The organism is Bifidobacterium sp. B4079, assembly GCF_026537385.1.
GTDB lineage: Bacteria > Actinomycetota > Actinomycetes > Actinomycetales > Bifidobacteriaceae > Bombiscardovia > Bombiscardovia asteroides_I.
This window is the reverse complement of the sequence record NZ_JAFNMH010000001.1, coordinates 1-57,671: the sequence shown is the minus strand read 5'-3', so window position 1 is coordinate 57,671 and position 57,671 is coordinate 1. Positions and strand designations below refer to the sequence as shown.

Annotated in this window: 47 protein-coding genes, 4 tRNA genes and 1 pseudogene (1 of these 52 running past the window's edge); 17 read left to right on the top strand and 35 right to left on the bottom strand. The window is 60.1% G+C overall.

Features of this window, described 5'->3' with window-relative positions; translation table 11 throughout:
- The 5 genes and pseudogenes from J3T95_RS00260 to J3T95_RS00240 form a co-directional block, all read right to left on the bottom strand.
- Positions 1-1,336 carry the 5' portion of a CHAP domain-containing protein gene (locus J3T95_RS00260; protein WP_220236161.1) on the bottom strand. Its footprint begins 89 nt before the window's first position, so only the first 1,336 of its 1,425 coding nucleotides appear in the window; it begins with the start codon at positions 1,334-1,336; the stop codon falls past the left edge of the window.
- Positions 1,337-1,421: 85 nt separating this feature from the next.
- Positions 1,422-2,345 (bottom strand): permease-like cell division protein FtsX, encoded by a 924-nt coding sequence (gene ftsX, locus J3T95_RS00255; protein WP_220236162.1) that lies wholly within the window; start codon positions 2,343-2,345, stop codon positions 1,422-1,424.
- A 794-nt stretch (positions 2,346-3,139) separates the two neighbouring features.
- Positions 3,140-4,171: pseudogene (gene ftsE / locus J3T95_RS00250) on the bottom strand (cell division ATP-binding protein FtsE); the annotation flags it as partial.
- A gap of 97 nt (positions 4,172-4,268) precedes the next feature.
- A complete protein-coding gene (gene prfB / locus J3T95_RS00245) occupies positions 4,269-5,402 on the bottom strand; it encodes a peptide chain release factor 2 (protein ID WP_220236163.1) in 1,134 nt (377 codons plus the stop codon).
- Between the two features lie 107 nt (positions 5,403-5,509).
- Complete coding sequence (locus J3T95_RS00240) at positions 5,510-5,641, bottom strand: hypothetical protein (protein ID WP_255297770.1); 132 nt, start codon at positions 5,639-5,641, stop codon at positions 5,510-5,512.
- A 147-nt stretch (positions 5,642-5,788) separates the two neighbouring features.
- Between J3T95_RS00240 and dapD the strand changes: the two genes are divergently transcribed.
- Entirely contained in the window at positions 5,789-6,748 is a 960-nt protein-coding gene (dapD, locus tag J3T95_RS00235) for a 2,3,4,5-tetrahydropyridine-2,6-dicarboxylate N-succinyltransferase (RefSeq protein ID WP_267449996.1), read from the top strand.
- Positions 6,749-6,767: 19 nt separating this feature from the next.
- On the opposite strand, the gene J3T95_RS00230 is transcribed toward dapD, so the two are convergent.
- The 3 genes from J3T95_RS00230 to J3T95_RS00220 form a co-directional block, all read right to left on the bottom strand.
- Complete coding sequence (locus tag J3T95_RS00230) at positions 6,768-8,057, bottom strand: citrate synthase (RefSeq protein ID WP_267449995.1); 1,290 nt, start codon at positions 8,055-8,057, stop codon at positions 6,768-6,770.
- Positions 8,058-8,413: 356 nt separating this feature from the next.
- The gene (map, locus tag J3T95_RS00225) at positions 8,414-9,190 is read right to left on the bottom strand and encodes a type I methionyl aminopeptidase (protein ID WP_267449994.1); all 777 of its coding nucleotides are present in this window, start codon (positions 9,188-9,190) and stop codon (positions 8,414-8,416) included.
- Positions 9,191-9,293: 103 nt separating this feature from the next.
- Entirely contained in the window at positions 9,294-9,992 is a 699-nt protein-coding gene (locus tag J3T95_RS00220; protein ID WP_267449993.1) for an HdeD family acid-resistance protein, read from the bottom strand.
- A gap of 174 nt (positions 9,993-10,166) precedes the next feature.
- On the opposite strand from J3T95_RS00220, the gene J3T95_RS00215 reads away from it, so the two are divergent.
- Positions 10,167-12,260 (top strand): M13 family metallopeptidase, encoded by a 2,094-nt coding sequence (locus tag J3T95_RS00215; protein WP_267449992.1) that lies wholly within the window; start codon positions 10,167-10,169, stop codon positions 12,258-12,260.
- Between the two features lie 118 nt (positions 12,261-12,378).
- On the opposite strand, the gene J3T95_RS00210 is transcribed toward J3T95_RS00215, so the two are convergent.
- The gene (locus J3T95_RS00210; protein WP_267449991.1) at positions 12,379-12,891 is read right to left on the bottom strand and encodes a single-stranded DNA-binding protein; all 513 of its coding nucleotides are present in this window, start codon (positions 12,889-12,891) and stop codon (positions 12,379-12,381) included.
- 1,122 nt (positions 12,892-14,013) lie between these two features.
- On the opposite strand from J3T95_RS00210, the gene J3T95_RS00205 reads away from it, so the two are divergent.
- The gene (locus J3T95_RS00205) at positions 14,014-14,868 is read left to right on the top strand and encodes an exodeoxyribonuclease III (protein WP_267399552.1); all 855 of its coding nucleotides are present in this window, start codon (positions 14,014-14,016) and stop codon (positions 14,866-14,868) included.
- A gap of 115 nt (positions 14,869-14,983) precedes the next feature.
- Here the strand turns inward: J3T95_RS00205 and J3T95_RS00200 are convergent, their stop codons facing one another.
- Complete coding sequence (locus J3T95_RS00200; RefSeq protein WP_267449990.1) at positions 14,984-16,798, bottom strand: proline--tRNA ligase; 1,815 nt, start codon at positions 16,796-16,798, stop codon at positions 14,984-14,986.
- Between the two features lie 448 nt (positions 16,799-17,246).
- Here J3T95_RS00200 and J3T95_RS00195 point away from each other — a divergent pair, with 448 nt between their 5' ends.
- The 5 genes from J3T95_RS00195 (at position 17,247) to J3T95_RS00175 (ending at position 21,467) form a co-directional block, all read left to right on the top strand.
- Positions 17,247-17,582: a hypothetical protein gene (locus J3T95_RS00195; RefSeq protein WP_267449989.1), complete on the top strand. Its 336-nt coding sequence runs from the start codon at positions 17,247-17,249 to the stop codon at positions 17,580-17,582.
- Between the two features lie 68 nt (positions 17,583-17,650).
- Entirely contained in the window at positions 17,651-18,436 is a 786-nt protein-coding gene (locus J3T95_RS00190; protein WP_267450547.1) for an ABC transporter ATP-binding protein, read from the top strand.
- A gap of 239 nt (positions 18,437-18,675) precedes the next feature.
- Positions 18,676-19,935: a hypothetical protein gene (locus J3T95_RS00185; RefSeq protein WP_220236172.1), complete on the top strand. Its 1,260-nt coding sequence runs from the start codon at positions 18,676-18,678 to the stop codon at positions 19,933-19,935.
- Positions 19,936-19,961: 26 nt separating this feature from the next.
- Entirely contained in the window at positions 19,962-20,714 is a 753-nt protein-coding gene (locus J3T95_RS00180; RefSeq protein WP_267449988.1) for a hypothetical protein, read from the top strand.
- A gap of 270 nt (positions 20,715-20,984) precedes the next feature.
- The gene (locus J3T95_RS00175) at positions 20,985-21,467 is read left to right on the top strand and encodes a GNAT family N-acetyltransferase (protein WP_267449987.1); all 483 of its coding nucleotides are present in this window, start codon (positions 20,985-20,987) and stop codon (positions 21,465-21,467) included.
- 33 nt (positions 21,468-21,500) lie between these two features.
- Here J3T95_RS00175 and J3T95_RS00170 read toward each other — a convergent pair whose 3' ends face one another.
- From J3T95_RS00170 to rpmE, 8 genes are all read right to left on the bottom strand, one after another.
- Positions 21,501-22,907 (bottom strand): PIF1 family DEAD/DEAH box helicase, encoded by a 1,407-nt coding sequence (locus J3T95_RS00170; protein WP_267449986.1) that lies wholly within the window; start codon positions 22,905-22,907, stop codon positions 21,501-21,503.
- 40 nt (positions 22,908-22,947) lie between these two features.
- Positions 22,948-23,649 carry an oligoribonuclease gene (gene orn, locus J3T95_RS00165; RefSeq protein WP_220236176.1) on the bottom strand — a complete coding sequence of 234 codons (702 nt, stop codon included), beginning with the start codon at positions 23,647-23,649 and terminating at the stop codon, positions 22,948-22,950.
- 194 nt (positions 23,650-23,843) lie between these two features.
- Positions 23,844-25,391, bottom strand: coding sequence for an IMP dehydrogenase (gene guaB, locus J3T95_RS00160; RefSeq protein ID WP_220236177.1), 1,548 nt, complete (start codon positions 25,389-25,391; stop codon positions 23,844-23,846).
- Positions 25,392-25,457: 66 nt separating this feature from the next.
- Positions 25,458-26,648, bottom strand: coding sequence for an MraY family glycosyltransferase (locus tag J3T95_RS00155; RefSeq protein WP_267449985.1), 1,191 nt, complete (start codon positions 26,646-26,648; stop codon positions 25,458-25,460).
- Positions 26,645-27,292: an L-threonylcarbamoyladenylate synthase gene (locus J3T95_RS00150; protein WP_267449984.1), complete on the bottom strand. Its 648-nt coding sequence runs from the start codon at positions 27,290-27,292 to the stop codon at positions 26,645-26,647. The genes J3T95_RS00155 and J3T95_RS00150 overlap by 4 nt, the downstream gene beginning before the upstream one ends.
- Positions 27,293-27,356: 64 nt before the next feature.
- Positions 27,357-28,340, bottom strand: a complete 984-nt coding sequence (gene prmC / locus J3T95_RS00145; protein WP_220236179.1) for a peptide chain release factor N(5)-glutamine methyltransferase — start codon at positions 28,338-28,340, stop codon at positions 27,357-27,359.
- Positions 28,337-29,425: a peptide chain release factor 1 gene (gene prfA, locus J3T95_RS00140; RefSeq protein ID WP_267399543.1), complete on the bottom strand. Its 1,089-nt coding sequence runs from the start codon at positions 29,423-29,425 to the stop codon at positions 28,337-28,339. Before prfA ends, prmC begins: the two co-directional genes overlap by 4 nt.
- 103 nt (positions 29,426-29,528) lie before the next feature.
- Positions 29,529-29,741, bottom strand: coding sequence for a 50S ribosomal protein L31 (rpmE, locus tag J3T95_RS00135; RefSeq protein WP_015022244.1), 213 nt, complete (start codon positions 29,739-29,741; stop codon positions 29,529-29,531).
- A 207-nt stretch (positions 29,742-29,948) separates the two neighbouring features.
- Here rpmE and J3T95_RS00130 point away from each other — a divergent pair, with 207 nt between their 5' ends.
- Complete coding sequence (locus tag J3T95_RS00130) at positions 29,949-30,722, top strand: (S)-acetoin forming diacetyl reductase (protein ID WP_267449983.1); 774 nt, start codon at positions 29,949-29,951, stop codon at positions 30,720-30,722.
- 77 nt (positions 30,723-30,799) lie between these two features.
- On the opposite strand, the gene J3T95_RS00125 is transcribed toward J3T95_RS00130, so the two are convergent.
- Positions 30,800-32,011, bottom strand: a complete 1,212-nt coding sequence (locus J3T95_RS00125) for a MalY/PatB family protein (protein ID WP_220236182.1) — start codon at positions 32,009-32,011, stop codon at positions 30,800-30,802.
- Positions 32,012-32,154: 143 nt separating this feature from the next.
- Between J3T95_RS00125 and J3T95_RS00120 the strand changes: the two genes are divergently transcribed.
- Entirely contained in the window at positions 32,155-32,979 is an 825-nt protein-coding gene (locus tag J3T95_RS00120; RefSeq protein WP_220236183.1) for a helix-turn-helix transcriptional regulator, read from the top strand.
- Positions 32,980-33,570: 591 nt separating this feature from the next.
- Here the strand turns inward: J3T95_RS00120 and J3T95_RS00115 are convergent.
- Positions 33,571-33,647, bottom strand: a tRNA-Ile gene (locus J3T95_RS00115).
- Between the two features lie 85 nt (positions 33,648-33,732).
- On the bottom strand, positions 33,733-34,380 hold the full coding sequence (locus J3T95_RS00110) for an ECF transporter S component (protein WP_267430209.1): 648 nt from the start codon (positions 34,378-34,380) through the stop codon (positions 33,733-33,735).
- A 301-nt stretch (positions 34,381-34,681) separates the two neighbouring features.
- Here J3T95_RS00110 and ettA point away from each other — a divergent pair, with 301 nt between their 5' ends.
- Positions 34,682-36,358 carry an energy-dependent translational throttle protein EttA gene (gene ettA / locus J3T95_RS00105; protein WP_220236185.1) on the top strand — a complete coding sequence of 559 codons (1,677 nt, stop codon included), beginning with the start codon at positions 34,682-34,684 and terminating at the stop codon, positions 36,356-36,358.
- 39 nt (positions 36,359-36,397) lie between these two features.
- On the top strand, positions 36,398-37,312 hold the full coding sequence (locus J3T95_RS00100; protein ID WP_267449982.1) for an acyl-CoA thioesterase: 915 nt from the start codon (positions 36,398-36,400) through the stop codon (positions 37,310-37,312).
- Positions 37,313-37,385: 73 nt separating this feature from the next.
- Here J3T95_RS00100 and J3T95_RS00095 read toward each other — a convergent pair whose 3' ends face one another.
- The 10 genes from J3T95_RS00095 to J3T95_RS00050 all read right to left on the bottom strand — a co-directional run bounded on the left by J3T95_RS00095 (position 37,386) and on the right by J3T95_RS00050 (position 49,692).
- A complete protein-coding gene (locus J3T95_RS00095; protein WP_267449981.1) occupies positions 37,386-37,973 on the bottom strand; it encodes a DUF3180 domain-containing protein in 588 nt (195 codons plus the stop codon).
- Entirely contained in the window at positions 37,970-39,052 is a 1,083-nt protein-coding gene (locus J3T95_RS00090) for a dihydroneopterin aldolase (protein WP_267399532.1), read from the bottom strand. Before J3T95_RS00090 ends, J3T95_RS00095 begins: the two co-directional genes overlap by 4 nt.
- An 83-nt stretch (positions 39,053-39,135) precedes the next feature.
- Complete coding sequence (ftsH, locus tag J3T95_RS00085; RefSeq protein ID WP_267430205.1) at positions 39,136-41,250, bottom strand: ATP-dependent zinc metalloprotease FtsH; 2,115 nt, start codon at positions 41,248-41,250, stop codon at positions 39,136-39,138.
- Entirely contained in the window at positions 41,247-41,849 is a 603-nt protein-coding gene (hpt, locus tag J3T95_RS00080; protein WP_110425672.1) for a hypoxanthine phosphoribosyltransferase, read from the bottom strand. The genes ftsH and hpt overlap by 4 nt, the downstream gene beginning before the upstream one ends.
- Positions 41,836-42,945 carry a tRNA lysidine(34) synthetase TilS gene (gene tilS, locus J3T95_RS00075; protein WP_220236190.1) on the bottom strand — a complete coding sequence of 370 codons (1,110 nt, stop codon included), beginning with the start codon at positions 42,943-42,945 and terminating at the stop codon, positions 41,836-41,838. Before tilS ends, hpt begins: the two co-directional genes overlap by 14 nt.
- 19 nt (positions 42,946-42,964) lie before the next feature.
- Positions 42,965-44,413: a D-alanyl-D-alanine carboxypeptidase/D-alanyl-D-alanine endopeptidase gene (gene dacB, locus J3T95_RS00070; protein ID WP_267449980.1), complete on the bottom strand. Its 1,449-nt coding sequence runs from the start codon at positions 44,411-44,413 to the stop codon at positions 42,965-42,967.
- Between the two features lie 86 nt (positions 44,414-44,499).
- On the bottom strand, positions 44,500-46,131 hold the full coding sequence (locus J3T95_RS00065) for a hypothetical protein (protein WP_267449979.1): 1,632 nt from the start codon (positions 46,129-46,131) through the stop codon (positions 44,500-44,502).
- Positions 46,128-46,973 (bottom strand): ABC transporter ATP-binding protein, encoded by an 846-nt coding sequence (locus tag J3T95_RS00060; protein ID WP_267449978.1) that lies wholly within the window; start codon positions 46,971-46,973, stop codon positions 46,128-46,130. The genes J3T95_RS00065 and J3T95_RS00060 overlap by 4 nt, the downstream gene beginning before the upstream one ends.
- A gap of 53 nt (positions 46,974-47,026) precedes the next feature.
- Positions 47,027-48,253: a glycosyltransferase family 2 protein gene (locus J3T95_RS00055; RefSeq protein WP_267449977.1), complete on the bottom strand. Its 1,227-nt coding sequence runs from the start codon at positions 48,251-48,253 to the stop codon at positions 47,027-47,029.
- Positions 48,253-49,692 carry an AI-2E family transporter gene (locus tag J3T95_RS00050; protein ID WP_267444135.1) on the bottom strand — a complete coding sequence of 480 codons (1,440 nt, stop codon included), beginning with the start codon at positions 49,690-49,692 and terminating at the stop codon, positions 48,253-48,255. The genes J3T95_RS00055 and J3T95_RS00050 overlap by 1 nt, the downstream gene beginning before the upstream one ends.
- Before the next feature lie 90 nt (positions 49,693-49,782).
- On the opposite strand from J3T95_RS00050, the gene J3T95_RS00045 reads away from it, so the two are divergent.
- Complete coding sequence (locus J3T95_RS00045; RefSeq protein WP_220236196.1) at positions 49,783-50,676, top strand: glycosyltransferase; 894 nt, start codon at positions 49,783-49,785, stop codon at positions 50,674-50,676.
- Positions 50,677-50,736: 60 nt separating this feature from the next.
- Positions 50,737-50,808 (top strand) — tRNA-Glu (locus J3T95_RS00040).
- Between the two features lie 307 nt (positions 50,809-51,115).
- On the opposite strand, the gene J3T95_RS00035 is transcribed toward J3T95_RS00040, so the two are convergent.
- The 4 genes from J3T95_RS00035 to trmB form a co-directional block, all read right to left on the bottom strand.
- Complete coding sequence (locus tag J3T95_RS00035) at positions 51,116-52,639, bottom strand: xylulokinase (RefSeq protein WP_442863935.1); 1,524 nt, start codon at positions 52,637-52,639, stop codon at positions 51,116-51,118.
- Positions 52,640-52,705: 66 nt separating this feature from the next.
- Positions 52,706-53,092, bottom strand: coding sequence for a VOC family protein (locus tag J3T95_RS00030; protein ID WP_267449975.1), 387 nt, complete (start codon positions 53,090-53,092; stop codon positions 52,706-52,708).
- A gap of 110 nt (positions 53,093-53,202) precedes the next feature.
- Complete coding sequence (locus J3T95_RS00025) at positions 53,203-55,224, bottom strand: elongation factor G (protein ID WP_267449974.1); 2,022 nt, start codon at positions 55,222-55,224, stop codon at positions 53,203-53,205.
- A 66-nt stretch (positions 55,225-55,290) separates the two neighbouring features.
- Complete coding sequence (gene trmB / locus J3T95_RS00020) at positions 55,291-56,103, bottom strand: tRNA (guanosine(46)-N7)-methyltransferase TrmB (RefSeq protein ID WP_267449973.1); 813 nt, start codon at positions 56,101-56,103, stop codon at positions 55,291-55,293.
- 149 nt (positions 56,104-56,252) lie between these two features.
- Here trmB and galE point away from each other — a divergent pair, with 149 nt between their 5' ends.
- The 3 genes from galE (at position 56,253) to J3T95_RS00005 (ending at position 57,532) form a co-directional block, all read left to right on the top strand.
- Positions 56,253-57,263 carry a UDP-glucose 4-epimerase GalE gene (gene galE / locus J3T95_RS00015; RefSeq protein WP_267430192.1) on the top strand — a complete coding sequence of 337 codons (1,011 nt, stop codon included), beginning with the start codon at positions 56,253-56,255 and terminating at the stop codon, positions 57,261-57,263.
- A 72-nt stretch (positions 57,264-57,335) separates the two neighbouring features.
- Positions 57,336-57,409: transfer RNA gene (locus J3T95_RS00010), tRNA-Asp, on the top strand.
- 47 nt (positions 57,410-57,456) lie between these two features.
- Positions 57,457-57,532: transfer RNA gene (locus J3T95_RS00005), tRNA-Phe, on the top strand.
- The last annotated feature ends 139 nt before the right edge of the window (positions 57,533-57,671 follow it).

Below are 57,671 nucleotides of genomic sequence, written 5' to 3'. Positions count from 1 at the left end.
GCACCGATCCATCCGAATTGACCCGCTCGACCACAGCCACGTGGCCATAGCTCCAGTTGGCGTTCCAATGAGTGACCCGCTGGCCACGGGCGAAGACCATGACCGCACCGACATGAGGGGTGTTGTTGACTAAATAGCCCAGGCTACGTGCCGTGCCTGCCCAATCAGCACCATTGCCCATATAAGAGCCCACAGGCAGAGCCAGCTGCGAACGGCGTATATAGGCCCAAAGCGTGCACTGCCGCGCAGGATAGGCGCTGCCGCCCACTGAGTTGCCAGTCTTATGGCCATAGCAGAATCCAGAACCTGAGGGGCAACTGCCTGGTACTGCATAATTCATGCCGGAGGCGCCGCCACCTCCGTTGCCTCTACCATTATTACCACCGCCGCCATTGTTGCTGGGCGGGGTGGGCCGTGGAGCCGGTGACGGCCGGAAGCCACCACCGCCATTGCTGATCTGCTGGGCTCCTCCGGCATGCGGGTCGGCGCTGCCGCCCGGATTGCCTTTGTTCAGAGAGTCGATCATGGATTCGGTAGCCACGATATCTGCGGCTTCACGGGCCGACTGTGTGGTCAGGGCAGCCTTTTGACTTTCCAGCTGCTTGCGGGCTGCGGTCCCCTGGTCACGCAGGGCCTGCAGGTGGTCCTGCTTGGCCTGAGCCGCCGCTACAGCCTGCTGGGCTACCGCCTGCTGCTGATCAGCCTTGGCCTTCAGCGTGCTGATCTGCTCCTCGATGGCCTCCAGACGCTGCTTCCGGTTCATGGAGGAGTTGAGGGTGTTGGCCGCATCGTTGGCCGTATTTGCTTCGGACCTGGTTACAGCCGCATCGGACTGCATCTTGTCCACGAAGTCCTGAGTGCTTGAAGACTTAGTCACCACGTCCATGATCTGAGAAGTCTCAGACCCGTGAAAGCTCTTTCTGGCCATCTGAGCCACGCCAGCCTTGGCATCGTCATAATCGAGGCCGGTCTGACGTATCTTGGCCTCCAGGTCGGCACGATCCATGCGGGCAGCCTCCAGGCGGTCATTGGTGGCCTGTACCAGGCCATCGGCCTGCTCGGCCTGCTCCTGGGCATCGATGGCACTCTGCTGTGCAGCCGGAATCTGATTGGAAGTCAGATCATCCAGGCTCAATATCTGGTTGGCAAGCTGTGCACTGACACCAGCCAGCTTGCTCTTCAGGGCCGCGTGGCTCTGGACTTTCTGTTGGTAGCTGCTCCAGTCGGCACGCGCCGGTTCAGGCGCTACGGACAGTCCGAGGATTCCGCCGCCCAGCATCATGGCCAACGATCCGACGAGGCCGCAGATGGCCTCCCACCGTTTGGTACGATTCATGGTCAAATCCCTCACTATCAATATCCATGCTAGTCATCATTATGACAGAGATTGCACCCACGATCTGTTAGCCAGTCGCTGCAAATCAGGTCCGCAAATAACGCCGCAGGGAGATGGAGGATGCCAGCGCGGACAAGAGCATGGCCCCCAGAATCAAGGCTGGGGCCATGAGCAGAACCGTGGACTGGTCCACGTAGGGCATCCACTGGACCGTGCGAGCTAGCCAGTCGGTAATGAAGAGTTTGACGATAGCGCTCAGGGCTCCGACAGCCAGAAGCGAACCCAGCAGGGAGGCCACCACGCCCTCCAGAATGAACGGCAGCCGAATGGTCCAATTAGAGGCTCCCACCAGTCTCATGATCTCCGTCTCGTTTCGACGGGAAGCGGCGCTCATTCTGATGGTGGTGCCGGTCAGCAGAATGGCCACAATGACCATGACCACGGCCAGGACCAGAGTGACCGCCGTGGCTCTGTTGAGGATCTTGAAGACCGGGTCGAATATCTGACGCTGGTCGGAGACCTCCTCCACCCCATCACGCCCGGACAGCACCTCTGAGACCACCTGGTACTTGGTGGGATCCTTGAGCTTGAGCCGCAGGGAAGCCTGCATGTCTGCCGCGGTCATGGTCCTTCCCTCGTAGGTGCCGTCAGGGTACTGCTTGAGGAAGGTGTTCTTGAAGAAGTCTTCGCGGCTCTGGTAGGTGATCTTGGCCACGGAGTCATGCAGCTCGGTGTTAATAGTGTTCTCCAGCTTGACGATTTCGTCATTGGTGGGCGCCTTGCCGGTAGCGCATGAGGCCGCCTGACTAGTGCCGTCCGGGCAGAGCCAGACCACCACCTCCACCTGATCGTACCAGTCCCCCTTGGCCTTGCTGATCTGAGCCTGCATGAGGCCCGAGGCGCCTATGAACAGGAAGGAGATGAAGGTGACCAGCATGACCGAGAGGATCATGGACCCATTGCGGCGCAGATTGTCCCAAGTGCTGGAAAGGATGAACCGCAGTCTCATCGTGCCGCCTTCTTCTCGTCATCATGCTCATCCCGAGCCTGTGTGTCGTTCTTTCCTTGCGACTTCCTGGTCGTCTTGGGCGCTTCCGGTGGAGCAGGAGGGGCCGGCGGAGCCCCCATAGACTCGCCATCGCGATGATTGTCGCTCATTGAGACCTTTTCATTGGCCCTGGAATTGTCGGAGAACTGCTTTGAGGATTGCGCGACGTCCCGCTTCTTCTGGCCTGCAGACCGACTGGCTTCGCCGGTCGGTTCTCCTGGGCTGGAGTCATCGGACCCCGAAGGCTGATCGGACCCCTTGAGGCGCTGTTCAGGGTCAGAAGCCTTTGCTGAGGAGTTCTTCATTGATCGGCGGTCTTTGGCCTTGCCACCTTTCTTAGGCGCTTTTTGACCACGATCACGATTGCGATCCTCATGCGCAAGACCCTTGCGGTCACTGCCAGGTTTCCTGTCCTGCCTTCGACTGCCTGAATCTTCAGCTTGCCGATCCTGGGACCTGCTTTCAGCAGTTGCTTTGGGCCGAGCAGCATTCGAACCGGGGGTGGCCTCCCGAGATTTTCGGGAGGCTGTACGTTCTGCCAGGCCGTGGTCGACGAATTCATCGCGATCAGTTCCTGCCTTGTCGCGGTCTCTGTCGCTGGAACCGGTACTCGGCTGACCTGATCGATCCTGGCTGCCCTGAGCCACAGGCCTGCGGAACCGCTCGTCCGGGTCAGAGTCAGTCTTCCGATCGGACTGCCCTGCAGCCGCGTCTTCGTGCTGATTGGAATCTTCCTGTGCGGACTCAAGACTGCCCAGACCCTTGCCCCAGGTCAGGGTCTCCTCCACCGGGGTGAAGACCTGTCCATAACGTCCGGTTCTCCCCGAATGCATGGACTTGGCCAGCCGTGCGATTCCCTCATCGCCGTACTGGCCCTGGTTGACAGCCTGTGCAACCACCTGGACCACCTGCTTGGCCCCCTTGGTTCCATCCGCGATGGGCTCGGTAACCGAACCGCTCCCATCCTGCACGACAACCTGAACCGGTCGGCGCCCACCAACTCCAGACTCGTGTGCACGGTCCAGGGCATCGCCGTCATTGGGATCCCCGATGGCGTGATGAGAACGCGCCGCAACCTCGGCGTCCGGGAAGAAGCGTGAAGAATCATAGGAGCCGTGGGCCTCGTCACGCATGATCCGACCTGTATGCAGCTCCACCACCCGCTTGCGCATGGAGTTGACAATCTCCTCGTTGTGGGTGGCCATGACCACTGTGGTGCCAGTCCTGTTGATGGCATCCAGGACCTCCATGATGCCCAGGGAGGTGGTGGGGTCAAGATTGCCTGTGGGCTCATCTGCCAGCAGAATTTCCGGATTGTTGACGTAGGCCCGGGCCAGAGCTACACGCTGGGCCTCGCCGCCGGAAAGCTCGTGGGGGTAGTTGTGCTCCTTGCCGGTCAGCCCCACAGTCTTGAGCACCTGAGGCACCAGGGTCTTGATGGTGGACCGACGCGCGCCGATGACCTCCAGCGTGAAGGCCACGTTCTGCCATACGGTCTTGTTGTTAAGTAGTTTGTAATCCTGGAATACGAAACCAATGGAACGCCTATATCCGGGGATCTCGCGGTTGCGCAGACGTCGCAGGTCGTTGCCGGCCACCCGGATCTCCCCCTCGGTGGCCTCCTCTTCGCGCAAGAGCAGGCGCAGCAGAGTGGTCTTGCCCGACCCGCTGGCGCCCACCAGAAAGACAAAATCCCCGCGATTGACGTCCAGGCTGATGTTATCCAAGGCTGGGCGGGACCCCTTGGGGTAAATCTTGGTCACGCCCTTGAGCGAAATCAACGCCATTTACACTCCGTTCCTCGGTATTCCCATACAGAGGCTATCAAGAAGACCGACACTACTCACTCATGAAACACCGACCAAGCCGCGGCCGGACGAAGCTCTACTTGCTGGCTTCCTCCTCGCGGGCCTGGACCCGCTGCTGATGCCGCCAGCGAATGCCAGCCTCGATGAAGGCATCAATGTCGCCGTCGAAGACCCCCTGCGTATCAGAGGTCTCGTATCCGGTGCGCAGATCCTTGACCATCTGGTAGGGATGCAGCACGTAGGAACGCATCTGATCCCCCCAGCTGGCCTTGATGTCGCCGGCAAGCTCCTTTTTCTTCTTGGCCTCCTCTTCATGCCGCAGAACCAACAGCCGGGACTGCAGAACAGCCATGGCAGCCGCACGGTTCTGAATCTGGCTGCGCTCATCCTGCATGGTGACCACGATGTTCGTCGGCAGATGGGTAATGCGCACGGCCGAATAGGTGGTGTTGACACCCTGGCCGCCGGGGCCTGAGGAGCAGTAAGTGTCCACTCGGATGTCCGAGTCGGGGATGTCAATGTGGTCGGTTGGTTCCACTAGGGGAATGACTTCGACGGCAGCGAAAGAAGTCTGCCGCCTGCCCTGATTGTCAAAGGGCGAGATCCGCACCAGACGATGGGTGCCGCCCTCCACTGACAGACGGCCGTAAGCGTAGGGGGCGTCCACCTGGAAGGTGGCCGACTTGATGCCAGCCTCCTCCGCATAGGAGGTGTCCATGACCTTGGTTGAGAAGCCGTGCCGCTCAGCCCAACGCATGTACATGCGCAGTAGCATCTGCGCCCAGTCGGCCGCGTCCACACCGCCGGCGCCCGAGCGAATGGTGACCACGGCAGGGCGCTCGTCGTACTCCCCGTCCAACAGGGTCTGAATCTCCATGTCAGCCAGGTCGGATCTCAAAGAGTCGATCTCCTTGCGGGCTTCCACCAGGGTGTCCTGATCATGCTCCTCCTGACCCAGCTCCTCCAGTGCCTGGACATCGTCCAGCCGGGAGGAGGCGGACTCCAGATGCTTGAGCTGGGATTGCAGGGCCGAGAGCCTGCTGGTCACCTTCTGAGCGTTCTCCTGGTCATCCCAGAGTCCGGGCGCGCTGGCCTGACGCTCCAGATCAGCAATGCGCGAGCGCAAACCCTCCGGATCCAGCGCCTTGGAAATCATCTCGTACTTGGCCTTGGCCTGCTCCAATGCTTGAGCAAAATCCATCTCTGCCATACCGTCTCACCGCTTTCCAGACCGGCTCCACCGAGTCGGCCGCCGTCTTCATTCCCATTTGTCTCTTGCCTGTGGCGGCCGGATTCCCGCCGACCGGACGGACCGGGTCAAAGGCCGCTGAAGATGGCAGGGATGACAAGACTGGCCAGCAAAGCCACGGCAATGACCAGGCAGACCGCCCTGGCTGTATTGCGGCGCCGGCGCTCCCGACGCTCACGCTCATGACTGTAGGCACTCATAGTTGATAATTTTACCTATCGGTTGGGACCTGGCTGGCGACCGTCCAGACCTGGCTAGCGGACGGACCGCCTGTGTTTGAGCATCGACCGGTTTATCCTGTAAGACAGCTTGATGTCGACAGGACTGCACCATCTGAAGGAGGAACGATGAGCACAGCACGCACCGCATGGGGTTGGGGCCTGGCCAGCCTGGATGAGCAGGGCCGGACCCTGGATGTCTGGTACCCCAAGGCCGAGATCTCGACACCGCCGACCCCGGCGAACCGCCCCAGCCACGACTTCGGCGACCAGGTCCACATCCAGCCCGACGTCCGTGGCATCCGAAGGGTGCCTATCTTCACCGTGGCCGATCTGAATGGCCCGGTAGCCGATGCCGCCGACGCCTATCTGCGACTCCATCTGCTCAGCATGCGTCTGACTCCGCCTAACAGCATGAACCTTGATGGAATCTTCGAACAACTGACCACAGTGGTCTGGACCAACTACGGACCCTTCGCTGTGGAGGACTTCGCCCTGCGCAGATCAGATGTCATGACTGCAGTCAGCCGGTCCATACCGGGCATCCCGGTGACGCAGGTAACGGTGCTGAGCGTGGACAAGTTCCCCCGCATGGTGGACTACGTGGTTCCCCATGGAGTCCGCATCGGCAACGCCGACCGGATTCGGCTCGGAGCCCACCTTGCACCAGGAACGACGGTCATGCATGAAGGTTTCGTCAACTTCAACGCCGGAACCCTGGGCCATTCCATGGTCGAAGGCCGGATCTCCCAGGGTGTCGTGGTCGGCGACGGTTCGGACATCGGCGGCGGTGCCTCCATCATGGGCACCCTGTCAGGCGGAGGCCGCCATCGGGTCTCCATCGGCCAGCACTCATTGCTTGGAGCCAACGCCGGCATCGGCATCTCCCTGGGCGACGACTGCGTGGTCGAAGCCGGCCTCTATGTCACTGCCGGAACCAAGATCAGCCTGGGCGACCAGGTGGTCAAGGGGGCGGAGCTCAACGGACGGGATCATCTGCTCTTCATCCGCGATTCCCGCACCGGCCAGGTCAGGGCCCTGCCCCGCAAGAAGGGGATCGAGCTGAACGAACGGCTGCACGCCAACTGAGCCCAGGCGGCCATCGGGCTCAGCGCTGTTCCATGGGCAGGTAATCACGCGGGCCCTGACCGGTATAGACCTGCCTGGGACGACCGATTTTCGTGTCAGGATCGTCCATCATCTCACGGTACTGGGCCATCCATCCGGGGATGCGCCCTAATGCGAAGAGTGTGGTGAACATCTCCGGGTCGAAGCCGATGGCACGGTAGATGAGCCCGGTGTAGAAGTCCACGTTGGGATAGAGGTGGCGCTCGACGAAGTAATCATCGTGCAGTGCCAGGTCCTCCAGCTCCAAGGCCACGTCGAAGAGTCCCGTATCCTCGGCATTTTTATCCTGATCGGGTTCATCCATGAGCTTGTAGAGCCACTGCTTGGCTATGGCCGCGCGCGGATCATAAGATTTATAGACCCGATGGCCCAGACCCGCGATTTTCCGACCCTCGCTCTTTGCCTGGTCCACATACCCCCGCACGCTCAGACCGGAATCCCGTATGCTCTTCAACTGGCGCAGCACCGCCTCGTTGGCCCCGCCGTGCAGGGGGCCTGACAGGGTATTGATGCCGGCGGCCACTGCCGAATACAGGTTGGCCCGGGCTGATCCGGCAATCCGGACCACCGAGGTGGAACAGTTCTGCTCATGGTCGGCATGGATGATCAGAAGCTTGTCCAGGGCTTGTACCTTGAGAGGGTCGGCCTGATAGGGCTGGTAGGGCACGGCGAAGCTCATCCGCAGGAAGTCCTCCACGTAGCCCCAGGTCCTGTCCGGGTAGAGCAGAGGCTGGTCGCGACGACGACGGTGGATCAGGGAGACGATGGTGCGCACCTTGGCCATGATGATGGCGCTGGCCTCATCCAGTTGGTCGGGATCGTCAACATCACAGGTATCCGGGTGGAAGCCAGCCAGAGCATTGACCGCCGCAGCCAGCACACTCATGGGATGAGCCTGGCGCGGGAAGGACGAGAGCAGATGGCGGAAGTCCTCCCCTACGACCGTGTACCCCAGGACGTGGCTGCGGAACCGCTGGTACTGTTCGGCATCAGGCAATTCACCGTGGGACAGCAGCCAGGCCACTTCGAGGAAATTGGACTGGGCACATAGGTCCTCTATGGCATAGCCCCTGTAGCGCAATATGGCCCGTTTGCCGTCAATGAAAGTGATTCCCGAGACGCACTGGGCTGTGGTCTGGAAGCCGGGATCCAGCGTGACCCAGCCGTCGTTGCGCAGGGAGGAGACCAGAATGCCGTCGGGCCCTTCAGTGGCGCAAACCAGGGGAAGATCAACCTGTTCGGAATCGATGGACAACCGTGCTGTAGACACCACGCACCTCCTGTCAATCAACCAGTGAGGTGCCAGTAGGAAGTCGACGGCCATGCCGGATCAGGCTACCGGCACCTGTACCGGCGTGGAATTGCCGACATGCTAGCAGAAACAACCATGACTTCGATTACCGGCTTGTAACCACAAGCGTGAATCTGTCACCCCCCCCCCCAGCCGCAACGCGCAGGTCCAAGCCGGTGCCGTCTACGCTCTAGCACCAGCTTGCGGGCACAAGGCCAGGAAAGGAAGGGCCGACATCAAACAGGACCGGTATCAAAGAGGGGCCCAGGAACATCCACATTGTGGACATTCCTGGGTCCCTTATAGCCCTAATTCGGCCTCGTGCAGTCCTCGACTCAGTCCCTGGCCGTCAGGATGACAGGCCCCTGCTCGGTGATGGCAATGGTGTGCTCGCTGTGGGCGCCGCGCGATCCGTCTGCAGAACGCAGGGTCCACCCGTCCTTGGGATCCTGGTAAATCTGATCAGTGGTCGCCAGGAACCAGGGCTCAATGGCGATGACCAGGCCCGGGCGCAGCTTGTAACCGTGATGAGGCGTACCGTCGTTGGGCACATGGGGATCGCCGTGCATAATCCGTCCTACGCCGTGTCCGCCGAACTCCAGGTTGACGCTGTATCCGTTTTCATGGGCAACCTGACCGACTGCGGCGGAGATGTCACCCAGGCGGTTGCCGGGCTGAGCCTGGGCGATGCCCGCCTTCAGGGCCTCTTCGGTGGTCCGAATCAGCCGCAGATCCTCTGGATCGGCATGCTCACCCACTACGAAGCTGATGGCCGAGTCGCCCACCCAGCCGTCCACATTGATGGCCAGATCCAGGGAGAGCAGGTCGCCGTCCTTGAGGTTGTAATCATACGGCACCCCGTGCAGGACGGCATCGTTGACAGATAGGCAGATGTAGTGGGCGAAGGGGCCTGTGCCGAAATCAGGCGCGTAGTCCACATAGCAGGAGGTGGCTCCCCTGCGGGAGTTGATCCTGTCCTTGACGTAGTCGTCCAGCTCCAGCAGGTTGACCCCAGGTTTGCTCCTGGCTTTGAGCTCCTTGAGGATGCTGCCGACAAACCTGCCTGCCGGCTTCATCTGTTCGATCTCCTGCTTGGTTTTGAGCTCGATCATCCTCTGCGTCCTTTCAGAATTGGTGCCTGCGGGTGCCACCCCTCAGGGTCCTGCCCAAGTACTACCTCTCAGTATTATCGGGTCAGTCGGACGAGTCCGGCTCTCAGCTCCGGCCGAAAGTGAATGCCCTGATGATGGAGACGACTCCCAGCACCAGAAGAGCGCACCCGCTGAAAATAACCAGGAAGATGACTGAGCTCAGCGGGTAGATCATGACGATGATTCCGGCGATGATGGAGACGATGCCCGAGAAGATGGCCCATCCTGAATGCGGGAGTCCCCAGGAGGCGGCCAGACTCATCACGCCCTCCATGATCCAGCTGATGCCCACAATGATAGTGACCAGCAAAGTCAACGCTGAAGCGGACAAGGCCGTGTTCCTGACGATGACAATGCCGCCGACAGCGATTAGGGCGCCAAAGAGGACGCCTAGCACACGCCAACCGCCGGGAAGTCCCTTGGTCACGATGGAGGTGGCCAGACGGACCACGCCGGAGATAATGAAGTAGATGCCCAACACCACGGTCACGGCAATCAGGGTCTTGTCCGGCCTGAGCAGCAGGGCCAGGCCCAGGATGACGCCAATAACACCCATGACGCCCATTATGATGCGAATGGCCCGCAGGGTTCTGAATCCCAGATCCTCAGCGATCATGGAAAATGGATCCATCCGTGGCGGGCGCCCCTGGTAGCCGGGGTATTGCCCATACTGACCATAGTTATTCTGGTATTGGCCGTTATTCTGCGAAGAATCCTGACCACCGTACTGGTTGGGCTGACCGCCCTGCATGGGATCCGTCATACCGTCCTCTTTCACTCGCTCAGGGCGACCGAGCGGCCGTCCTGTTACCGTCTTCCAAGTTTAAATCACCAAGGGGGCAATCGCGGCTTTTCCTTCGACGGATGATTCACCAGTCCGCTGATTCCCCGCTACCTCAGGGCATGGCATGTCACCAAAGATGGCTAGGCTTGTGGCATGGCACAATCTACAGAACCCACGACCTCCTCCGGACTCGATCCGGCCTCTTTCTCTTCGGTCATTCGCCCCCAGGACGACCTGTTCCGCTTCGTCAACGGCCCCTGGATCGACACCTACAGCCTGCCCGAGGACCGCTCCCGGTTTGGCTCCTTCGACAAGCTTGCTGAGGATGCCGAGGCGCAGATCCATGAAATTCTTGAAGACCCTGAATCCCCGGCTGTCAAGTCAGCCCTGCTCTATCGCAGTTTCCTGGACACCGAGTCCATCGAAGCCGCGGGAATGGAACCCATCCGCCCCGACCTGCAGGCCATTGATGCCGTGCCTGACAAGAAGGCACTGACCAGCCTGCTGGGACGACTCAATCCCACTGGCGGCCCCGATCTTTTCGGCATTGCCATCTATGGTGATCCAGGCAAGGCCGGCATCAATGTGGCCCATATGGAGCAGGCTGGGCTAGGGCTTCCGGACGAGGCCTACTACCGGGAGAAGAGCTATGCCTCAGTCCGCCAGGCCTACACCGACATGGTCGCCTCCCTGCTCAGACTCTCCGGCTACGCCGACGACCAGGAGGATGCCCACAGGCAGGCGGAGTCCTTCCTCGAGATCGAGACGCGCATAGCGGCACGCCACTGGGACAACGTGTCCACCAGAGATGAGGATCGTACATATAACCCCACCACCTTGGCCGATCTGGAGTCAACACTCGCCGATTTCGATCTGCACACCTGGATCGAGTCCTGGCAGAAAGCATATGCAGCCAGCCCTGTCGCCAGTCTGCAACCTGTCGATCTGAGCACAGCTCTGTCCAGGACCATCGTGCACGAGCCCTCCTTCCTGCAAGGCTTGAATGAGCTCTGGAAGACCAGCGACCTGAAGGATCTCAAGCTCTGGGCTCGCGTGCACTCTCTGATAGAGTGGGCAGGCCTGCTTAGCAGCGACTTCGATCAGGCCAGGTTCGACTTCTATGGCAAGGTCCTTTCAGGCACGACCAAGATGCGTGACCGCTGGAAGCGAGCCGTTTCCCTGGTCAACGGCATTTGCGGCGAGGAGGTCGGACGCGAATATGTGCGCCGGCACTTCCCTGCCTCCAGCAAAGCCCGCATGGAGGCACTGGTCTCGGACCTGATCGACGCCTACCGGGTCTCCATCACCTCCAGCGACTGGCTGGGCGAACAGACCAAGGTCAAGGCTCTGGCCAAGCTGGACAAATTCTCGCCCAAGATCGGCTACACCGAGCACTGGCGCGACTATACGGCGCTGGCAGTGGACGAAAAGCTGGGTCTGGTCGACAACGTGCGACGGGCCAACCTCTACGAGTCCGGCTACCAATTTGACAAGGCCGGTCAGCCTGTGGACAAAGAAGAGTGGCTGATGAACCCTCAGACGGTCAACGCCTACTACGAGCCCACCCTGAACGTGATCGTCTTCCCAGCAGCCATCCTGCAGCCGCCCTTCTTCGATCCTGAAGCCGATGACGCCGTCAACTACGGAGGCATCGGATCGGTCATCGGCCACGAGATCGGCCACGGATTCGACGACCAGGGCTCTAAGTACGACGGCGACGGACGTCTGCAAGACTGGTGGACCCCGCAGGACCGCGAAAACTTCGAGCAGCGGACCAAGGCACTCATTGAGCAGTACAACGGGTTTGTCCCCCAACAACTTGCCGAGAAGTACGCGGACAAGCCCGAGCAAGCACCTCATGTCAATGGAGCGCTGACCATTGGCGAGAACATCGGGGATCTGGGAGGCGTCAACATCGCCATCAAGGCCTATGCCCTCTCCTTGCAGAAAAAAGAGGAGGGCGCAGCCGGGACAGACGATACAGCCATGGACCAGGCACTGGCCTCGGCTCCAGTCATGGACGGCTACACTGGCCTGCAGCGGTTCTTTCTGTCCTATGCCTCCATCTGGAGGACCAAGAACAGAGATCAGCTGGCCGAACAGTATCTGCGGATCGATCCCCACTCTCCTGCTGAATTCCGCACCAACGGCATCGTCAGGAATGTGGATCGCTTCTATCAGGCCTTCGAGGTCACAGCCGACGACGGCATGTGGCTGGAACCCGAAGCACGGGTCAAGATCTGGTAAACCGGTTCGTTTGAGATCGTTGGTTGCCGGTTTTAATGAGCCTGCTGATTAAGGTGGGAGGGCGACGGGAATCAGTCGGCCATCCACCGTCGTCTTGTTCTGCCGAAGCAACCGTTGCTCATGCATTGGAATCCTTCACCGATGTCCGCTCAGCCGCGGATGACGCAGATGGTGCAGAGGCGGATGCCGTTTCGGACGGTGAAGATGATAGCGGCGTGTTCCAAGGATCCGGACCGTCCGCCCCCTCATCAACAGGCACAGCACCCGATCGGATTCTGGTGAAGGTATCCTGTCCACGGGCCAGGTCGTGGCCGATGCCATCCGCCACCAAGACCAGGCTGCTATGTTGCTGACCTTCACTGGTCCACTCCTCCGTCACCAAGGATCCCGTCACCATGACCGGATCGCCCTTGTGCAGACAGGCCAGGGCATTGATCGCCAAAGTCCTGAAGGCCTTGACCGTCAGCCAGGTGGTGGATTTTCGTTTCCATACCCCGGCTGCTGCGTCGTAATAGGCCGGCGTAGAGCCCAGTCTGAAAGAACAGACCGGTGTGGTCCCCGGCTGTCCCAGACGCGCTGGCCGGGTCCCCATAAAGCCGAAGACGGTCGTTTTTATTTCGTTGATGGACATACCGGCACCTTTCTGTAGATGTTATGAGTACGACTCTGCAAATCTGCCGGCCGATTCCTGTTCGTGCGGCAGTGAGGCCGTTCGACGGAGGATCCCTGACCAGAGCGCGGATAATCGGAGCGGGGGAAGGTACTGGCCCTGGCCAGGAACCCTCCATCGAACGGTGAATCCATCCTGCCTCCACCCATGTCTGCGCACCTGACCCGCAGACCATTGTGGCCGAACAGGCTCGGCTCACTCACATTGTGGACAAACAATCTTTCTTCAGTAAGAAACATGAAATAGGTCTATTGCTACGTAGACCTATTCATTCGGTAAAGCGAAGTGGATTTACCCATAATTATGAAAAGTCGAGAACAGAGGGACAATATGATGACGACAATTGGACGGCTTGGATGCTGGTAAACGTCAATGGCGAAAATGCCTCGATGACTCATAATCGGGAATTATTCAAGCAGAGAGGTGGGCACAATGTAATTGTAGAAGCGATTGCGGGCGTAGTGTCGATAGCGGGATGCGCAGCAGGGATAGCGACAGCCGACATACTGGTTACATTGTTGATCCGATACTTCGGGTAGAACAGAACACAGCATACATAAATCCAGGCAATGGCTCATGGGCGGCCCTTGCTTTTAATTCCTATGGCTTAATCACCGATGATGGGTGGCGGCCTGCGCTATAGGACAAGCCGCCACCAATTATGTTGATCCGATTACCTCATGAACACTTCATATGGACAGCCGTAACCAGTCGCTATCCGTCAGAAAACATACGGCTGCGCAAGACACAGGCAACTCCTTTCCGAACTGGAGAAGGTCGCAGCATCCTCGAACAGTCGCTGAGCGTGAATCATTCTGGTCGAGGCTAATGCGTTGACGTGAAAGCAAGACCGCAAGATCGACGAGAGAAACCAGGTGAGCAGCATTCGAAGATGGCATTCACTCGGCGTATCTCGATGGAGGCCTGATTTACCGATGTCTCCTGTGCAAATGCCAAAATACATCAACCAAACCCATAACCGGATTCGGAATGTCCCCTTCACTGCCTAGGGCCATCAAGCATTGGTCCTGGGCTAAACTGTGAGAGCAGATACATCGGCACGGTTTGGAAGGACCCGCAGTCATGGTTCACACGCTGGTCAGTTGGAATATCGATTCACTCAACGCCGCCCTGCTGGGCAAGAGCAGCCGCAGCGCCCTCTCCCTGAAAGTGGTGGAAACCATCCGGGACCTGGACCCCGATGTCGTAGCCATCCAGGAGACCAAACTCAACGGTGACCAGAAGAAATCCGCGGGCATCCTTAAGGCGCTCATGCGCTACTTCCCCGATTACCATGAGGCGGACCGTCGCTCCGAGGCTCCGGCCCGCACAGGCTACGCAGGCACGCTCATGCTCTACCGCAAGAGCCTGCCAGAACCTACCGTGACCCGCCCCCGCATCGGAGCTCCAGGCACCATGGACGACGAGGGCCGCATGCTCACCCTGGAGTTCCCGGACTGCTTCGTCACCACGGTCTACACTCCCAATTCCGGATCGGGACTGGTCAGGCTCAAGCCGCGCGGCATCTGGGACGATTGCTATCGTCGCTACCTGAAGGAACTGGATGCCCGCAAGCCGGTCCTGGCCTGTGGCGACTTCAATGTGGCCCACGAGGAGATCGACATCGCCAACCCGGCCTCCAACCACCATTCCGCCGGCTTCACCGACCAGGAGCGCGAGAAGTTCGGCCTTCTGCTGGATGCAGGCTTCACCGACACCTTCCGTAAGATTCATGGCGATGCCGCAGGCTTCTACAACGACCACCGCAGCGTCTACACCTGGTTCGCCCAGCGGGCCCCGAAGAGCAAGATCAACAACTCCGGCTGGCGCATCGACTACTGGCTGACCTCCAACCGGATCGCTGACCAGGTCAGTACCAGCGAACCCGTGGACACCGGCGAGCGCCAGGATCACCTGCCCATTCTGCTCCGCATCTGACCGAATAGATTCCTGACCCCAAAGCAATACAACCAAGAGGTGGAGCCTTGGTCACATCATGGTGTGACCAAGGCTCCACCTCTCTATAGTGCACTATGAGTGCGGCATGCATACCCTACTGCAGGGCTGCAATCCGATCCACGATCGTCTGAGCGGCCTCATCAGCAGGAACAGCTTGCGCATCCGAGCCGTCGCGGTTGCGGATCTCAATAGTGCCGTTGGCGATGGTGTCGCGACCGGCAATAGCGACCAAGGGCACCCCAATCAGCTCTGCATCCTTGAACTTGACCCCGGGAGACACCTTGGGCCGGTCATCGTAGAGAACTTCAACGCCACGGTCCTCCAGGCCGGCAACCAGCTTCTCAGCAGCATCGAAGGCCTCCTGCTTCTTGCCGGTGGCCACCACATGAACCGCGGCAGGAGCTACAGCCTTGGGCCAGGCCAGACCTTTATCGTCGTGATGCATCTCGGCGATGCAGGCCAGCACGCGGGAGATGCCGATGCCGTAGCAGCCCATCCAGACCGGCACCGCTTTGCCGTTGCGGTCCAGGACCTTCAACCCCAGCGCGTCAGAGTATTTCAGTCCGAGCTGGAAGACCTGGCCTATCTCCACGCCACGCTCGAAGCTGAGCGGCCCTGATCCGTCAGGGCTCATGTCCCCGTGACGGACCTCGGCTGCCTCCACCACTCCGTCAGCTCGGAAGTCGCGCCCATAGACCGCATTGGCCAGATGCACGCCTTGGGCATCAGCCCCGGTCACCCAGACTGAGCCAGGGGCCACATGGGCGTCGAGGAAGTAGCGGATATGGGCTGCGGACTCGGTGTCCGAACGCTGAGGGCCCAGAACACGAGGACCAATGTATCCCTTGACCAGCTCGTGGTGAGCAGCCAAGTCAGCCTCACTGGCTTCCTCGATCTCGGCCGGGGCGAACTGGGCCTCCAGCCGCTTCATATCCACCTGACGGTCGCCCGGCAGGCCAACGGCCACCAGCTCCCGCCAGCCATCGGGATGGTCATCATCCGCAGGGTGATTGACGGCCACAATCAGGTTCTTCAGAGTATCGGCAGCGGTCCAGTCACGGCCGTCCTCACGAGGATGCAGCTGGTTGAACCGCTCCACCAGAGTGTCGATAGTAGTCGAGTCGGGAGTTTCCAGCTCCTGCATAACCGGGGTCTCAGCGTAGTCGACGGAATCGGGACGCGGTGTGGTCAGCGCCTCCACGTTCCATGCCTTCCCCGAGGGCGCCAGAGCAAAGGTGTCCTCGCCTATGGGCAGCGGAGCCAGGAATTCCTCGGACTCGGATCCCCCCATAGGCCCGGAAACCGCGTGGACGATCACGTAATTGACTCCCAGACGCTTGAAAATTCGCTCATAGGCGCCGCGCTCATCCTGGTAGGCCTTCTTCAGCCCCTCCTCGTCCACGGTGAAGGAATAAGCGTCCTTCATGATGAACTCGCGACCCCTGATCAGCCCGGCGCGGGGACGGAACTCGTCGCGGTACTTGGTCTGGATCTGGTAGAGAACAACCGGTAGGTCCTTGTATGAGGAGTACATGTCCTTGACCAAAAGGGTGAACATTTCCTCGTGGGTGGGAGCCAGCAAATAATCAGCGCCGTGCCTGTCCTGGAGGCGGAAGAGATTCTCGCCGTACTCCTCCCAGCGGTGGGTGGCCTCGTAGGGCTCGCGAGGCAGCAGGGCCGGGAAGTGGACTTCCTGGGCGCCAATGCCATTAATCTCCTCCCGGACCACAGCCTGGACCTTGTCAAGGACCTTCAGACCCAAGGGCAGCCAGGTGAAAATGCCAGGGGCCACCTTGCGGACGTATCCGGCCCGCTGCAGGAGTTTGGCCGAGTCCACATCGGCGTCGGCCGGATCCTCCCTGAGGGTCCGCAGAAAGAGGGTTGACATGCGCATGGCTTTGGTTCTCATACTTCCCAAAGATATGCGCGCAAAGGGACAAGCAGCCATTGAGGATGACCTATAATTATTCTCTTAAAGCGAGCCCAGAACCCTGCGGTTATGGGCGCTCTCACAGAGACGCACGCTATCGTTGCATACGACTACCCAACGATGTTGAGAAAAAATCATCCCCAAAAAACAATGCTTGCCCAGACGCAATCGTAAAGATGAAGCCACGAAATACACAGCATTGGCCGATTGCGGATAGGGCTCGTTGGAATCGGTATTATCAATCACGCCAATTACACATAGCCGTGGTGGCCACAGCCGAGAGGACGATCGGGGCCGATCATGACACCCGCGGATCTGGGAAGGCGCGCAGCGAAAGCCGGATTTGACTCGTATAATAATTTATTGTAAAAATAATTATTGAGAGAATTCCTCTCTTAGAGAATGGGCTCAATGGGAAGGAGGAACAATGAAGTTCTTCAAAATAATGAGACAACTTCTCGCTGCTGTCGCTGCGCTTGGTATGTTTGCAGCAGTTCCAGCAATAGTATATGCTGATGAGGCGGTGACGTTTTCGGGGACGAGGGTATTTGTCCCGTGCCAAGCCACTCGACATAACAACCAAGCAAAAATTACTTGTAAGAACTCGCCTCGATATGCCAGGGCAAAGATTGCCTGTAGATTATGGCCCGATCAATACACCGGTTGGATCAAGAACGGCACCAGCTATTCGGGTGGGTGTCCATTAGGTGTTAACGATGTTCCAAGCGGTAACCCTGTGAGTTTGGAGGTAGGAAACCCGTAAGACTACTCGGTTGGTTAAGCGGTTCTTTGCAAAAGAAGGACCGCTTCTCTTTTTTACAGTTTGGTTCAATAGTGACTTATAAAGTGTGCGTTTCCCTGTCGCATGTTTGTTTCTCATACGGACATAGACAGGTGCTATCCGATGTATCGTTGAGCTTCGGCAATGGCGTATACGGCCTGCTGGGTCCGAACGGTGCCGGCAAAACGACCCTTCTGAATATTGTAACCACCTTATCGCGACCTTCGACGGGCGATGTGAAGATTGCCGGGGCGCATGTGCTGACCAGCTCTGGACGACGTCGGGCCAGGAGCCGGATTGGCTATTTGCCGCAATCCTTCGAGCTGATGGATGCCTCCAGCCTCATGCGCAACGTGCGGTATGCCGCATGGGCGCGTGGTTTGTCCTGGAGTGCTTCCTGCGATGCAGCAGTGTGGGCCATGGAGCAGGTGGGATTGTCCGGGGAATCCCACCGCCCGGTGCGCAGCCTGTCCGGCGGCATGCGTCAACGGGTGGGCATCGCTTGTGCGATTGTTGCCCGTCCCGACGTGCTCGTCTTGGATGAGCCGACCGTTGGCCTCGACCCGGTGCAGCGCATTGAGGTACGTAGATTCCTCGACGCCTATGCGGACAGTCACACGGTGCTGGTAAGTACGCATTTGGTTGAGGACCTGGCCGCAATTGCCGACCGTGTACTGGTGCTCAATCATGGGCATCTGCTCCTGGACGGACACATGGATGATCTCGCAGCCTTGGCCAGTCCTGAGGACTCAATGGCATCGCCTTGGGAATCTGGTTATCGACAGCTTCTGACGGGGACTGGACACCTGCCATCCGACCAGGAAGGGGTCTCATGATGGTCCGGCTGCTCAATCCCCTATCGCCGATAAGCTCGCTGGTGTTCTTTCTGTCAATGATGGCATATCCGGCTGCATTATCGGTGCGCAACTACGGCGTCGGCCGACCAGACGCGTCCCTGCGGGTGTTGCCAAACGCCGCCTTGCAGCTTGACCTGACCTGGATGCATCTAGTGACGGATGTGATTGCCTGCATGTTTGGTGCGTGGAGTGCCTGGAAAGCATGCTCCCCGCGGTCCATGATTGCGCCGCCCTGGATCGGGGGGTCGGCCGTCCGCAGATACAGCGCACCTGTCCTCAAGGGCGCTGCATTGTGCTCCCTGGCCTATGTGGCGGGCTGTCTTCCCGCCATTGTCCAGACTCTGCAATCCACGGGCGGATCAGTTCCCTTGGGGGCCTTGCTCATGGGCATGGCAGTGCCGGCGGCAATGTTCGCCCTCGGTTATGCGCTCGGCGCCATCATGGGCAGCCGCTGGTCCATGGTGCCGGCCACACTCTTGCCTGCGATCCTGTGTTGGGGCAGCGTGGTACTGCTCATACCGCGCGTACCCAAGGGGGACGTGTTTCCCCGAATGTGGGGGTCGGCTCTATCCGTGGTGATGCCGGTGATGGACACGGGCATCGGTGCTGAGCCGGGGCTCAGGATTAATCCGTCAGCTGTGGCAATGCGCTGGATTTTAGTCGCGGTAGTGCTGGCCGCATCCACTGGGGCATGCATACTGACGGCACACCGGTGGCGGCGCAGCCTGTCATGGATAGTCGCCCCATTGGTGGTGCTTCTGCTTGTTCCGACTGCTGCCGGGGGCCTGGTCGCCATGTCCAGCCTGGCAGAATGGCGCCGATCCGTTCCGTTCACCCCTGTGTGCAAAAGCATAGACGGTGTGCCGCTGTCAGTGTGCGCCCACCCGGATGATGATGCCCAGCTGAGACGCTACATGCGGTATATGCAGTCGGTCGCCTCATGGTTCCCCAAGGACAGCGTGGAGGGCAGATCGGGTCTTGTGCTTTTGCTGGGCAACGCCTTTACGCCCACAACCCACGGCCAGGCATGGAATCTCACCGGCCAAGGCCTGGCCGAACTGCGACAGTTGGGCGGCAAGAAGATACAGGTGATGACCGACACAGTCACCGAACGCACTGGACGATACAGCGACCTAGCTGATGTCACGAAGGCCATCGTGAAGGAATTCATTCATGCCGACTGCGCGGCTACGGCACTTAAAAACGTGTATAAACAACGGACGTTGGATGGCGGTGCCAGCGTGTCCGCCTTCGTGCTGGAGCAGCTGCCCCAGCGCATGAGAGAGACCGCCTACGAGTCCCTGGGCGGGGGAAGCGCAATCTCTGGGTTGGGAAGCGCCCGAGGCCCTGCCGCCGATCTGCTCAACGACGCTACGAATGAAGACTTCCATGCCTATGTGCGTCGTAACCTCTCTGACATCGAACGCTGCACCGTCACGCCGTCCGATGTCATCGATGGTCTGGGGAAGAACCACTGATGGGTGGCCGGCATCGACATGGTTCCATGAAAGGCGGAATCTCGGTCGGATGGTTGGCTGGGCGCCGCCCATGGGCGGCCTTGGCATTCGTCGTGCTGGCTGCGGCCGTGCCCTTCCTGCTTGCTTCCGCCTCCACGTCAGCTACCGGCGGGAAGATCTATGCCCGGCCAGCCTATTACGGATACGTCTGCGTTCCCGATCCACATGCAGCGGTATTCAACGGCGCCGTGCACACCCAATGCCCACAAGGCAAAAGCGCCGTACCCAGTATCGTACCCATGGCCGAGCTGGCCTACGCGGCGTTCAGCGCATGCGCCTTGGTCATGCTTGCCCCGCTCATGCCCACATGGGAGCGCCTGAACCTGGCGCGCGTCCGTTGGCGAGCCCTGGCCGCCGGGACAGGCGTGCTGATGCTGCCGTTTCTTCTCAACCTCCTCCTTACCATACCCAGCTCCCGCGGCGACTCGGCCAGTGCACAGTCGCTGCTCAGGCTGGCTGTCTGCAACGGCCTAGTCGACGCATCTTCGGTCATGCTCGGCATCGCATTACTGGGTCGTTTCTACGGGCTTGGACTGGGCGCAGGGCTGGCAGTGATTAATATCGCCAGCCAAAGTATGCAAGTAGGCATGGGAATGTCGCTCCGTCTATACCCCGAGGACGTTAGACCACCCGTTCCTGGACAGGGTACTTGGCCGGCGATTGCCACGGTCTTGACGGTCTTCGCCGTCATACTCTGGACGGTCACCGGAGGCCGGGGAATGATTATGGACAAGAAATAAAGAGTCGGCACGACTCCTTGTGAGAGGTGTGAGATCCTGAGGGCCTTAACAGCGCAGGAGCTTGTCCGGATCCACCCAGCAATCAACCGGACCTGCGTATATGACCCGCATAACCGAAACAAAAGCCAGACAGCACATACAGGAAAGGTTGGTAAATCTGCAGCCTGACATCTGGCATCTATCTAGCTCTATCCCTCCTCCATAAGGACAGCCAAGATATGATAGTTGTACGAACAGGTTTTCTGATTTACTAGGATAAGGCGGGCACCTATGTCTTCAGAGCCGGGTGTGACCATCCAGACCTTTACCAACCTCGACGCAGAGCACTTGACGCTCCTCCTGGAGGCCGATCCCTCAGAACGGATAATTCGTGACGTTTTCACCCATTCCCGCGCCTATGAAATCCATACGGGACAAGCTCTGACCGGTGTCATGCTGCTTGTCAGACCAAACACAGATACCATGGAAATTGCCGATATCAGCGTGGACCGCGCTTATCGCAGACAGGGGCTTGGAAGTAGATTAATAGACCGAGCCAAGATGGAGACTGTCAGGCTGGGCCTGAGAAGACTGGAAGTCGGCACCGGATCCACCAGTTTTGGGGCCCTTTGTTTCTACCAGACATGCGGGTTTCGCATGGACCGCATTGAACGGAATTATTTTGTAAATCGCTACGTGCATCCCATTGTCGAGAACGGAATCACCCTTAGAGACATGGTTCGCCTGTCATGGCGTCTCGAACTACCCAAATAACCATACCGGGCCAAGACCAATAAGGACGACCCATCAGAAAAGCTGGTCCTGGCTGAATTCGTCTTCTGGTTCCTGACCGACGGCCCGCTTGGTGAAGGACTCAGAACCCTCATCCTTCAGACGGGCACAAGCCGCCCTGGACTCGGCCCTCAAACCAGTATCCAGAACGACGGCATCGGGAGAGACCAGGAAGGCGTGCTCATTGATGCCCGTCAGGTAGAGCCCATCCAGACTTTCCACACGGGAGAGGGCCACGTAGCCCATCCCTGGCGCGAAGGTCCGTCTCAGGTCCATGACTGCCCTGTCCAAGGTCATCCCCTGGGACTTGTGGATAGTGATCCCCCATGCGCAGCGAAGGGGAACCTGATTGACGGCGGCCAAGACCGTATCCCCATCCATAGTCTCCCAGGCGGCCGGCTTCATAGTGACCAGATTGCCATTCTGGAAGGAGACAATCGGCCATCCTCCCTTGGCCGAGCTGGTGAATCCGCTGACTGTGCCTATGGAGCCGTTGACGTATTGATGATCCTGGTCGTTGCGCAGAGCCATGACCGCCGCTCCGGTCTTCAGGGCCAGATCCTCGGGGGCCAGCATGTTCTTCTTCAGCCGCTCAACCAGCCTTGTCTCGCCCCGGGATGTGGCCTGGTAATGGTGGGCCTCTTCGTCGATGGAGGCCAGGCGCTGGTCATTCAGCGTGTCGGCCTGCTTGTTGACCGGGAAGAGGTGGACTGCGACCTGTCCAGGAGCAGGCACTGCGCCGACTCGGGCAGCCAGGACCTCATGGTCCTCCTGGGTGACGCCGCCCTCCCTGATATCAGTCAGGACGGTCAACAGCTGACCATCGTCCTGGCGATGCTGCTCAGTCAGATAACAAATGACGGGGTCCAGTTCCCGCCAGACCAGTGATTCGGTAACGAACCCGTCCGGATCCTCGCCAACCTGAGCATAGCGTTCCCGGGCAGCCTGGAATTCAGAGCTGGGCAGTATCCCTGCAGCTCGGTTGGACCGGGACACCGGCGGCAGCTGGAAGAAATCCCCGGAAAGGACCACTTGGATCCCTCCGAAAGGCTCGGGGCTGTGGCGAACAGCCCGGCAGACCTGGTCCACCATGTCGAAGAGCCAGGCGTGCATCATGGAGACCTCGTCGATGACCAGGATGTCGGTGCCTTCAATCTGCCTGCGACGACGGGTCTTGATCCGCTTCAAGAGCGATTCCGTCATACAGGTGGCGATTCCCACACCGCTCCAGGAGTGGATAGTCTGGCCGTTGATGTGCGTAGCGGCAATTCCGGTCGAGGCTGTCACCGCCACAACCGCTCCGGCCTGCCGGGCCTGGTGGACGAACTCGTTGAGCACAAAAGTCTTGCCTGACCCTGGGGCACCTGTGATGAAGGCATTGGCCCCCGCACTCAATATGGTCAAGGCTTCGGATTGCTGCATGCCTCCATGGTGCCACGTCAGAGGTACATGGCCACGCCTGTCAGTAGTCGGTCTTCTCAGGCTTATTGGCATCCTCGACAGGATTGCCGGACTCTTCGTAATGGCGCAGAAGACTGGTCTGCTCGATCTGTTCCGCTCCGGCCTTGGACTGGGCCTGATCAGGTCCGGGGGCAGGAACAAAGAACATGGAGCGGTAGTATCGCAGTTCGTCCATGGACTCGATGATGTCGGCCAGGGCCCTGTGACCGCCATGCTTGGCCGGCTTGTTCTTGTAGACGTCCGGGTACCAGCGGCGCGACAGCTCCTTGAGGGTGCTCACGTCAATGACCCGGTAGTGCAGAAGATTCATCAAGTCGGGCATGTACCTGTCAAGGAACTTCTTATCAGAACCCACCGAGTTGCCTGCCAGATGAGCCTTGCCGTTCTTGGGCAAGAAGGGCTTGACGTACTCGATCACCTGACGCTGGGCATCCTCCAGGTCAAGGCCGGTCTTCATCTCCTCGATCAGGCCGGAGGAGGTATGCATCTTCCTGACGAAATCCCCCATATGGTCCAGGGCCGCCTGGGAGGGCTTGATGACCAGATCGATGCCCTTGTCCAGGACCTTCATGTTGAAGTCGGTGGGAACCACGGAGACCTCGCACAGCTCGTCATGGAAGATATCCAGACCGGTCATCTCGCAGTCTATCCAGATCATGCGGGATTCCTCCGCAGTGAAGGTCAGTTCATTCTTATCGCTCATCTGTATGCCTTTCAGATCCGGGTTGCTGCCCGGGTCGATCCTTCCGCCGCCTTGGGCGGAACGTTACAAAATACCGCCAGCACGTGACCGGCGGAGTGTTCGCCAGCACAACCGACCGGACCATGACTGACTTGAGATAAGCAATCGGCGCAGGTCATGATGAGACCCTGCGCCGATCACCTGCCTATGTAGACTCAGTTGTGGAAACCTGAGTAGTTGGGAGCCTCCTTGGTCATGACGATGTCATGGGGATGTGATTCACGCAGACCAGCATCGGTGATCCGAATGAACCTGCCCTTGCGCTGCAGCTCGGGGATGGTGCGGGCACCGGTGTAGAACATGGTCTGATGCAGTCCGCCGACCAGCTCGTAGAGCACATAGTTGAGCGGACCGCGATAGGGCACCTCGCCCTCGACACCTTCTGGCACCACTTTGTCGGAGCTTGTCACGTCGGCCTGGAAGTAGCGGTCCTTGGAGTAGCTCTTCTTGCCGCGCGGGGCCATAGCGCCGAGCGATCCCATACCCCGATAGACCTTGTACTGCTTGCCATGCAGGAGGACCTTCTCGCCAGGGGCTTCCTCGGTGCCTGCCAGCAGACCCCCCAGCATGACCGAATCGGCTCCCGCCACGACGGCCTTGGCAATGTCTCCCGAGTAATGGATTCCGCCATCGGCCACCAGAGGGATGCCGGCAGGACGGCAGGCCAGCGCGGCATCGTAGACGGCAGTCAGCTGGGGCACGCCCACGCCAGCAACCACGCGAGTGGTGCAGATGGAGCCGGGGCCCACGCCGACCTTGACCGCGTCAACACCAGCATCGATCAGAGCCTGGGCACCTTCGCGGGTGGCCACGTTGCCGCCGATCACATCTACATGGTCGAAGGCATGATCAGCCTTGATCCTGCGAATCATGTCCAGCATGAGCTTGGCATGACCATGCGCGGTGTCCACGACCAGAACGTCAACCCCGGCATCGGCCAGAGCAGTGATGCGCTGCCAGGCATCACCGAAGAAACCGACGGCCGCAGCCACACGCAACCGGCCACGCTCGTCCTTGGTCGCCTCGGGGTACTGCTCGGTCTTGACGAAGTCCTTGACGGTGATCAGCCCGGTCAGCTTGCCCTCGTCATCAACCAGGGGAAGCTTCTCCACCTTGTACTTGGCCAGAAGTTGGTGGGCATCTTCCTTGGTGATGTCGGACGGACCGGTGATCAGATGGTCCTTGGTCATAATGTCGCTGACCTTAAGCCGGTCGAAGTCAGCAGGATTGACAAAACGCATATCGCGGTTGGTGATGATGCCCACCAGCCGCTGCCGACGATCCACCACGGGCAGACCGGAGACCTTGTAGGTGGAGCAAAGCTTGTCCAAGTCAGTCAGTGTGGCATCTGGAGTGACGGTCAGGGGGTCGGAGATCATGCCGGACTCGGACCGCTTGACGATGTCGACCTGATTGGCCTGATCTTCGATGCTGAGATTGCGGTGGAGGACGCCGATGCCGCCGTTGCGGGCCATAGCCACGGCCATGGTAGCCTCGGTGACCGTGTCCATGGCAGCCGAGAGGACCGGGGACTTCATGGTGATGTTCCGAGTCAGCCGGGTGGTGGTATCCACCTCGGAGGGAATGACATCGGATTCGTTGGGCAGCAGGAGGACGTCATCATAGGCCAGACCAATTTTCTGGAAGGCGTCGGGCAGTTGAGTGTAGGAGGAGGGTTCGCTTTGTGGGTTTTCCTTAGCCATAGCACCATGCTACAAGTGCTTCTTGACCGTTAACGGTACCGTGTTCGTACTATTTCATCCAGTAAATTAATCGCCCTCATTTTTATCATGGCGGCTCTTGCGATGCCAGGGCGGTCTGGCCGCATGCTGCGAGCCTTGGGCAACGAGAAGTGCGTTCTCGCGCCTGATTTCGGGAAGTCGACGACGGTAGTAAGGGTAGAGGGTGGCGAAGGTCAGCAGTATGGCGGCCAGGACCAGACCAATCAGGACATATCGCAGACGGAAGAATAGAATAAAGAGCGAGCCGAAGGCGATCAGTGCGGCCCAGCCCCAGAGAATAAGGACCGCGGAACGAACCGTGTGACCTATGCGCAACATACGATGGTGCAGGTGCATGCGGTCGGGGTGCATGGGTGATTGCCCGTGGCTGAGCCTTCGGATGATGGCCAGGCACATGTCCAGAACAGGCAGGAAAAGCACCAGGATAGGCAGAAGAATGGGCATGAATGCCGGCAGATAGATGCTGGCATGAATAGTTGCCGGATCCAGTCGGCCGGTGACCACGATGGAGGCGCAGGTAATCAGGTATCCCAGCAGCATGGATCCTGAGTCTCCCATGAAAAGCTTGGCTGGATGCCAGTTGTGCAGGAGGAATCCCACGCAAATGCCCACCATGGCCACGTCGATCAGGGTGGCCAAAGAGGCGTAGTCGGGCGAGATGCGGGCGATGATATAGGAGTAGATGGCGAAGGCGATGCCCCCGATGGCCACGATGCCTGCAGCCAGGCCGTCCAGTCCATCCACAAAGTTGACCGCATTGATGGAGGCCACGATCAGGAATGCCGTTATGGCCATGGACAGGCTGGGCGATGCCGCCACCAAGGATCCCAGAGGGAGGGAGATGATCTGGATACCGCCCCAGGAGACGAAGACCGAAATCAGCAGCTGGCCGGCCAGCTTAAGCATCCAGTCCAGGTCCCAAAGATCGTCGGCTATGCCCAGCAGGCAGATGGCTACGGCCCCGGCCAGGATAACCCAAGCCTGATGCCCGGACTGGAAGAGGCCCGTGATGAATGGGATGCGGGAGGCAAAGCACATGGCTACGGCAAATCCGATCAGCATGCCCAAGCCGCCCATCCGAGGGGTGGGCACCTTATGTACGTCGCGAGCGCGGACCACGCCTACGGCGCCAACCCGGATGGCGAGATGACGAATCATGGGCATGACCAGCCAGGTGGCCCCGCCAGCGATGGCAGCAATGAACAAATATACCCTCACTGGCCCTCCCCTCCGCTGGACCGGCCCGACAGAAGAGCACGGACCCGGGCCTCGCCGATTACGCCCTGCCGCAACACATGCATCCCATCAGGATCAGTTTTGTCGGCTTCCACCACTGTGCTGGCCACTGAGCCAGGGGTCGGTCCCCCGTCCAAGTAAAGGTCGACGCTATCACCCAGCTCGGCTCTGGCCTGCTGGACGGTCTCCACGCTGGGATTGCCCGATCGGTTGGCGCTGGAAGCGGCCAAAGGTCCGGTCACCTGCAGGAGCGCCCGACAAATAGGGGAATCGGGTACTCTGACGGCCTGGGTGGAACCATCGGGCTCCATTCGAGGGGTGCGCAGAGGGCAGGATTGCCCCACTTGGGCAATAGGCGAAAAAGGACCCGGCAACAAGGCGTCAGCCAGGCGATCAAGAGGGGCAGGCAGGCTAAGATCCAACCGGTCCATGGCCTCGACCCCATCCAGCAACACCTGAATGGACTTGGTTCTGGGACGATGCTTGGCCTGGAAGAGCCTATCGATGGCCGCATCATTGCATGGATCACAGACGATGCCATAGACCGTGTCGGTAGGAATGACCGCCAGCCCTCCGGCAGCCACCACCTGGGCCAGCAACTGCGGCGACCGGCTGTCATAGGTCATCACCCGGCTCATACCCTGCATCACGACCTCTCGGTTCGACATGTTCATGTGACCAGCTACTAATCTATCCCAGGACCAAGGCAGGTCGCCAGGATGCATGGACTGGCCGTCGGGCTGTCAGGTAGCGGTCTCGACCAGCCAGGTCCTGATGAGTGCGTGCCTGAACAAATCCCCGCTCCAGTGCAGCAGCAACCATGGCCGGCCCCTGGGAGGCATCATGCTCCATGACCAGCAGACCACCGGGGGCCAGCAAAACCATGGCCTTGTCCAGAATGCGGCAGGGCAAAAGACACCCGTCAGGTGAACCACCATAGAGGGCCGGGTCAGGATCCCAGTCACGCACCTCGGGTTGGCTAGGAATCGCATCCATGGGGACGTAGGGAGGGTTGCTGATGACCAGATCCACCTTGGCATCCAGATCAGACAGGGTGGCGGGGTCCGTGGCATCAGCCAGCAGCAGCTGATAATCGGACCCAGACTCCCGGATGGCAGCCTCCTGATCGGTGGCGTTCAGCGCACCCCACCGATATGCCTCCTTGTCCACTTCCACGGCCTTGACCTGCGATCCTGGAACCTCGATAGCCAAGGACAGGCCGATGGCCCCGCTGCCAGAACACAGGTCTACTGCCAGTGGATGATTCACTCCGGTCAAGGCCTCCACTCCCGCCTGGACCACCGTTTCGGTCTCAGGACGTGGGATAAAGACCCCCGGCCCCAGGCGAAGATCCAAATAACGGAAGTAGGCGTGGCCAAGAATGTACTGCAGGGGTTCACGTCCGGCTCGCCGCTGCAGATAGGACTGATAACGGTCCAGGGTCGCCCTCCGAAAACCATCAGCCTGTCTGCGCCCGCCTTCATCCGTCAGCAGTTCCTCAGCAGTCCGTTTCAAAAGCAGAGCCTGATCCAGCTGGTGCAGATCGCACCCAAGGGCATCGGCCAGCAGCAGCCTGGCATCATTGAGCGGGGTAGGCACGCCGGCCTGGGCCAGCAGGCGATGGCCGCTATCAACCAGCCCAGCCAGACTGGTCCCATGCCTCTGTTGATTCACCCCTGCGAAGCCATTCTGCGGGCCTCGTCGGCCTGAATATCAGAGTCGATAACGGCCTGCAGGTCGCCGTCCAACACCTGTTCCAGGTTATAGGCCTTGTAGCCGGTGCGGTGATCCACGATCCGGCTCTCGGGGAAATTGTAGGTCCTGATACGCTCAGACCGATCCAGAGAACGGACCTGGGAATGACGCATGTCGGCGGCTTGGGCGGCCTCCTCCTCATGCTTCATGGCCAGCAGACGCGACTTGAGCACCCGTAGGGCAGCCTGACGATTCTGTATCTGGGATTTCTCATCCTGCATGGAGACCACAATGCCGGTGGGAATATGGGTCATGCGCACAGCGGAGTATGTGGTGTTGACGGACTGTCCTCCTGGTCCGGAGCTCATGAAGATGTCAATCTTGAGGTCCTTGGGGTCAATCTCGATCTCATTGTCGTCTTCGTCAGCCTCGGGAAAGACAATGACTCCAGCGGCTGAAGTCTGAATGCGACCCTGAGACTCGGTGACGGGGATGCGTTGGACCCGATGAACGCCGCCCTCATACTTGAGCGAGGCCCAGACGCCGTCTGCAGGAGCCACCTGACCGCGAGCACGAATGGCCATCTGGGCATCCTTGACCCCGCCCAGCTGAGTTCGGTTCTCACTCATGATTTCGATGGTCCAACCGCGTTTTTCGGCATAACGCACATACATGCGCATCAGATCGCCAGCGAAGAGGGCCGCCTCCTCGCCGCCGCTGCCAGCCTTGATCTCCATGATCGTATCGCGGCCGTCATCTGGGTCACGCGGAATAAGAGCGGTGCGCAGGGTCTGCTCCAGATCCGGTATGCGGTCTGCCACAGCCTTAGCCTCTTCGGCAAAGCCAGGATCCTCCCGTGCCATCTGTTCGGCCGCCTGGCTGTCTTCCAAGGCGCCTTGATAAGCCTGGTAGGCAGCAACAATGGGAGCGAGCTCGGCGTGTCTGCGGCCCAATTTGCGGATCTGCACCGGGTCTGAAGCCGTTTCGGGCTGACTCATCTGCTTTTCCAGGCGACCGTACTCCTCGACGGCAGCCACCGCCGCCGGAAACTGCTCCTCGCTCATCTGCACTCTTCCCGTTCGCTCATCCGCATGGTTTAAGTCATAAAAAACGCCAGTCCCCACCGGGCATAGCAGAGCGACCCGGAAGGGACTGGCGTTGGAAGTGCTACTTGGTCCTCTTGCCGTAACGGGCTTCGAACCGAGCCACGCGACCACCGGTGTCCAGAATCTTCTGCTTGCCGGTGTAGAAGGGGTGGCAGTGCGAGCAGACATCAACCGTCATATGATCGCCGGGAGCGGTCGAACGGGTGATGAAGGTATTGCCGCACGAGCACGTGACCTCAACGGGATGATAATCGGGATGAATTCCCTGCTTCATGGTTACTCCTAGATCCAAGGGCCCCGGGTCGACCGCCCCTGTGGCGGACGTGAACCGGCAACCGCGTAATAGTCTAGCGCATCCCCGGGAGAACACGATCCCCTTGCGCCACACGCCGAATCCGCCAACCGGGGTGGCCGGTCGGGCTTCCTTTAGAATCGAACAGTCGGACCGAACGGCCCGGCAAGCCAACACAGGAGGGCAGCAATGCAGCAGGAAGTGGCGTTCGTTACAGGGGCGGCTCAGGGGATCGGCGAGGCTATTGCCCGCCGTCTGGCCAAGGACGGGTTCGCCGTGGCTGTAGCGGATATGAATACAGACAAGGCCCAGTCAGTGGCCGACTCCATCAACCAATCAGACGGACGGGCCGTGGCCGTCACCCTGGACGTGACCGACCGTGTCCAGGTGCGTTCCGCCGTTGAGAAGACCGCAACCACGTTGGGCGACTTCAACGTGATCGTCAACAACGCTGGTCTCGGACCGACCACCCCCATCGAGTCCATCACTCCAGAGCTGTTTGACAAGGTCTACCACGTCAACGTGGCAGGAACCATCTGGGGGATGCAGGCCGCCGTTCAGGCCTTCCGCGACCGGGACCACGGGGGCAAAATCATCAACGCCACCAGCCAGGCAGGCGTGGTGGGCAACCCCAACCTGATGCTCTATTCCTCCACCAAGTTCGCCATCCGCGGCCTGACTCAGGTGGCGGCGCGTGATCTGGCCAAGGAGGGCATCACCGCCAACGCCTATGCCCCCGGCATTGTCAAGACGCCCATGATGATGGACATCGCTCATCAGGTGGGGGTCAACGCCGGCAAGGATGACGAGTGGGGCATGTCCACCTTCTCGGACGGCATCGCCTTGGGACGGCTTTCCGAGCCGGAGGACGTGGCCAATGCCGTAGCCTTCCTGGCCGGGCACGACTCTGACTACATCACCGGCCAGACCCTGATCGTGGACGGCGGTATGCAATTCCAGTGAGCCTCCCGCCAGGATTCGCCCACATATGATGGACCCTCGCTGATCGGTTCTGCCCGACGGCGAGAGTCCATGATCATTCAGGCGTTGAAGACGTACTTGTCCAGACGATCCATGGCCTCCTGGACACGGCTCAAAGGCAGGGCCAGGTTCATGCGGATGGCGCAGGGAGCCTTGAACTGCCGCCCGTCCTGGACGGCCACGCCTACATCCCAGGCACGCTTCAGCAGCCGATCCAGGCTCAGACCATGATTCTTGCACCATTGCGTGCAATCGAGGAAGAGCATGTAGGTGCCTTGGGGCTTGGAGAGCTCGACTCCCTTGAAATGCTGCCGGATGTAATCGAAGGCATAGTCCACATTCCCGGTCAGAACCTGTCGGAGTTCGTCCACCCACTCCTGGCCCTGGGGCTTGTAGGCCCCGATCAGGGCATGCATGGACAGAACGTTCATGTCGTTGTAGTGGGCCTTGGACCCCTTGGCCACAATCCTGTCGCGCAGATACTTGTTGTAGATGATGTGGTAGGAGCCGACCAGCCCGGCCAGGTTGAAGGTCTTGCTGGGCGCATAGAAGGCTGCCGTCCTGTTGCGGGCATCCTCGCTGACCGACTGGGTGGGAATGTGCTTGTGGCCCGACAGGGTCAGGTCTGACCAGATTTCGTCGGAGATGACCACGCAGTCGTTGTCCTTATATACTTCCATGGCCTTCTCGATCTCCCACTTCTCCCAGACGCGGCCACAGGGGTTGTGTGGGCTGCAGAAGACCGCCACATGGATGTTGTTCTCCTTGAGCTTGCGGTCCATGTCCTCGAAGTCCATCCGCCAGACGCCCTGCTCGTCCTTCTTCAGCGGGCTGTGCACGATGTGGTAGCCGTTGTTCTCGATGCAGGACGTGAAGCCGACATAGGTCGGGCTGTGGAGCAATACTGCATCGCCAGGCGCAGCAAAAGCGGTCAACGTGGAGACCACTCCGCCCAGGACCCCGTTCTCATAGCCGATGTCCTCGGCCATCAGGCCCTCCACGCCATTGCGGGTGCGCTGCCAGTTGATGATGGCATTGTAGTACTCCTCAGTAGGGCTGAAGTAGCCAAATGCCGGGTGCTTGGCGCGCTCGATGATGGCCTCGGGGATAGTAGGTGCCGTCGGGAAGTTCATATCCGCCACCCACATGGGGATGACATCGAAGCCTTCCTTGGGAGGTTCGGGGGCAAATCCAGGCTCGGCACCCAGCCCGTCAACCGCAATGGCGTCCCTGCCGTGCCTATCCATAATGCTGGTGAAATCGTATGCCATAGTCAACCTCTCATCCCGTGCAGACGCGCTCGCAGCGATCTTCTGTCAGTCTACTGCTGTGGGCTGGATCCGAGTGTCCGCGGCCAATAGCAAAGCAACGATGGTACTATCTGCCTTGAACCAGCTGATGGGGGGTGACCAGAATGGGAGATTCGAAGCCCGTTTCGCCGGCCCTGCGTCCTTTCATCCCGCTAGTGGACTTCCTAGGTGAGATTCTTGGGCCCAACACGGAAGTGGTTCTTCAAAGCGTCAAGGATTTCTCGCATTCGGTTGTGGCCATCGCCAACGGCCACTTGAGCGGACGCACCATAGGCAGCCCCGCCACCGACCTAGTCCTGCGCATCTGGCAGAACCACGAATACGAACAGCGCGACTACCTGACCCATTACACCGGCTATACCATCCAGGGACACCCCATGGTCTCTTCTACTTTCTTTCTGCGAGATGCGAGAGGACGGGTGATCGGCTTTCTCTGCATCAACTTTGACAATTCCGCCTTCCGGCAGGCCAGTCAGCAGCTCAGACAGGCAAGCGCTTATCTGGATGCCCTGGGGCTGACCGGTCCTGCCGCGGAGCTGAAGGACAGGGGGGCCGCGTCAGAGAAATCGGATGCTCAAGTTGGCCGCGCCCAGCCGACTTCGGGCGCTGTCCGACTGAACGACAAAACCGTGGGCGACCAATCGACCCGTGAGGTGCTCTCGGTGAATACAAACGAACTGGTAACGCATAATATCGCCGACTTCGCCGCTGAGCTGGAAGTCCCTCCGGCGAGGATGAACCGGCAGGAACGACTGCAGCTGATCACACGGCTTGAAGGCTCGGGGGTCTTTTTGATCAAGGGCGCAGTGGACACGGTTGCCCAGGCTCTCGAGGTCTCCTCCGCCAGCATCTACCGTTATTTGCATACCATACGCAATGCTGGCGCAGGCCCCGATCAGAGCAGATCGGCGCGCCAGGTCCAGCGTTGACACACCCCTGTCAGGGTGTATCATTAGGAGCAGATATACGGGGGACGTATACACGAGAGATCTACAGGGGCTGAGTTGATTGCAGCTCCAGAGGAGATGTATATGCGTATAGTTTCCTGGCATATGTTGACGGCTCCAACTCGAGCGCGTCCCGTACTCTTTTCTATTCTCTATTCACATACTTAGCGGTTCTGCGGAATCGTTTCCGGATCAGTGCGACACGCTTAAGCCCAGGTTGTGTATGCATATCAGCCTGCTGGCACTGAAGGATGGATGTCCATTCACAAGTGCTCCATGATCCGATTTGAAAACGCGCCTAGCTCTTTTCCCCCGGCTTTCATGTGAAGCCGTACTATTGCATCGGTGAATCGTGGATGCTAGAGCTAGGCGACGAGAGGACGGCCCCGACAAGATTCGGGGCTTGTCCTTCTCCTAAGACTATCAAGAAAGTTCGGGATACAAAACCCTCGAGCTGCAAAGACAAGCATCTGAAGACACCAGATTGTCATTGGACGAAGAAAAACGTCATGGCCTGGATTCGGCCGTTGACGCAACCCCCTGGAACCCGACCGGTTTCGGGGGGTTGCTTGGTGGTGGGGCCTCAGGGGCTTGAACCCTGGACCGAACGATTATGAGTCGTTTGCTCTAACCGACTGAGCTAAGGCCCCAAGCCGACAAGCAGCTGTTCCATCCTAGCAAATGCCAGGACTCATACCGCCTCCCGGTTGTGTCGGACTGCGACTGCGCCAGCCCTCAGATACCTGATCGGGCGACATGCAAATCATGCCCGGAAGCCAGGCGATCCAAGGCTCCGGTCCTGACAATGGCCTTGAAGAGCAGCCAGCTGACCAGTCCAGCGAAGAACAGACCGCTGATGATCTCGCATGCCGTGCCGACCAGCCCGCGGGGGCTGAGGAAGGCGACGCCCTGGTAATAGAAGGCCAAGAGGAAGGCGTTGTAGACCAGAGCGATCAGCAGTCCGCCCAACAGAGTGGTTCCCAGGCTCCAGCGCCGATAGCGAAAGATACCGAAAGCAAGCTCGGCGCAAAGGGCCTCCAAGAGGGCCTGCACGAAAATCATGGGCCCAGTGTAGGCGTTGCCTGGCAGGATCTCCACCAGTACGCTGATGATCCCCACGTAGACCGCGGCCCCGGGTTTGCGGATTATCAGCAGAGACAGCGTGCAAGGAAAGTAGAAAATGCCGTGCAAAAGGGCTGCCATGCCCGGCAGAAGAGCGGTCATCAGCGGAAATATCCAGGAGGCCAGCAGACTGGCGGCCCAGTAGATCAGTCCGGCAACCGCGCCCAGACCAGCGCCAACAGCGATATCCAGCGGCTTCCAAGCAAGGGCATGGCCCGCACGCTGTGCTCTTTTGTCTCCAACGCTTGTTCGCGTCGTCATAGTCAACTCCGATCCGCCGGCACATCGACCGGTCTTCCTGATTCATGCACACAGCAAAACGCCCGGTCGTGCTGCAGACAGGCCGGATCGCAGCGTTCCTTGACCTGCGCATGCCGGGCGGGAACGTCCACTCAAGGCTACCCCGACTGTGAGCGCGGGACCAGGGTCTGGCCATAGATCCTGCCTATAGGCGGCCATACGTCTGCCTGGCCCTGCCTATCAGCCCGGCGCATAAGTCAGAAGTTCCCACTACCATGAATACAGTTTGCATTGGCTTTTCATGGTTCTGTGAGGTAGCTTCTTGGCCGAATTCATTTATCAGATGATCAAGGCGCGCAAGTCCTTCGGCGACCGCGTCATCCTCGACGACGTGACCCTGAGTTTCCTGCCCGGCGCCAAGATTGGCGTGGTGGGCCCCAACGGCATGGGCAAGTCCACCCTGCTGCGGATCATGGCCGGCCTGGACACGGTCAGCAACGGCGAGGCTCAGCTCACCCCCGGCTATACGGTAGGCATCCTGCAGCAGGAACCGCCTCTGGACGAGAACAAGACCGTGGGCGAGAACATTCGCATGGCCTTCGGCGACATCATGAGCAAGGTGGACCGCTTCAACCAGATCGGCGAGCAGATGGCCGACCCCAACGCTGATTACGACGCTCTCATGACCGAGATGGGCCAGCTTCAGGAGCAAATTGATGCCGCCAACGGCTGGGACCTTGACTCCCAGCTGGACCAGGCCATGGATGCTCTGCAGTGCCCCGACCCGGACACCCCGGTCTCGGTCATCTCGGGAGGCGAACGCCGCCGGGTGGCTTTATGCCGGCTGTTGCTGGAAGCCCCCGATCTACTGCTGCTCGACGAGCCCACCAACCACTTGGACGCCGAATCCATCCTCTGGCTGGAACAGTATCTGCACACCTACAAGGGCGCCGTCCTAGCCGTGACCCACGACCGGTACTTCCTTGACAATGTGGCCGAATGGATCTGCGAGGTGGACCGTGGCCACCTCTACCCTTACCAGGGCAACTACTCCACCTATTTGGAGACCAAAGCCAAGCGTCTAGAAGTCCAAGGACAGAAGGATGCCAAGCTGGCCAAGCGGCTCAATACCGAACTGGAGTGGGTCCGCTCCTCCCCCAAAGCCCGGCAGGCCAAGAACAAAGCCCGCCTGGAGCGCTACGAGCAGATGGAGAACGAGGCCCGGAACAACAAGAAGCTGGACTTCTCCGAGATCCAGATTCCGCCGGGTCCTCGTCTGGGCTCCAAGGTGCTGGAGGCTGAGCACATCCACAAGGCCTTTGGCGACCGTGTCCTGATCGACGATCTGAGCTTCACTCTGCCTCGAAACGGCATTGTGGGCGTCATCGGCCCCAATGGAGTGGGCAAGTCCACGCTCTTCAAGACCATCGTGGGACTGGAGCCGCTGACATCGGGCTCCTTGGAGGTCGGCGACACGGTCAAGATTTCCTACGTGGATCAGAACCGCGAGGGCATCGACCCCAACAAGAACCTCTGGGAGGTAGTCTCCGGGGGGCTGGACTTCATCGAGGTCGGAGGCGTTGAGGTGCCCACCCGCGCCTACGTAGCCTCCTTCGGCTTCAAGGGCTCGGATCAGCAGAAGCCGGCCGGAGTCCTTTCCGGCGGAGAGCGCAACAGGCTGAATCTGGCACTCACCCTCAAGCAGGGCGGCAACCTTCTCCTGCTGGACGAGCCCACCAACGATCTGGACGTGGAGACCCTGGAAAGTCTGGAAAACGCCCTGCTGGCCTTTCCCGGCTGCGCTGTGGTCATCTCCCACGACCGCTGGTTCTTGGACCGTATCGCCACCCATATCCTGGCCTGGGAGGGCACGGACGAGAATCCGGCCTCCTGGTATTGGTTCGAGGGCAACTTCCAGGCCTACCAGGAGAACAAGGTCAAGCGTCTGGGCGAGGAGGCCTCCAGGCCCCACCGCATCCACCGCAAGCTGACTCGCTGAACGAAATACGCCACTGGGAATCGAAGGCCAAGGAGAAGCATGAGCACCGAGGATGAAGCACTGGCCCAGGCCATCGCTGGGCTGAACCTGCAGAAGCAGCAGCCCGCCGATGGCCGTTCCCGTTTCCTTGGAAAATCGTTGGACTTTCCCACGGGACGCCTCTATGGGGGCCAGCTGCTGGGTCAGGCCATCATGGCCGGCGGGCGGACCGCGCCCCAGGGCCGACTACCTCACTCGATGCACGCCTATTACCTGCGCACCGGACTCCTGAATCAGGACGTTCAGGCGGAAGTGGAGACCATCCGTGACGGCCGTTCCTTCTCCTCCCGACGAGTTGACCTGCACCAGGGGGAACGGACCCTCCTAAACGCCCTGCTCTCCTATCAGCAGGTCGGCCAGGAGGGCGTCCGCTATGACGACCCCATGCCGACGGGGCTGCCTGATCCGGAGGACCTGCCTGGTTCACGAGAGCTGATGGAACCCTATGCCGACAAGTCCCCCTTCGCGGACTACTACGCCCATCGGAGCCCCTTCGACATGCGTCATGTTGGCGGCACGGTCCTGTTGGATGATGCAGATGACGCAGTACCCGGGGATTCCAAGAACGACGACAGGGGTCGTCAGGCCGTTTGGAGCCGCACCCAGGGAAGAGCCGACTTGGACCCGCTGATGCGCCGAGCGCTGCTGGCCATGGAATGCGATCAGATCATGATGGAGCCTGCCCTGCGCCGTGCCGGGCTGAGCATGACTACCCCAGGGATTTCCTTCGCCTCCATCGACCATGCCATGTGGTGGTATCAGGACCTGAATCCCTGCGACTGGCACTGCTTTATTCAGGAGTCCCCAGTAGCCGACCACGGACGCAACCTATGCATGGCCAAGGTCTACAACCGCCAGGGTGACCTAGCTGCCTTCATGGTTCAGGAGGCCATGATCAGGGTGCCTAAAGACTGAACGGCCACCAGGTCATCGCGTATTTTTCAAAAAGCACAGGGTTAGCAGCATGGTCGGCAACGACCGACCGTCTTCAGGAATTTCTTGGCGACGGCCTTGGACGCTGATCATCATGATTCTCACTGGCATCGGCCTTTGTCTCCGCCCTGTCAACAGTATCGGCTGCATCGGCCATGGGTCTTTGTGAGGATTTTCGCGGGTCGGTATTCTCAGGTCCGTCATTCGGCGGCAGTTGACAGAGCCACTCCCCCACGGCCCCGGCTACCACATCGATAAGACAGACCAGGGATGCTACCAGGCACTCCTGCATGACCCGTGTGTAATAGGGCGCGCCTGCATGGCCCATGCTGATCAGAGCCTGACTGCCATACCAGCCCAACAGAGCAGCACAGGCAACGCCCAAGGCCTTGCTCATGATCAGCACATTGACCGCGAAACGCAAATCCATCTCCTTGCGGTCTCCCCTGGCGTAGCGATGCACCTGGAAGGCCATGATCAGGATGGCCACCCCAAGCAGGAAGAGCAATACGCTGACCAGCCAGGGAACCCCCATGAGGTCCGTCCTGGTGGACATGCCCAGTTCCGAGATGCCGGCACCTCCAATCAGCCCAAGGATCAGGGCGACCAGGTAGTGCACGAGCGGTGTGCGGCGGGCCCTCATGACAGACCGTCCAGAATCCAGTCCTCCGAGACCAGACTGATGCGATCACGGTCAGGAGCACGGTTGGCCAGGCTGGCCAGACAGGATCCGCCAGCACCAAGCAGGCAGTGTTCAGGCTCCAAATAGGCCCAGGGAATCAAAACGCGCGCTGGAGCATCAGCGGTCAGCAGAGGCGGACGGTCCTGGGAAGACAGAACAGAACCATCCAGAGTCTCCACCTCCACCACATCGGCATCCAAGCCGCCCATCTGCCTGATAGGAGCGGCCACCATGTCTAGAGCCGACTGCAGCTCCTCCAGATTCAGCGGCGTCTGCAGGATAACCACAGCCGACAGACGCTGATCCCCCTGATCATCCCGGTAGGCATATAGAGGCGAGATGCCGACCAACTGACTGCCGGGGATCCCGTCCAGAGCTGCAAGAGCACGAAGCATGGCCAACCGATCTGTTCCCGATGCTCCCTCCAGCGCAATTACATCACGCATCGGAAGGCCCTGCGGCTTGGCTCTTTCAACAGTCGGCCGGCTGAAAGCTTCGTTATCATTCTCCGGACCCGAGGACAGACTGTTCTCTGTAGAGGAGGTCAAGGGGTGACGCAGCCGGGCCTGCGCCGCATGGCCAGAATCGGCCTGACCAGACAGCAGGAATGAGGGATGCCCTAGAGCTGCATTCCCCCCGCCGCTAACTCGTCCAGATTCCATGCTGGCCGGGTTGCCTTCCACCTGATCGTCGGCCGCACGCTCCAAGGTGACGCCCACCTGAAAATCGACCCCTGTTCCCTGGTCGGCGCCCAGACGGGTGACCGTAACCCGGGTGCGGCGTATCTGGTGGGAGAGCAGGATGGCATCAGCCACCTTGGCAGTCAGGGATTCCAGAATCTCATCAGGCGACTCGTTTTGGATCAGGTTGACGATCCGGCGGACAATCTGCACATAGTCCACTGTTTGAGTGCCGTCGTTGAGCCTGCCTGCCTCACTCAAATCCAGGTAGAGGACGGCATCGACCTGGTAGCCGAACCCAGGCTTCTGCTGACCATGCAGGGGTGCGACCTTGATGGAGCTCAAACGGATGGAATCCATGATGTATGCTCCTCCCTTGCCTTAGAACATTTACTGCCGCACACCCTCGGGACCATATGCAGGACACCGAGCCGATCCAGAATTCAGTGCTGGTCCGTTGCGGACGAACCATTCACGCTGCGCCTGAGCTCCTCAGGAATCTCCACGGGTGGCTGCTCAGAGTCCGGCCGATCCGGCGCAGACAGCCAGAGCTGACGCTCCGGAGCCTTGCGCAAGCCAGCGAAGACCGCAGCCAATTCGTCCTTGTTCAGAGTCTCTTTGACCAGCAGCTGTCGAACGAGCTCGTCCAGCACGTCACGGTTCTCGGTGATGATCTGCCAGGCCTCTTGGTGGGCCGTCTCGATAAGATTGTGAACTTCCTGATCGATGGCCTCTGCGGTTTTCTCCGAATAGTTGTGGGGCTTCAGGGCATCAAGCCCGGAATCCTGGTCATTCTCGTCAGCCCACTTGATGGCTCCCAACTTGGATGAGAACCCATACTGCAGGACCATCTGCCGGGCGATGCTGGTGGCCTTTTCGATGTCGTTGGAAGCGCCTGTGGTCGGGTCGTGGAAGACCACCTCCTCTGCCACGCGACCGCCCATAGCGTAGGCCATCTGGTCCAGCAGTTCGTTGCGGGACTGCGAGTAGCGGTCTGTGGTAGGCATGACCGCAGTGTAGCCCAAGGCCCGTCCACGCGGCAGAATAGTCACCTTGGTGACCGGATCGGTGTGGTGCAGGGCCGCAGCAACCATAGCGTGGCCGCCCTCGTGATAGGCGGTGTTGCGCATTTCGGCCAGGGCCATGCCCTTGGTCCGCCGCCGAGGTCCGCTCAGCACACGGTCAATGGCCTCGTCGATGGCCCGGTTGTCAATCAGCTGGGCGTTGGAACGCGCAGTCAGCAGAGCCGCCTCATTGAGCACGTTGGCCAGGTCGGCGCCGGTGAAGCCGGGCGTGCGCACGGCCACAGTGTGCAGGTCCACATCCGGCACAAAGGGCTTGCCCTTGGCGTGGACCTTGAGGATGGCCTCGCGGCCTTCCAGGTCTGGGGCCTCCACGGCCACCTGACGATCGAACCGGCCGGGCCTGAGCAAGGCCGGATCCAGGATGTCTGGACGGTTGGTGGCTGCAATGATGATCAGGTTCGTATCGTTGTCGAAGCCGTCCATCTCGACCAGCAGCTGATTCAGAGTCTGCTCACGCTCATCGTGACCGCCGCTCATTCCGGAGCCGCGCTTGCCGCCCACTGCATCGATCTCATCGATGAAGATGATGGCCGGCGCATTCTTCTTGGCCTCGTCGAACAGGTCACGCACTCGGGAGGCGCCCAGACCGACGAACATCTCGACGAAGTCGGAGCCTGCCATGGAGTAGAAGGGTACGCTGGCCTCGCCGGCGATGGCCCTGGCCAGCAGGGTCTTGCCGGTTCCAGGGGGACCATAGAGCAGGACGCCACGGGGTATGCGGGCACCCAAGGCCTTGTACTTGGAGGGATCCTTGAGGAACTCCTTGATCTCCTCGACCTCCTGGACAGCGGCCTCCTCGCCGGCCACATCCGAGAACTTGGTCTTAGGGGTCTGCCCGTCGTTGAGCCGGGCGGAGTTCTTCTTGCCGCCCATGCCGAACATGCCGCCGCCTGCCGCCGAGGACATGCGTGAGAGCAAGAACCAGAAGACCCCCAGAATGATCAGCATGGGCAGGATGGAAGAGATCAGGTAGCTCATCATGCTGGTCTGCGGCACCACTGAGTTGTACCCCTCGGCGGGCTTGGCCTTCTCGACGGCTTTGACCACCTGCTCCCCCTGGGCCTCCACATAGTAGAACTGCACGTCCTTGCCGAAGTTCTTGGAGCTGCGGTTGCCGCGGAAGCCGGGTACATCCTTGACGAAGTCGCTGTTGAGCTTGAGCTCGACGACCTGCATCTTCTCGGTGATCTCGGCCTTCTTGACCATGCTGCTGCGGTCGTTCAGCAGCTCTAGGCCATCCTGGGTGTCGATGGTCTGGGCGCCGTTCTGGCTGCTGAAGAAGCCGAAGATGGCCAGGATGATGACCACGGCCAGAATCCCCCAGAGCCAGGGGGAACGCCAGAAGGAACGGTTGCCCCCGTTGGGGCCGGATCCGTTGTTGCCCAAGTTGAAGTTGAAGGGGTTGTTGCCCTTGTCCCCGTTATCCCTGCCTCTATTGGGCGGACCCTGCTGCGGTCCCTGCGAGTAGCTCATGACTGCTCCCCCTGATCCTGATGATCCTGTTCCTGGGTCGGGTCCATGTATTCCTCGGACCTGAGTACGGCTATCGAGTCAAGATTACGGTACTGCTCGTCGTAATCCAGTCCGAAGCCCACAACGAATTCGTCGGGTATGGCGAATCCTGGATACTTGACATCCACCTCGACCTCGTGCCGCGAGGTCTTGTCCAGCAGGGTGAAGATCTCCACCGATGCAGCTCCTCGCTCCTTGAGATGCTCAACCAGCCAGTGCAAGGTGTAGCCGGAATCGATAATATCCTCAACGATCAGAATATGCCGTCCGCGCACATCGCAATCCAGATCCATCCTGATGTCCAGGTCCCCCTTGGAAACGCTGGTCTTGCCGGCCGGATAGCTGGAAATGCTCATGAACTCGATCTGCACCGGTATGGTGACGGCCTGCGAGAGGGCGGCAAGCGTATTGAAAGCCCCCTTGAGCACGGCCAGCATGATCGGGTTCTTACCCTGGTAATCCCGGCTGATCTGCTCGGCCGTCCGGTTGATCAGCTCCTCTATCCGTTCCTTGGACACCAGTTCATGGTCGATATGGGATTGAATATCAGCGATGCGCATGGTCTCCATCATTGCATATGAGAATGACTTGACCCTTACGGATTGCTGTATGGGAGCTGGGAAAGCGAGGGCCCTGCTGGCCGTGCCATCGGCAGACCAGATCATCCAGGGCCCGGACCTGCACGGCCGTGAACCGTATGCGCAGCTTGGTCAGCACCTGGGCCAGCAGGCGGGTGCGCAGAGCCGGGTGACAGTCGGCCAATCCGTGGGCATCCAAGCAGGCCAGCACCCCCTTGGCTCTCTGGTCCAAGTCAGGGCGGGCGACTAGCCGCTGGCACAGCCCATCCACCTGGGTGTCCAGGTAATCCTGATCAAGACGGGCCATATCCGCGCCCAGTGCCAGACGGCGAACCATGTCCCGGCCAGCGAAGCGATTCAAGGCTGGCAGCAGGTCATGGCGGATCCGCGAGCGCAGCGGCAGCGTCTCGGGAAGCGTGGAGCCGTCCGGCTGATCATCACCGTTGGTGGGGTCGTCCCACCAGTGAATCCCTTTCTGGCGGCAAATGGCCGTAGTGTCCTTTCGATCCAGGTCCAAGAATGGGCGCAGGTAGCGCATTCCTCCACGCTCTACACGCCGGGCCATGCCGGTGATGGCCTCCAACCCCTGGGAGCGAATCAGGCCAATCAGCACCGTTTCGGCCTGATCGTCACGGGTGTGCGCCAGAAGGACGGCCCTGGCGCCAAACTTGAGGGCCTGCCCAGAGAGGGCCCGGTAGCGGGCTGCACGGGCGTCAGCCTCAAGACCAGCCGTAGTAACAGGCACATCCACTCTGGTGACGCGGACCGGATCCAATCCCAGCTCCCGGCAGGTTCCAGCCGCGCGTTCGGCGATCCGATCCGAATCAGGCACCAGACCATGATCGATCAGCAGGGCGCCGCACCGCAACCCGGTCATATCAGCCACCAGGTGGGCCACATAGGCCAGGGCCAAGGAATCCCGGCCTCCCGAGCAGGCCACCAGAATCAGTGGGGCATCCGGATCGGGCCTGTGCACCCCGTGATGGGCGAACCGCCTATCCTGCAGGCCCAGGCCCTCCCGGTCCAGGGTTGAACGCAGGAGCCCCACCGCTTTTTTCATCTCTGCCGAATAGACCATGGTCCTGGCTGCTTCCCGCTCAGAGCCGATCCAGGGATCCGACCAGGGTGTCCACAGCATGCCGGGCAGCAGCCACATCCTCGGGATCGTTGACGACCACGGCAAAGACCAAAACACCGCCTGAGCGTCGAATCACATTGCCCGCCAATGAAGTCACATGGTCCAGGGTGCCGGTCTTGACCCGGATCAGCCCGTCAGCCTGATTGTCTATTTTGCGCCTGGCTGCCGTGCCGGTCAGCCCCACCACTGACAGACCCTTGACCAGAGGGGTCAGCCCCTTCTCGGACAGGGCCAGCTGCTGAACGTCCGCCAAGGTACCCACCTTTAGACTGGAGCCAGGGGTCAGCCCCGAGCAGTCGGCCATGTTGAGGCCTGCGGTATCTACGCCCAGCTTGTTCAGCGTGCTGGTCACGGCTTTCACAGCTCCGGCCGGGCTGTTGGGCATGTCCAGGGACAAGGCGGTCAGACGGCCGAAAAGCTCGGCCAAACTGTTGTCGGAGTTGCGCAGCATCAGCGACATGATTTCGCTGAGCCGTGCCGAGCGGATACTGGCCAGAACCTTGCCTTGGGCATGGTCGGTCCGATATGGCCCCTGAGCATTGTCCACCTGGATCCCGGACTCCATCAGGCGACTGGCAAAAACTGCTGCGGCAGCACCCGCCGGGTTTTGGACTCTGGGCAGATAGACCCCGCCCGCGTCCGGATGGGAGACAGGCTCGGTCCGTCCCTGCCTGGCCTCATCCACGGCCATAGCGACGGGCTCCTGGAAGTAGATTCCATCAGCATTGTTCGCTTCGATCCCCTTCGGCACCCGATCGTCGCCGAAGAGCGTGTCCTGGTAGGCCAGGGTCACCCGGCCAATCCCCTGCTGGTGCAGAGCCTGAGCCGTCTTCTCGGCCAGGGTCCCCAGGCCGGCTCGGCCATTGACGTGCAGGGGATCGTCCTTGCCGATCCCCAGAAGCATATCGCCGTGACCGCGCAGGGTCAGCGTCGCCTGCGAAGAGGCAGAGGGATTCAGAACCGCCTCAGTGTCCAGTTGGGAGGACATATCCAGAACGGAGGCGGCTGCAGCTGCAGTCAAGGTCTTCATGGTGGAGGCCGGCTGACGCGCCTGATCGGCGTTCTTCTGGGCAAGCACCCGTCCATCAGCCTGTCGCACGACCAACGAGTATGCAGTGCCCAGACCCGGTGTGCCGGCGAAAGTGTTGACTAATTGCTGGACCTGGCCGGCATCCACTGCGGACCCAGGCTTGTCTGCGACCAGGGGCGGTTCGCCCATCATGACCGCAGGAGAAACCGAAGAATGACTGGTCTTGGCCAAGGTCAGCGGTCCGGGTACCAGGTCGGCCAAGTCCATGGATGCATAGCCGACGACGAGCACGACAGCCACAAGCATGGCCAGGACCACCCGCCAACGTCGCTTGATCCGACGACGGCGTGTTATGCGCAGCTGATGTCTGTCACCCAATTGCTCACTCCCGGACTTGTGTTCGCCAACCGAGTTCGGCTCGGTCGGCATCATCCAACTAGCCTAGTACTGGTCCTGTCGCTGTCTCAGGACTGCAGAGCGGCATATCGATCCAGAGTCAGCAGAATGGCCGACTGTCGGCGATCGAAGATCCGGGACCCTAAAGCGACCCCTATGGCAAGCACAATCAGACCGTTCGCCAGTGCGACCGGCACGGGCAGCCAGAGCGGAAGAATCCCGCCCCTGGTCATAACCGGCAATGCCACCAAGAAGGTGGGCAGCATGATCACCAGGCTAGCCAGCAACTGCAGCATCGGCAGGAAGCCTTGGGCGACAGCACGTCCTTGCGGTGAGGTAAAGGGCCGGTCCATAGCGGGTACCGGATAAATCAGCAGGGCCGAGAAGACCTGGGCAACTCCCAGCCCTGACAGGAGCAATCCTAAGGTCGCAACAAACAGATCCAGGGAGATGATCAGATCTCGGCCGCCCTTCATCGCCCCGGACAATACCAAAGTCACCAGCCCAAGCAGGAGCATGCAGGGCATAGCCACGCTCAAATGGCTGCGGACACGGGACAACCGGTCCTCGCGACCCTTCACTCCCGCCGCTATCTCCATGTGCAGGGCGAGCCCATCGTAGGCCAAGGCGTTGCCCTCGGGAATCTCCAGCACCAGGGCGCCCAAAGCCGGTCCCAACCATAGCATCATGGGCATCTGGCGGAAGATCACCGCGTACAGAATCACCACAACCAGCAGAATCGGATAGCTAATAAGCTTGCGGGGGTCCTGACGAAGATAGATCAGCAATCGCGCGGCCATGGCATCCACAACGTCCCGGGACCGGCCCAGCATCCCCAGCCCCCTGGGGGCAGCTGACCGTTCGGCACTCGCCCCAGCATGCAAACGGTCATGACGCAGGCACAGCATGCCGATCATGAAGCAGAGAGCCAGGGTGGCCAGCTCCATGCACAGACGTCCGACCAGAGCCCACCATGATCCCGAGAGGAAATCCTCCGGCAGGCGGACAGCGGCGCCTAGTGGCGTCCAAGCCAGTATGTCGGCCACGGACTTCAGGGAATCAAAGTCGACTGCCGTGCCATCCATAATCCCGCTGCCCAGCAGAGAGGGCAGCGTGCACAAAAGCATGCTTACCATGGTGACCAGCAGATAGAGCCCGGATCGGGTGCGCCGGGAGGCCATCAGGGTACCGACCAGGTCCAAAACGGCCCGGGCCAAGGCCAGCATCACCATGACAGCCAGCAGGGCTGCGATCAAAGCCACGATCGCGGCTCCGACACCCATGCGGACATAGATGGCCGTCAGAGCCAGGAAGCAGATAATACCAGTCAATCCCGCAGGCCCGGCCAGCCCGGCCAGGTAGAGCCCCACCTGCAGCTGGACGTCAGGAATCCCGTAAAGGACGAATCGCGAAGGGCTCAAGATCGACCCCTGGCCCAGAAAAGCCAGTTGAATCAGGATTACACCCAGAGTCAGCCCGACCAGGAACAGGACCAATACGGTTCCCATACGCCGCTGATCGTCCAGACCGGCACTGAGCATCCAGCCTCCCAACGACAGCGCAGCCTGCCACGAGGCCAGGCAGATGCCTATGATCATGAGCAGGCTGATGATGGCGCCTACCATCTGCCAGGAGGAGTGCTTGATGGTTCCCCAGGTAATGGACCAGCGCATGGCGATGATGGTGAATGCCGCGTTCATTCCGTCTCCTGGCCCTCCTCGGACCCGGAGCCGTTCAGCCAGGCGATTCTTTTAGCCTGGTGACGGCCGCCGACAAGCTCCAGGAAGCGATCCTCCAGATCCTCGCCGGCAGCGACCTGGGCCACCGTGCCGTCTGCCCGAACCAGACCATGGTTGATGATGGCCACATGGGTGCACATCCGCTCCACCAGGGCCATGACATGCGAGGAAATGACCACTGTTCCTCCGGTATCGACATACTCGGCAAGGATGTCTTTGAGATTGGCGCTAGAGACCGGGTCAACTGATTCGAAGGGCTCATCCAGCACCAGAAGCCTAGGGGAATGAATCATGGCTGTTGCCAGGCAGATCTTCTTGAGCATGCCCGACGAATAATCACAGACCCGCTTGCCGCCAGCATCAGTCAGATCGAAGGCGTCAAGCAGGTCCCTGGACCGGCCCAGCGCCTCACCGCGCGGCATCCGTCGAAGCATGCCCGAGTAAACCAGCAGTTGTAGACCCGTCAGCCTGTCGAAGATCTGATCGCTCTGGGGCATGACGCCGATGATGCGCTTGGCCGTGTCCACGTCCGACCATACGTCCCTGCCCAGGAGCATCACATTGCCGGAGTCGGGCACCAGAAGTCCGGTCATCATGTTCAGCGTAGTGGTCTTCCCTGCACCATTGGGGCCGACTATCCCGTAAAAGGACCCCTTGGGAATGTCCAGAGAGAGGGCGTTGACAGCAGGCCGACCCTGATAGCATTTGACCAAGGCGCGGATAGAAACCGCTGCCTGCGGATCTGGCGGAGGGACCACTGCCGTCTGGGCGATCATGCTGGTTGCTTGCGCTTCGTCGGACATGGCCTTAAGTCTAGCCTATCCCCACTTCGCTGTCGATTGAGGGACTACTGTCCTTAATGCCCTGAATGCTCGATGGGCTTCCATCCCGGATTGGCAAAAATGGCCTGGAAGGAGATGGGCACGTAGCTGAGCATGAAGATGGGGAAGCTCAGGCAGTAAGCAAAAAGCTCCTTGTTGGATGCGCCGATCTTGCCCCGCTCGGCCAGCACGGTCAGGGCAGCCAGGCCCATCATGGCCAGGATGCCCAAAATCCCAGCCGCTATGCCATCGATCAGGCTGGTCACCTGACTGGTCCAGGTCACGAAGCCCAGAGCCGGGAAGAGCAGGCCGAAGAAGCATCGAACCAGGCCCAAGACCGTCAGGGGACAGATCAGGATGGTCAGATCCACGGCAGAGAAGTCGCGTTCACGAAAGGCCCGGGAGATCAAGGCAGGCCCGTAGTATCGGAAGACCTGAAGGAAGCCCTTGCTCCAGCGCAGCCGCTGCCGCCAGCTCTGCTTGAAGGTGACCGGCTGCTCGTCATAGAGGATAGCGGTCCCGCAATAGCCGATGCGCTCGCCATGCAGAACCGAATCCATGGTGAACTCCAGGTCCTCGGTCAGCAGGTGGAACTTCCAGCCGTTGTTGCGCTCCATGACCTCCCTGGAGAACATGAATCCGGTGCCGCCCACATGGCAGCTGGAGCCGATGACCATCCTTGAGGTGTTGAGGAACCGGGATTCGCGGATGAACCATAGGGCCGAGCCCGAAGAGACCCAGTTGTCCGAGAAGTTGACCGAGTTCCGGTAACTGGTCAGTATGCGGAAGCCGGACTGGAAGGCCTTGTTCATCTCTTCTATGTAATGACGGTCCAGGATGTTGTCCGCGTCGAAGACGAAGTAGGCGTCGTAGCGGGAGTCAAGACCCCGATCGAGTATCTGCTCCAGCAGGAAGGTCAGAGCGTAGCCCTTGCCCACCCGGTCCGGGTCCTGCCGCTCGACCACGTGGCAGCCCAGGGATCTGGCCAGCCCAGCGGTGTTGTCAGTGCAGTTGTCAGCCACCAGCCATATGTCGACCATGGAGAATGGATAGGTCTGCTCCTTGATGGAGTTGATCAGATGACCAACCACCTGCTCCTCGTTGCGAGCGGAAATAAGGACGGCGAACCGCTTGTCGAAGGGAGCATCGGGAAAGACCACCGGCTTGGAGACGAAGGAGATGACGATGCAGATGGCCTGGTAGACGATGCCCACCCCGCCCAGCAGCACCATCAGTACGTCCAATACTTTGAGCAGAGCCATCAGCGCCACTCCTTGCGGGGGTTGTCCTCCCCCTCGGGGGCATCGTCCCCGGTCTCGGTACCCCTGAGCGGCCTGTGCCTTACTGGGGCCGAGGCGGACTTGGGTATGGGCACCGTGGCTGACTCGTCCAGGTCCTTGGCCGTCGGTGAGGATGTCGGGTAGAGCTGGCTGGCAATGGTCATGACAGGGTCGTCCACTCGAACCCTGGCACTGGTCCCCTTGGCGGACCGGCTGCCCACGTGGCTGGCCACCGGCTGGACCACGTGCTCGTTGAAGGCCTCGACGCCCTCAACCACCTTGGACTTGCCGACAGGCTTGGGATCCTGCATGAGCGGGGAGTCAATCAGCTCGTAATGCTTGACCGAAGCCGAGAAGATGGCCTGGAAGCTGGCCGCCAGAGGCAGAGCCAGGAAAGCGCCAAGGGCGCCGAAGACCGCGCCCAGCGCCAGTACGGACAGGAAGGCGATGGCCGGGTTGAGGTCCATGGTCCGCTGGGAGATCTTTGGGGCCAGGATCATGTTTTCGATCTGCTGGTAGATGATGATGTAGACCAGCACAATAACAGCCACCAGCAGTCCGCGGCTCCCCCAGGCCACCACAATGGGAACGGCCCCGCCTATGTAGGTGCCGATAGTAGGCACGAACTGGGACACCAGCCCGCAGAAGAGGGCCAACGGCAGCCAATAGGGCACTTTGAGGATGACCAGGAAGACCGACATGCAGGCTGCAGAGATAAGCGCCAGGATGGTCCTGCTGAACAGGAAGCTGGAGATTTGGTCCTGGGCGATAGTCCAGACGAAGAGGAAGCGGCGCTGGCTCCTGGGGGCCAGCCACTGGCAGAGGCTGCGGCGCAGCTTGGGGCCTGCAGCGGAGATGTAGTAGATGACCAGCAGAACGGTCATGATATTGATGAAGGACCCCGCCAGCCCCACGGTGGTGGTCAAGGCCTGCCCAGCGAAGTCGGTCACCCAGGATGTCTGAATGTTCTTGACGATCTCCCCGCCCAGATCCTGCATGGCCGGCAGGTGCCAGGGGGTGCGGCTGGCGATGAATTCCGCCACCTGCTCATAGAGGGCCGGCAAGCCGTTGGCCATGCCGATGACCTGCTGGACCAGCAGATTGCCGAACATGCCCAGGAGGACGATCACAATAATGATCAGGCCTATCAGGGTGACCGCCGAGGCCGCTCCCCGCCGCCAGCCATGCCTGACCAGCCTGAGCACCAGGGGCTCCATGGCCAGGGAAACGAAGATGGCGATCACCACATCCAGCACCAGGAATTCGATCTTCCACCAGGAGGAGTAGGCGAACCAGGCCAGGAAGACGGCTATGACCACGTAGAGAAGGGCGCGGCCGAACCATTCCGGAGGTCGGCGCGGATCCCCCTTGGGCGGGAAGACCGTCGCGAAATCGAAGCGCTGCTTTTGCTCGTTGGCCATATGTTCCATTATCCCAAGATGGCTGACATGGCAGGCAATGGGACGCAGGTTGAGCCGACGGTGTATCCGGGCACACGTATCCTGAGAGGTATGTTGACCGTTTCCATAGTCATACCCGCCTGGAATGAGGAAGAACGCATTGAAGACTGCCTCCTGAACGCCACCAGGCAGAGCCAGGCACCCAAGGAGGTGCTGGTAGTCGACAACCGCTCCACGGACGCAACGGCCTCCATCGTCGAAAAATTCATCGATCAGCACCCTGACCAGCATGTCAAGCTCCTCCGCCAGGACAGCGAGCAGGGGTTGATCCCCACCCGCAATTACGGACTTGACCGGGCCACCGGCGACGTGTTGGGCCGGATCGATGCCGACTGCATGCTTCGTCCCAACTGGGTCGAAGTGGTCTCCGGCATCTTCACCCGGGACCCCAAGGCCATGGGCGCCACCGGGCCAGTGGCTTATTACGACATGCCGGGCAAGCGGATCGGGCTCAAGGGCGACAACACCATTCGCCGGGCCATCTACCGGGCGGACGACGGGCAATACCTGCTATACGGTTCCAATATGGCCCTGCGCGCCACGGCCTGGCGGGCCATACGCAACCAGGTCTGCAGGGACAAGGAGGACATCATGCACGAAGATGTCGATATCTCTTTGCATTTGATCGACCAGGGGTTCAAGACGGTCTATTGCAAGGACATGAATGTGGGCATCAGCGCCCGCCGGATGGACACCTCTTTCACATCCTTCCGCCACTACATGCAGCGCTTCAAAAACACCTTCGACGCCCACCCTCAGCACACCCGGGAGCAGAAGCCCGAGCACACCCTCTACGCCATCTACCCGATCCTGCGAGCCTTCTACCCCGTCTACCAGAAGTACTTGGAATCCGCCGACATCAACCCTGCGGAACGTGTCTGGATCCGCGAACAGATGGAGCTCTTCCACCGGCGCGACCAGGAGCTGGACCAGGAGGACCACTGACCACCGGACGGCACACCAGGCTTGCCTGGTCCATAGGGTGCGGGTATCATGGGCACGTTCGCCCCCGTCGTCTAACGGTTAGGACACCAGACTTTCAATCTGACAGCGAGAGTTCGACTCTCTCCGGGGGTACAAGTCACAGGGTTGAAAAATGCCGGATACCGCCGCTCAGCAGATTCGGACAAGATTCAGCGCAAAAACAGAATCGGGCTGTTTCTGGTCATATCAGGCTAAGATAGCGCGTACTCATAGTACACGCTTATAAATAATCGGCTCCGACAGAAATTCCCTATCAAAACGACGACTTGCTTGTTTGAATTTCTGCAGCTTTGCGTGGTGCAGTCTACGAGCATGCATAAGCAACCAAACCTGTTGCCATCATTAGGCCAGCCCGAATCGTCCTGGCCAGCCATGAGCGATGACTGCAACTGATGGGCGCTTACCGGAGGGAATCCAAAACCGGATATAACCGTCGGAACCGGTTGTAACCGTCATCATACACTTGGCGGTTTGCGTCATCGGGTGCATAGACCCGTCCAACAAGGTTCGCTTCCACCATCTTTTCCAAGGCCTGCAGATCGGGCCGGGAAGACGAGCCTGTCTGTTTGCCGACAGAGACCAGCTCAGCCAAGGCCGCTGCTGGCATGAGGTGGGCATTATCAAGCACCCGAATGGGCGCGTCAAGGATATCCGCCAGCATCCGGCACCACAGGGGCTCATGGGTGCCGCCACCAATCAGGGTGACACGTTCGATAGGCGTGCCCAGCAGGTCAAGCCCCTGGCGAATCGAATAGGACACGCCCTCCAGCGCCGCTCGGGCAAGGTCGCTTGCCGCAGTCTCGGAAGAAATGCCGACATACGCTCCACGAATCGAAGGATTCATCATCGGGAAGCGCTCCCCCACCAGATAGGGCAGGCAAATCACACCGCGCGCTCCTGCTGGACTGGATTCCAGCAAGTGCCCCATGCGCCGATAGTGGTCGTCGTCGGCCTCGGTCGGGCTGCCCCCTGCAAAGACCCCGGCAGCCCAAGCATGCACATTGCCGGCATTGAGGAAAGGCACCGTATTGATGATGCTGTCAGTGTTCAGATAGGCCAGATTGACCATTCCAGGGCGGTCAGCTACAGCCCGGTCTGTCACTGTGGCGATCCACCCGGACGTGCCCAGGTTGATATTGAACTGACCAGGATGGAATACCCCGCCGGCCAAGGTGGATGCCCCAGCATCCCCCATTCCCGCATAGACTGTGGTTCCCGGAGCAAACCCCGCGGCAGCGGATGCGCCCGGCCTACTGGCGCCAACGCTCTCCCATGGCCAATAGAGCTCCGGGAAGATTGCGGCATCCACGCCCGATGCATCCAGGATGTCCCTTCTCCACGTCCGCGAGCGCAGATCCATGGCACCTGCCGTCGAACAGGCCGTCACATCGCCGCAGTAGACACCGGTCAACCACCAAATCAGATAATCCTTGGCATCGATGAGCACATGGCGGACCTGCGTATACCGGTCTGGCTGATGTCTGGACATCCATATCAGCTTGGCTACAGGCAGGGACCCATCGCACGGGTTCCCCACTCGAGCGCGGAAGGACTCAGCCCCGTAAGCTTCAGCCAGCTCGGCAGACTCTTCCTCGGCTCTGCCGTCCGCGTATAGGATTGCTGGCCCGACGGGTTGTCCCTGCGCATCCAGAGCAATCAGGTCCTGCATCTGCCCGCTCATGATGATACCGGTTATCTGGTCGCTCTTGAAGTGCTCGATGCTCCGACCGGCTCTGGCCAAAAGGTCACGTGACACCTCGATAAAGACCTGCAGCCAATCCTCAGGATTCTGTTCGAGACGCCCGTCACCCGCGTCAATCGGCAGAAGGCCGCTGGACGCGCACACCCTGGCGGAACCCTGGTCATCCACAAGAACGGCCTTGACCTGCGTGGTCCCCACGTCAAATGCGGCTGTATAGGTCATACCGGTCATCCTAGGCTTTCCCAGCCGCCCAGATGCCGACATGATCTCGTATGTGGACTGACGCAGTCACCCCTGGACCCCTGACCAGTCCACCACTGCTTCGACATTGTTCCCGTCCGGATCCAAGACGAAGGCCGAATAGTACCTGGCATGATAATCCCGCAGCCCTGGAGCACCATTGTCGCGGCCACCGGCAGCGAGCGCCTCCCGGTAGAAGGCATCCACAGTTGCAGCATCAGCGGCCCTGAAGGCTATGTGGGTCACCGGCGAGCCAGTCTTGTCCCCGCGCGGCGTCAGATAAAAGTCCGAGTGGGCCCCATCATCCTCTGCACCGAATCCAATGGTGGGCTCATGGTGGGCCTTGGCCACGTACCCCAACGGAGCCAGGGCTTTGCTATAGAAATCGATGGAGGCCTGGATGTCCCGAACCTTCAGCGTCAGATGATCAATCATGTCCGTAATTCTATGTGGATCATCAACCAACAATGGCAGATCGCCCAGAATGATCTTTCCCCTACCGCTCGATGCCGGGGATGGTCAAGCGCAAATCTCAAAGCTGTGTTTCAGCTGTACTGGCCGCCGGGCAAATGCATGAAGTCCTCCACCTTGTTCCATTTGACCGGGTATCCTGCTCCGTGGGCGCAGAAGACCGAATCAGCGGTGTTCTCCAGGTCGGACTCGGGATCGTACCCGATGGAATCCACAACGGCATCCTGGTCCCGGCAGGTACGATACCCGTTGAAGAAACAGGCCAAATGTCCACGTCCATGAGTGTAGGTGCTGACTTCGATGGCATAATCACGCATCTGTGATACCGGAGCATCCCCCTCCAGTTCGACACTATCCCCGTCTGTCTGCGGACCCGAGAAGCTGCCCCTCATCCGGTAGATGTCCGACATGGCCCTGCCCAGATTCTCCTGTGGAAGGGCGAGCCTGAAATGGTACCAGGGCTCCAGCAGGATATTGCTGGCTTTCATCAGCCCCTGTCGGACGGCCCGGTAGGTGGCCTGGCGGAAGTCCCCGCCTTCGGTGTGCTTGATATGCCCGCGGCCGTCCAGCAGGGTGATGCGCATATCAGTGATGGGCGATCCCGTCAGAACCCCCAGATGCTCCTTCTCGGCCAGATGGGTCATGATGAGCCGCTGCCAGTTCCCGTCGAGGCGGTCCAGGCTGCAGGTCGACGCAAAACTGAGACCGCTGCCCGGCTCCGTGGGCTCCATGAGCAGGTGCACTTCGGCATAATGTCGGAGGGGCTCAAAATGCCCAACCCCTTCAATTGGTGCCGCGATGGTCTCCCTGTATAAGATCCCGCCCTGGCTGAAGGAGACCTGCATGCCGAACCGTCGATCCAGCTCCCCCTGAATCACCTCCAACTGAACCTGGCCCATGATACGCAGGTGGATCTCCTGGAGCCGTTCCTGCCAAGCCACATGCAGGAGGGGATCTTCATCCTCCAGAATGCGCAAGGCGCTCAGCAAGTGGTGCGGGTCCGCCCCCTCAGCCTCCACTGCATAGGACAGCACCGGCTCCAGCACAGGAGTCAGGTCCTTCTGCTCGAACCCAAGCCCCTGACCCGGACGTGTCAGGTCAAGACCTGTCGCCGCCACTATCCTTCCGGCCTGGGCGCAGTCCGTCAACGTATAGGAAGCTCCCGAATAGACACGAAGCTGATCAACCGTCTCCAGGGTCTCAACGTGCCCGTTCTTCCTCAGGTCGGCGGCTGCCCCATACGTCTCCTCAATAGGACCCGATTGTTTGCAGCCTTCATCTCCATGGCTGAGTTCGGTGGCCAAAGAAGATTTGACCGGCAGATCGCCACCAGTCACCTTCAGCCAGGTCAACCTGGCACCCTTGTCATCATGCGATACCTTAAACACTCTTGCGCCGAACTTTTTGCCGTACACAGGGGAAAGGGTGTACCGTTCCAGCCCCTCCAGGAGGGCGTCGACCCCGTCCAGGCGCAGGGCAGACCCTAGGAAACAGGGGAAGAGACGGCGGTCGGCGACCAGCCGTGCCAGGCTCTCATCCGATATGCCCTCGGTCTTGAGGTACTCATCCATAACATCCTCGTCGAGCAGGGCCACATCCTCCATATCGCCATGCTCGAGTCCACTGCTCAAATCGAAGCAGCCCGGGGACCAGCGCTGCTTGCAGCTTTCAAGGATGCGTGTGGCATCAGATCCAGGGGCATCCAACTTGTTGACGAAAATGAAGGTGGGTACCCCATAGCGTGCCAGAAGCCGCCAGAGCGTATCGACATACCCTTCCAACCCAGCAGTTGCATCGACGACCAGAAGGGCATAATCCAAGACTGACAGGACCCGCTCCATCTCGGCTGAGAAATCCACATGGCCGGGTGTATCGATGAGGGTCAGATCAACATCGCGATAGGCCAGCCGGGCTGGTTTGGAGAAGATGGTGATGCCCCGCTGCCGCTCCAATTCGTAGGTGTCCAGATAGGCATCGCCATGGTCCACCCTGCCCAGACGGCGAATTCCCCCTCCCCGATAGAGCATGGCCTCCGAGAGCGTGGTCTTGCCGGCATCGACATGTGCCAGCATTCCCGCCACTATCCTCTTGACCATCGGGGCCTCCCTCGCTTCATACCTCCAAGGACCAGACACATATCCTATTTGTGCGCGACTCTATAGTCAGCCTGCCGAAACCTGATAAGTCATGTCGTGAATGACCCGGCCGGCCTGGATCCCCTTGCGCTCGAAGTTGGTTATGATTCTGCCGTCGAACCGCCCCGACTCCATGAACATGGCATGAGGCAGGGATTCGGCCTGATCAGCCGTCCCCTTGCCGACATGCTGGGTGGGCAGACTGACTCGCAGAGTGCCCAGGTTTCTGAATTTTGGATTGCCATCCATCACCTCATGCACGTGCAGGGCGTAATCCTCGATGTCGGTTGCGATTCGCCAGATGCCGCCTGGCACCAAGCACTTCGCCAGATCGCCAGCCAGAGCCGGCTGGACCAGACGACGCTTGTGGTGCTTCATTTTGGGCCAGGGGTCGGGAAAGAAGGTCCAGACTTCCTTGATCAGCCCAGGATCCATCCGGGCCAGAAGGTCCGGTGCGTTGACCTGGGCAAGACGCAGATTATCCAGGTCGGATTTACCAGCCATCAGCATGGTATGGGCCAACCCCGGCTGATAGACCTCCAGGGCCAGGTAATTCCGATCGGGGTGCTCCCGGGCGCTGGCCACGACGTTCTCCCCCTGGCCCGATCCGATCTCGACGATCAGCGGCGCATCCCGTCCCCAGACCGACCTGATCATTGCTGCATCACAACGCAGATTCTCCGCAACCGTCAACGAACCCTCAGCCTGGCCCAAATCGAGCAGGTATTTGGAAGAATACCGAGCCCAAGCCCTCGCCAGCCGGTCGTTCAGCTTCTCGGACCGCCTCACATAGGAGACGATGGACCTCATGGGGGCCTTGCTCTGTCTTTCTGCACTCATCACAGCTCATATATATCCTAGAAAGCGGATACAAGCGGGCACAGGAGTCACATGTGCCCGTGATATACTCAATCTAGAACAAAAAACAACAAAAGATTGCAAAACCGAACAAGCCCTTTCGTCCGGTTTTCGACAGGAAAGGCATACAGATGTCAGTTTTGGTTACAGGCGGCTGCGGATACATCGGCGCCCATGTGGTCCACGCCCTGCAGGAGGCCGGCAAGGAGGTCGTCGTGGTCGATGACCTGAGTTATGGCAAGCCCAGCCGGATCGGCGATGCCCGTCTCTACGGCGCCGACGTGGCCGCACCGGGGGCCGACCAGCGTCTGGCTGAGATCATCAAGGAGAACAGGGTCGACTCGGTCATCCACTTCGCAGCCCGCAAGCAGGTGGGCGAGTCGGTGGAGAAGCCCATCTGGTACTACCGGCAGAACCTGAACGGTATGATCAACGTCCTGTCGGCCATGGCAAAGACCGATGCCAAGAAGCTGGTCTTCTCCAGCTCGGCAGCAACCTACGGCGAGCCTCCGGTCGACGTGGTCCCCGAGGATGTGCAGCCCATGGTCCCCATCAACCCCTACGGCCAGACCAAGCTGGTCGGCGAGTGGATGGCCCGGGCCTGCGAGCAGCCTTACGGCATCCGCTTCTGCGCCCTGCGCTACTTCAACGTGGCCGGCTGCGGACCGGTCAGTCTGGAGGACCCGGCTGTCCTCAACCTGATTCCCATGCTCTTCGACAGGCTGCGGCAGGGCAAGGCACCCGCCATCTTCGGCGACGACTACCCCACCCCCGACGGCACCTGCGTGCGCGACTACATCCACGTCTCCGACCTGGCCGACGCCCACATCGCCGCCCTGGACTACCTGGACCGCGACCAGCGCCGCTATGACGCCTTCAACGTGGGCACCGGCCAGGGCACATCCGTTCGCCAAATCGTGGAAGAAGTCAAGAAAGTGACAGGTCTGCCCTTCACCGAGGCCATCAAGCCCCGCCGTGCCGGCGACCCGCCGCACCTGATCGGCGACCCCACCCGGATCAACACCGAGATGGGCTGGCATGCCAAGTACGGCGTCGAAGAGATTGTCGAATCGGCCTGGAAGGCCTGGCAGGCCAACCCTGCCCACCACATCGACACCGATGGCTGGCAGCAGCAGGACTAGGCAGCGACGCGCCGGGGCTTGCATTCCCCCGGCGCTCATGTAAACTTTCCTCTTGGCTGTTCAAGCAGCCTCGGCTCCGTAGCTCAGTTGGTTAGAGCGCCGCCCTGTCACGGCGGAGGTCACCGGTTCAAGTCCGGCCGGAGTCGCTGGGAACGGTCTGACCCGGTTTTTCCGGGTCTTTTCGACTGTTCATGGCTCTGTAGCTCAGTTGGTAGAGCGAGCGACTGAAAATCGCTAGGTCAACGGTTCGATCCCGCTCGGAGCCACCAGCCATTAAGCCCCTGAGATTCTTAAGGAATCTAGGGGCTTAATTGATATTTCATGGGCTATAGGAACTAAACGCGTTGTTTATGTTGGGGGTTTGGCCTTGTGGCTGTAAGCGTGTTGGGTGGTTGTTAATAGGTCGGG

Coding starts and splice junctions, on each gene's coding strand:
- J3T95_RS00175 (WP_267449987.1), top strand. CDS start 20,985: ATGTCTTCAGAGCCGGGTGTGACCATCCAGACCTTTACCAACCTCGAC.
- J3T95_RS00035 (WP_442863935.1), bottom strand. CDS start 52,639: ATGACCTATACAGCCGCATTTGACGTGGGGACCACGCAGGTCAAGGCC.
- J3T95_RS00090 (WP_267399532.1), bottom strand. CDS start 39,052: ATGGATTCCATCCGTTTGAGCTCCATCAAGGTCGCACCCCTGCATGGT.
- tilS (WP_220236190.1), bottom strand. CDS start 42,945: ATGGTCTATTCGGCAGAGATGAAAAAAGCGGTGGGGCTCCTGCGTTCA.
- J3T95_RS00050 (WP_267444135.1), bottom strand. CDS start 49,692: ATGGCCAACGAGCAAAAGCAGCGCTTCGATTTCGCGACGGTCTTCCCG.
- orn (WP_220236176.1), bottom strand. CDS start 23,649: ATGAGCGATAAGAATGAACTGACCTTCACTGCGGAGGAATCCCGCATG.
- J3T95_RS00185 (WP_220236172.1), top strand. CDS start 18,676: ATGATTGCGCCGCCCTGGATCGGGGGGTCGGCCGTCCGCAGATACAGC.
- J3T95_RS00030 (WP_267449975.1), bottom strand. CDS start 53,092: ATGATTGATCATCTGACGCTGAAGGTTCGGGACATCCAGGCCTCCATC.
- guaB (WP_220236177.1), bottom strand. CDS start 25,391: ATGGCTAAGGAAAACCCACAAAGCGAACCCTCCTCCTACACTCAACTG.
- J3T95_RS00205 (WP_267399552.1), top strand. CDS start 14,014: ATGGTTCACACGCTGGTCAGTTGGAATATCGATTCACTCAACGCCGCC.
- J3T95_RS00100 (WP_267449982.1), top strand. CDS start 36,398: ATGAGCACCGAGGATGAAGCACTGGCCCAGGCCATCGCTGGGCTGAAC.
- trmB (WP_267449973.1), bottom strand. CDS start 56,103: ATGAGTGCAGAAAGACAGAGCAAGGCCCCCATGAGGTCCATCGTCTCC.
- J3T95_RS00045 (WP_220236196.1), top strand. CDS start 49,783: ATGTTGACCGTTTCCATAGTCATACCCGCCTGGAATGAGGAAGAACGC.
- J3T95_RS00200 (WP_267449990.1), bottom strand. CDS start 16,798: ATGAGAACCAAAGCCATGCGCATGTCAACCCTCTTTCTGCGGACCCTC.
- hpt (WP_110425672.1), bottom strand. CDS start 41,849: ATGCGCATCGCTGATATTCAATCCCATATCGACCATGAACTGGTGTCC.
- rpmE (WP_015022244.1), bottom strand. CDS start 29,741: ATGAAGCAGGGAATTCATCCCGATTATCATCCCGTTGAGGTCACGTGC.
- J3T95_RS00025 (WP_267449974.1), bottom strand. CDS start 55,224: ATGGTCAAGAGGATAGTGGCGGGAATGCTGGCACATGTCGATGCCGGC.
- J3T95_RS00170 (WP_267449986.1), bottom strand. CDS start 22,907: ATGCAGCAATCCGAAGCCTTGACCATATTGAGTGCGGGGGCCAATGCC.
- J3T95_RS00180 (WP_267449988.1), top strand. CDS start 19,962: ATGAAAGGCGGAATCTCGGTCGGATGGTTGGCTGGGCGCCGCCCATGG.
- J3T95_RS00120 (WP_220236183.1), top strand. CDS start 32,155: ATGGGAGATTCGAAGCCCGTTTCGCCGGCCCTGCGTCCTTTCATCCCG.
- ftsX (WP_220236162.1), bottom strand. CDS start 2,345: ATGAGACTGCGGTTCATCCTTTCCAGCACTTGGGACAATCTGCGCCGC.
- J3T95_RS00095 (WP_267449981.1), bottom strand. CDS start 37,973: ATGAGGGCCCGCCGCACACCGCTCGTGCACTACCTGGTCGCCCTGATC.
- J3T95_RS00195 (WP_267449989.1), top strand. CDS start 17,247: ATGAAGTTCTTCAAAATAATGAGACAACTTCTCGCTGCTGTCGCTGCG.
- J3T95_RS00150 (WP_267449984.1), bottom strand. CDS start 27,292: ATGACCTATGACAGCCGGTCGCCGCAGTTGCTGGCCCAGGTGGTGGCT.
- map (WP_267449994.1), bottom strand. CDS start 9,190: ATGATCGAGCTCAAAACCAAGCAGGAGATCGAACAGATGAAGCCGGCA.
- J3T95_RS00215 (WP_267449992.1), top strand. CDS start 10,167: ATGGCACAATCTACAGAACCCACGACCTCCTCCGGACTCGATCCGGCC.
- J3T95_RS00055 (WP_267449977.1), bottom strand. CDS start 48,253: ATGGCTCTGCTCAAAGTATTGGACGTACTGATGGTGCTGCTGGGCGGG.
- dapD (WP_267449996.1), top strand. CDS start 5,789: ATGAGCACAGCACGCACCGCATGGGGTTGGGGCCTGGCCAGCCTGGAT.
- J3T95_RS00130 (WP_267449983.1), top strand. CDS start 29,949: ATGCAGCAGGAAGTGGCGTTCGTTACAGGGGCGGCTCAGGGGATCGGC.
- J3T95_RS00125 (WP_220236182.1), bottom strand. CDS start 32,011: ATGGCATACGATTTCACCAGCATTATGGATAGGCACGGCAGGGACGCC.
- ftsH (WP_267430205.1), bottom strand. CDS start 41,250: ATGAGCTACTCGCAGGGACCGCAGCAGGGTCCGCCCAATAGAGGCAGG.
- prfA (WP_267399543.1), bottom strand. CDS start 29,425: ATGAGCGAGGAGCAGTTTCCGGCGGCGGTGGCTGCCGTCGAGGAGTAC.
- J3T95_RS00065 (WP_267449979.1), bottom strand. CDS start 46,131: ATGAACGCGGCATTCACCATCATCGCCATGCGCTGGTCCATTACCTGG.
- galE (WP_267430192.1), top strand. CDS start 56,253: ATGTCAGTTTTGGTTACAGGCGGCTGCGGATACATCGGCGCCCATGTG.
- J3T95_RS00060 (WP_267449978.1), bottom strand. CDS start 46,973: ATGTCCGACGAAGCGCAAGCAACCAGCATGATCGCCCAGACGGCAGTG.
- prfB (WP_220236163.1), bottom strand. CDS start 5,402: ATGGCAGAGATGGATTTTGCTCAAGCATTGGAGCAGGCCAAGGCCAAG.
- J3T95_RS00220 (WP_267449993.1), bottom strand. CDS start 9,992: ATGACGGATCCCATGCAGGGCGGTCAGCCCAACCAGTACGGTGGTCAG.
- J3T95_RS00210 (WP_267449991.1), bottom strand. CDS start 12,891: ATGTCCATCAACGAAATAAAAACGACCGTCTTCGGCTTTATGGGGACC.
- J3T95_RS00110 (WP_267430209.1), bottom strand. CDS start 34,380: ATGACGACGCGAACAAGCGTTGGAGACAAAAGAGCACAGCGTGCGGGC.
- J3T95_RS00240 (WP_255297770.1), bottom strand. CDS start 5,641: ATGAGTGCCTACAGTCATGAGCGTGAGCGTCGGGAGCGCCGGCGCCGC.